The following is a 57,671-nucleotide window of genomic DNA, read 5'->3' as shown; positions in this document are numbered from 1 at the left end:
ATCACTCCTTCTTAAAAATCTCTGTTACCAGTTCATCAGGCCGTAGCCCTTAATGCTTTGATAATTCAGGTCATAACTTTTAATCTTGCAGGCATCGCCGGAATTTCCCTCCACGGTATAAACACGGCTGCCATCCGTACCGATCACGATACCTACATGGTCTGCTGTCCCATCCAAATCCCAGTCAAAGAAAATTGCATCTCCGGGAGCCAGATTGTTATAGCCTCTTGCGCCCCACTGTCCATGAGACTGGAACCACGGAACGCCCTGCCACTCACAGCCTGCAAAGCGCGGCTCACTTTTTCCAGCCTGGTTATAACACCAGGATACAAAGCAGGCGCACCACTCCACGCGGCTGTCAAAGCCATACCAGCTCCAATAAGGATAGCCGCCCACATTGCCCACCTGACGCTTGGCCAGCTCCACCAACTGCGGATTTCCGGGACGGGTTCCATTTACAAACTGTACACCGGTCAAGTCCTCGGAATTGCTCATGTCAGGGGAACCACCGCCAAACAACAACGGCTTATTGCCCATGGTCTGTCGGTAGACCTGATACATTTCCATCTGCTCCGGGGTCAGAATCTCCGACGCCACAGCGGAAATGGGCTTGCTGGTGAGTTTCACATTCAAAATGTAATACTCATAGGGGACTTCTTCTGAGGTGGTCTCGCCGGTCTCCGGGTCGGTGGAGGTCTCCGTGCGGTAGCGAATCTCCACTTCCTCAGTAAGCGTCAGCTGATACTGTGCTGCAAACACACGCGCCAGCTCTGCCTGAGCGCTCTGCTGGGTGTAACCTTGCAAGACGGCAGACAGAAATGCTGCCAGCTCATGAGGGTCATGGCCGATCATACCAAGGTCATAGCGATACTCGTCATACCCTGGGTGGCTGCTTTCAATGTTGTCGATTTCCTCCTGCAACTGGACTTCTCTGGCTGCATAATCTGCCTCCACTGCCAGCATTTCCGGGTCATCCGACGGATAAGTGGTGCCGGAGAGAACGGAACCGATGCTCTGCGCCATCATGGAGCAGGAGGACATGGTATTCATCAGCATACAGGTAATGAGGAACAAAACCCCTGCCATCAGGAAACCCTTCTTGTGGCGCATGACGAATGCCCCTGCCTGCTGTACCTTTTCTTTTACCGTCCTTGCGGCTTTTCCGGTTTTGGATGCAGCCTGGGCGGTATTTCCGGCAGTCTGACCGGCGTGTTTGGCGGCGGCATACTGCTTTTTGATGGCCTGCTTTTGCTGCCAGCGGGAAAGAGGGTTGCTGGCAAACTGGGGATTTTCCTGCAAAGATTTCTGGTACAGAACATTTACATTTGCCTTTTCCAGTTGACGCTCTGCCTGGGCTGCTTTGCGGTACGGCTTCAGCTTGTGGCTGCGATAGCCCTCCCGCACCAGATAAGCACCGGTCTCCACCGCTTTCTCGGACTTGTGGGCGCTTTCCACGCCCACATTGTCCTGCTCTGTTTCCCGGATCTCTTTGTGGAGCTTGCTCGCAACCAGATGAACGGGAGCTTCCCTGACTCCTTGAGAAACTTTGGAGGGTGGCTTTTTCTTGCCCTCAAAGGTCAGCTTCGAGGTCTTTTTTCCGGTATCCGGGTCAATGACCGTCTGCCTGACCTTTTTCTTTGGGATATTGGCCTGCGCCTTATCTGCTCTGGCCGCAGCTTTCTCCGCTTTACGGATCGGCTTTTCCAGTGCAGGATCAGACCGTTCCTCATCAGTAAAGCGCAGGCGCGGCTCTTTATTCAAACCATTCTCCCAGCATGAGGGAGGACATCATGTAGTGCAGCTCTGCATAAATGGCCATTCCCACAGGATCGTTGAACATACAGCCGGACAGGTAGGCATAAAACTGTGCCACCACATCGGACAGGATCTTCGCCTCTGTTCCTTCCAGAATCAGGCCGCCCATACCTTCTTTAGCACGAATGGCGCTCCAGACCTCTGCCAGACGGAGAAGCCCCACCTGACCGGTCTCATTCAGTTCGGCTGCCTGATCTGCCGCCGTGCGGCACTCACTTACCGCATCGGCCATGACCGTAAGCAGCTGGCTGCGCTGGGCATTTACCGCCCTGTCAAAAAACATCAGCGGGTTTTTATTCAAAATGTTGGGGTTCATAATCATTCATCCTCCTTTTTCAATTCTTGAGGTTTGGTAGTCATAATGCGGTAAAGTTCGGTGTTCTTCGGGAAGTGGTCTACAAACGGCAGGATCGTGGAGCCATAGAACAGCAGGCCCTCGCCCTCACCGGAGTGGGTCACATAGCTAAGCTGGTGCGTGGAAATCCCCAGTTGCTTCGCCAAAATCTGACGGTCTCCGCCTGCCTGGTTAAGCATATACACGAAGTCCGAGTTTTCAAAGATGTTCTCTACCTCGCGGCTGCTCAAAAGGTCTTTGACATTCTGGGTGATACCTGTCGGAATACCGCCCCATTTTCTGAATCGCTTCCAGATTTCCACCGTATAGGCGGCGGTCTGCTCCTCCTTCAAAAGCAGGTGCATCTCGTCGATGTAGTAACGGGTGGACTTGTGGGCGGCACGGTTGATGGTAACGCGGTTCCATACCTGATCCTGAACCACCAGCATACCGATTTTTTTAAGCTGCTTGCCCAGTTCCTTGATGTCATAGCAGACAATCCGGTTATCAATGTCCACATTGCTCTGATGATTGAACACATTCAAAGAACCCGTTACATAGATTTCCAATGCCGTTGCAATGTACTGAGCTTCTTTTTCTTCCTGCTCCCGCAACAGGTTATAAAGGTCCTCCAAAATCGGCATATTCTCCGGCTTCGGGTCATTGAGATATTCGTTGTAAACCAACCGTACACAACGGTCAATAATGGTTTTCTGCACCGGCTGCAAGCCCTCCTTACCGCCCACGATCAGCTCACACAAGCTGAGGATAAAGTCAGACTTGAGTGACAGCGGGCTTTCATCATCCGAATAGTCCAGATTCAGATCCATCGGATTGATATAGTTGGTTGAAGTAGGTGAGATCTTGATGACCTGCCCATGCAGACGCTCAACAAGAGGTGCGTACTCCGCTTCCGGGTCACAGATAATGACATCATCACTGGTAAGCAAAAAGCAGTTGGCAATTTCTCGTTTTGCGCTGAAGGACTTACCGGAACCCGGCGTACCCAGAATCAGGCCGTTGGGGTTTTTCAGCAGCTTTCTGTCCACCATGATGAGGTTGTTGGACAGAGCATTGATGCCGTAGTACAGAGCTTCTTTCCCGTTCTGGAACAGTTCCTGCGTAGTAAAGGGCACAAAGATAGCTGTGGAACTGGTGGTCAGTCCTCGCTGAATCTCAATCTGATTGAGACCCAGAGGCAAACAGCTCATCAGCCCTTCTTCCTGCTGGAAGTCCAGCCTGGTCAGCTGACAGTTATACTTCTGGGCAATAGAGCCTGCCTGAAAGATGTTGTTGCCAAGCTGACGGGGATTGTCCGCTGTGTTCAGCACCAGAAAAGTCAAAAGGAACATTCTCTCGTTGCGGCTCTGCAAATCCTGCAAGAGTTTTTTCGCTTCACTGCCGTAGGTAGCAAGGTCAGATGGAATGATGTCCATGTCGTATCCGGCACGGACTGCTTTTTTCTGTTCCTCGATCTTACTGCGGTCCAGGTCGGTAATCTTTCGCTTTACCGTTTTGATGGCTTTCACCTGATCCACCGACTGAATGTGCATACTCACAATGAGCGAGCTTTCCATATCCAGAAAATCAGCCAGCAAACGGTCATTCAGTTCCGGTGCGAGAATCTGCAAAAAAGAAACAGTCCCGTATTTCTTACCCATACGGAACTGCTTGCCGGTGCGGAACTCAAAGGAGCTTGGTGCAATAAAATCCTTTGTGGACAGACCGGAAGGAGCCAGCCAGTCCCATTCAAACTGAAACGGGAGTTGTTCATCCATGTGGAATACCGCATGAAGCTGAAAAAGCCTTTCTTTACCGTCCAGCGTTCTGGCAGCTACACCAAGACGCTTGAAGTTATTAAGTATATCGGTCTCAATACGCTCCAGACGGGGCTTGGCGGCTTTGATGCTGTCCGCGTCGATACCAAAGGTCAGGTATTTGGTCTTGATGAGACCGTTGTTACCTCTGGCCAGCTGATTTTGCAGCATTGTGGTGTATTCCTCGCGGATACTGTCAAAGGCGTCCCTCTGGGGCGGGATGGAAATGGAGTTAGCAAAGGTCTCCTCCGATGCCGCAAGATTCAAAAAAGACAGCTGGAAATGAATCGAGCTGTCAAAATAATTGAGGAAATCACACCACCCCTCAAAGATTGCCGTCTTATCTTCGTTTTGGGATAGCTGATAGTTGATGTCCTGAAACTGGATGGTCTTTGTGTAGTGGCTGTCCGATACACGGCAGATTCCGTCCGGCCACATCCGTTCATAAGGGATACTGTCCTGCGCAGATTTTCCTTTTTTGTCCGTGCGGTTAGCGCGGGCAATGGCCGCTTCGATCTGCTTCTTATCGGCGCGGGACAGCTTTTTCTTTGTCTTTACCGGCTGCACAGTTTTTTCCTCGGTTTTTCCGAACATCCGATGCAGCCATTTTTTTATTGCGGTGAACAATGTCATACACCTCCTTATCGAGCATTTCCTGCCGCTTTAATACGGCATAAAAGTTGTTGGTCTGGTAGGGACGCTGCTTGGGACGGATCACAGCTACTTTGAGAATGTTGCCCACGATCTTTTCCAGGGGCTGTCCATGCTTTTCGTACATAGCCAGCATAAAGAAGGGCAGCATAACCAGCATCATACACATAGCCGCTACACTGTTTCCGGTAGGTTTTCTGAGCAAAAAGAAAAGCGGTACGCCAATAAGCGCTCCGCCCGTAAAGCAGATAAGCTGCCGCTTGGTCAGATTGAACATGACCTTTGTTTTGACTTTTGTTAAGTCCTTGGGTACGGGTACATAAGCCAATGTGGAAACCTCCTTCCGTTTTAGTGTGCCTGAAAGACTGATTTGGCGAGACTGCCGGTTTTGAACAGCGTAAAACATAGCAGTACGGTGTAGCCCACGCAGCTCCAGATTGCCATGATGATGTCATCTTCCAGAGCGATGTTCTGCACCAGCACAGCATAAATTGCCACGCAGACGATAATGAGAAACGCCTGAAAGCCCAGTGCCAGCAGAGATCGGAGGTAATTCTGTCCCATACCGCCCCATTCTTTGCCCATCATTGCAGCCATTGGAACGGGAGCCACCGAAGTTACAAGGTAGATCTCGATCATACGGCCATAAATAACGATAAAGATACAGATATACAACGCCCACATGGTAATGCCAATAAAGAGGGATTGGAACCACAGTCCGAACAGCGGTCCCAAATCCATTTCCATCAGCCTCGGTTCCAGATCGGTCATAACTGAGGAAATGTCAATGGACGCATCCGAATTGATAATCCCTGCCGCCTGCGCCACCACGCTCTGCGCCATATCAAAGACGCCCATCACGATATTCCATGTGTTTGTGACAATGAGGATGGCAGCAGCTGATTTGAACACCCACTTGAAAATCATCCAGGTATCCACATCATGCAGGTTGTTCTTGTCTGCAATCATCTGGATCAGGTCTACGGTCATCACGATAGCCAGGATCACACCTGCAATCGGTACCATGATGGAGTTGGACAGATTCTCAATCATATTGAAAATACTGCCATTCCATCCCTGTGGGGTCTGTCCTACCTGTACGGATATATCCGCGACCTGTTGGTTTACGCTGTCAAACATCCCCGAAAGGTTGCTCATAATACCGCCCACCAGCATTTCTTTCAGCCAATTTGTCAGGGCTTCAAGTAAGAAATCCATACGGTGTCAACCTCCTTTCCGCCGCCCCCGCAGAACTGCGGGAGCGGCAAGGATTTCATGCAGAAACGCTTAGACAGAGAACAGCCCGGAGAGCAGAGGTACAAGGACCATGCCAACAACGGCTACACCAGCACCGGCCATGAGCTGCTTCATGCCCTGGCTCTTGGCGCCGGGGTTGTCGTTGCCGTAACCTTCCAGCAGGTTGATGACACCCCAGATACCAAGACCAGCACCCAGAGCGATAACGAGAGTCTGAAGAACGGTAATTGCCTGTTCAAAAAATGCCATAAATAATATTAGCCGGAATCATTTGAATGATTAGTTAGGTTTGTTTCATAAGCGCACAAAAGCCGGAACAATCTGCCCTCGATATATGAGAGCCTGATTCCGGCTGTCCTCCTTTTTCATTATTTTGTTGATGATTGCCCGCTTTGTACGCCAATGGCCTCAACAGAGGCAGTTGCGGCAAATAGATACGATCACTCCTTTCTCAGCGGAACCGTATTACACGCCCTCCGTGTCTACTTCATATACATCGCAGACCTCATCAGGCTTGAGTTTTAGTCTGGCAGACAAAAATGCTTCAATATCAAAGGTATTTCGCTTGTCTGCATCAGCTGTATATTTGAAATTAGGGTGTCTGGTAATGTCATACTTGTCTGAAAGAAACGGACGCACACCGCGCAACTGCAAGATGCACTTGCCGCCATCCATAACAGCAAGCTCATCCTGGCTCATCAGCTCTTTTCCCAATTTTTGATAGTTGAGAGAGTGGGAAGTTTCCCGGCCACGGCTCTCTCCGGTGTTGTAGGTGTCGATGGTTTCCTTGCCCAGCACGGCAGCCAGCTCTTTGAGGGTAGTCGGCTCTTTACCGCCCAGGAAGATGGAAGTATCCATGTTTCCGATAATGGTATCGGCGTTATCCTTATAGATCGCCTTGAGCTGACTCTGCGCCTGCAACACCAGACAGGCTGAGATCTCACGGCTTCGGATAGTGGCCACCAACTTTTCCAGCTTCGGAATCTGCCCGATATTGGCACACTCGTCAATGAGACAGCGCACATGGACTGGGAGCCTGCCGCCATACACATCGTCGGCTTTTTCGCAGAGCAGGTTAAACAGCTGGGTATAACACATGGATATAAGGAAATTAAAGCTGTCATCTGTATCACTCATAATGAGGAACAGAGCAGTTTTTCTGTCTCCCAGCGTATCCAGTTCCAACTCATCGTAGGATGTAACCTCGCGCAGCTCCGCAATATCAAATACGGCCAGACGCGCACCGCAGGAAATCAAAATCGACTTAGCGGTTTTGCCAGAGACGAAAAGTCAAGGACTTTTTCATCAAATTCAAAAAGAACTCTCTGTTGTTCACCACCGGAAAGCTGATAAACTTTTTTGTTAACTTCCTTTGATAACCCCACACGATTAAGAGCTTCTTTAAGTGATACTTTAGTTCGGCTTGATTTTTTAATCAAACTTAAATTTTCTTTAACTGTCTTATTTTCAAGCAGTGCAAAATTCTGAAAAAGAAACCCCACTGTATCCGCAAAAAAACTGTTTTTATTTTTAAGCCGGGTAATATTCAGCCCTTCGATTATGATACTGCCGCTATCCGGCTTTTCGATACCACCAATCATATTGAGCAAAGTGCTTTTTCCACTGCCGCTATCCCCGCTGATTACTACAAAACTTCCATCCGGAATTTCCAAATTAAAGTTGGAGAAAATTATTTTCTCTCCAAATGCTTTATTTAAGCCACGAATTATAATCATAAACATCCACCTTTCAAGGACTTTGAGATATTTGTTTTTTCAACCCACATAACATTTGTGAAAATGATTGCCATTTCAATAATGGTGAGCAATGCTCCAACCAGTAAAGCAAATTTTCTTGCATAGAACCAAAACAGCGGCTTTCGAGGACGCGCCTCTGTAAATGGCTCCTCCTGGGCGAAAGGAAGTGTTTGCATCACTCGGTCAATATCCGTTGAATCCATGTCATGCTGAGATTTGCAATCTTCCCGGATTGCTTCTTGAATTTCCTTTACCGTACACATAGTCATTCCTTTCCTTTCGTTGTATGGGTTTATGAGCGGCGGCGTTTTCCCGGTTTGAAATCGAGGATATGTCCCTCAATCACACGAGCATAACGCTTGATCTTGATCTCCCGGCGCTGCTGGCTTTGCAGGGCAGCCTGATACCCATCCTCGGTCAAAAACAGCCGCATTTCCTCTCCGGGGCTGCCGTAAGCTGTGCTGGGACGCAGGACGGAAAACTCAATCATCCAGCGTGTGTTATCCCAAAACCTCTCTACGGCGAGAATGTTGTGTCCTTTCAGCTCACGGGCTGAAATATCCATCATAGGCGGCTCCTTTCATCGTTCCTGGTCTCTCTGACGCTTTTTCTGCCATGCCTCCAGCAGCTTGATGATGGTTTCCTGCATCCGCTGGGGCGTATAGCTTTTAGGGAAATACTTTCGCAAGGTGTCAGAGGTAAATGTCACTCGGTCCAGATCGCTTTTCTTTTCCTCACCCATGATGACACGCATCATATCGAGGGTCAGATGCCCCTCCTGACTGTATTTTTTGAGCCGCTGGGCTTGAGAAAGAGAAGGGGTAGCCTGTTCGCTGTCCATCGCGTCCAACAGGTCTACCTGTTCCTCCTTTTTGAGAAAGGACAGCTCATAGGCAGGGTTCAGGGCAATCTTCTTTTCATCCACCATATCCATCAATTCAGGAATCAGCTCTGTCAGACGGATATAGCGCTGAACTTGATTTCTGCTTGAACCAGCCTGCTGAGCCAATATTTCATCGGCTCTCAACTTCGTCCCAACTTGGGACGAAGTTAAATCAACTCGCTCTCCCTGATGTTTCATGGCATCCAGCTTCATCTTGTAGGCAAATGCTCTTTCACTGGGGAGCAGACTTTCTCGTTGCAGGTTGCTGTCAACCATAATGATCGTGGCGGCATCATCATCCAAATCCCGAACAATGACCGGCATGGTCTCCTTTTCTGCCAGCTCACTGGCTCTGTGCCGCCTGTGTCCGGCTACCAGCTCATAACCGCCCTCCGGGTCCGGTCGAGCAATCGCCGGAACCAGAACGCCATACTGCTTGATACTGTCTGCGGTCTCCATCATGGCTTCGTCATCCTTGACTTTGAATGGATGCCCTTTGAACGGGTGCAGTTCCGACAGCGGGATTTCTACTACTTTTTCTCTCTGAGCATCGGCACGGCTCTCCTCCGTAGAAAACAGATCATCTACCGATGCCAGCTCTACTTTTTTCGCGCTGCTTTTCAAGTTTTATCACCTCCTTGGTCAGATTCTTGTAGCCCTCGGCCACCTTGCCATTAGGGTCATGGGCAAAAATGCTTTTGCCCTCGGCGCTAATTTCCTTTGCCCGGACAGAATGGGGAATCTCGGTGCCGAACACCTTGATTTTGCTGCCGTAGGTTTCTCTCAGCAGGGCGGCGATCTCCTTGGCGAAGTTGGTTCGGCTGTCCACCATCGTCAGCAATATACCGTCGATCTGGAGCTTGGGGTTGATTTGCCGCTTCACCTTATTTACGGTCTGGAGCAGCTGTTCCAGGCCCTTGGCGGGCAGATACTCCGCCTGAACGGGGATTATGACCCTGTTGGCGGCGGCCAGGGCGTTGACCGTGAGCATACCCAGGGATGGCTGGCAGTCAATCAGGATATGGGAATACTGTCCCTTGAGCGTGTCCAGATACTGCCGCAGGATGGTCTCACGGCTCATGGCATTCACCAGGGAGACCTCCATACCGGAGAGCTGGATGTCGGCGGGCATCAGGTCAACCCCCTCTGGGTGGTGCAAGATACCCTCGCCAGGGCGCAGCGGCTCGTCCATCAGGATACGCCCCATTGCGTCTGACAGCGTAAATGGCAGCTTGTCAGGCTGTGGATTGCCCAAGCTAATCGTCAGACTCCCTTGCGGATCTCCGTCGATCAGCAGGACTTTCTTTCCGGCCTGCGCCAGCCCGATTCCCAAGTTGGCACAGGTCGTTGTCTTGCCAACGCCGCCTTTCTGGTTGGCAATGGCAATGATTTGCGTGTTCATTGACTTCACCTCATTTCTAATTGTTGCTATTGCTTCTGGAAATAGAAAAAGCCGCCACTTCAAAATCATAAAGTGACGGCCCTTTCTAACGCCGGAATCTTTTTCCCTGAAATGAAAAAAGCACCCAGTTATTTGGTAAGCGTCAAATAAAACAGTGTATAGAAAAATAACCGTCAGCCTTTTATACTAAAAGGTCAACGGTTATCGACAGAATTCTTTTACAAGAGGATTCCAAGGCAGATAATCATCCAGATATTCAGGATGTTCAAGAAAAGCACTCCCCGGCATGTCGGACAGGATATATTTTATATATTTCATCGGGGCAAGCCCATTCGCTTTCGCTGTCTCTACCAGTGTATAGATTCCTGCACTGGCTTCCGCCCCTTTCGGACTGCCGGAGAACAGCCAGTTCTTTCTGCCGATCACAAAGGGACGGATACAGTTTTCCGCAAGCGAATTACTGATGGAACAATTCCCGTCTTCCAGATAATTCCAAAAACCTTCACGGTTATTTAAGGCGTAATGAAAAGCTTTTGAAAGTTTGGATTTCGGCAGCTCTCCGATGGCACTTTTTTCTGCCCATGACCAAAAAGCCTCGAGAAGCGGTTTCTCGCGGATAAGACGTTCTTTTTTCTTCTGATCAGGAGGGAGCGCCTCCAACTCTGACTCTATGTTAAAGAGTTGATTCAGACGGAGGATTGCTTCCGCAGGTTTTGATGCTTCCGAATTATGGATGTCTTTTGGGAGCGCATCCACGAAAGCCCGGCGCAGATGCGTATAGCAAAGACATCTTTTTACTCCTGAAACTGCATTGTATCCGGAGTAAGCGTCTGTATGGATATAACCTTCATATTCCCTCAGAAACGCTTCCGGATATTTCCCGCTTCGTCCCGGCTGGTACTCGAAGTAGCGGATGGGATTTACAGCATCTCTGATGCTGCAGTAAACCCACATATAGGAATCGGACGTATTTTTCCGTCCCGGTTCTTTCAGCACCTGTACATGTGTTTCATCGATATGAAGGTATCTCTGTTTCAGAAGTTCCAGCTTCAGACGGTGGACGATGTGTACAAGCCAGTCCCGATAGACAACCAGAAGCCAGTTTGACATAGTCGCTCTGCTTAAACGTAATCCCAAAGCCTCCCATTCTTTTTCCTGTCTGTACAGCGGGATGCTTAATTCAAACTTCTGGTGGATGAGCCAGGTGATGGTAGATGCAGATGCCAGAGAATGCAGGACGGGAGGATATGGCACCGGAGCCTTCTCCATATAAGGAGTTCCGTTTTTCCGGCATGACCTGCATTCATACGTTTCCTGGTAATGGTCAATCACCTTGAGTTTTGCAGGGATAAACTGTACTTCTGTGCGGACGAATTCTTCCCCTACTTTCACCATCGTACTCCCGCAGTTATCGCATATCTGTTCCCTTTCATCTATGGTATGGAGTACTTTGCTGTGAGGGAGATTTTTTACCAGTTCTTCTCGCTGACCGGTGTACTTCCTTTTACGTAGGTGCTTCTCTATCTCAACAAGCTCCGGTTCGTGTGCATCAGGATCCGCACAGGTTTCGATTTCATTAAAAAGAGACATCTGCCCCTCGATTTCGAGAGTAGATGTCTTCTCGGATTTTGTTCCATAAAGTTTACGGGTCAGGAAATCAACCTGCTCTTTCAGGAGCCGGACCTGCTGTTCCAGTTCTTTGATATGATTTTTATACTCCTGTTCCGTAGCTGACATAACCTGAAAACCCTTTCGCTTCGATAGGATTATTATACCATAGAATCGTCAGATTTCACAGCATTTCTAAGGATTTTCAGTATTTTCAGATTTATGCGGGAGCCATTTCTGAACCGCCTTTGGCTGCTCCGGGTTCAAACCTTCCAGAAGCCAGCGCAGCTGCTGATCAGAAATCTGTTTTGCTTCTTCGCCGGTCCGCGGCCATTGGAGACGTCCGTTTTCGTACCGTTTGTATAAAAGGCAGAAACCGTCTCCCTCGTAATGGACTGCTTTGATCCGGTCAGCCCTCTTTCCACAGAACAGGAATAAGGAATTGCTGTAAGGATCCAGTTTGAAGTTGTACTGGATGATATCCAGCAAGCCATTGAGCTGCTTCCTCATATCGGTGTAGCCGCATCGGATATAGATTTTCTCCACATGGGAAAGATCTCCTAACATGACTGCACGGCTTTCAGAATGTTTTCCAGCATCTGGGCAGATGTGCCTTCATAAAGTTCCACTGTTATGGATCCGATATGAAGTATGGCTGCAGGAGTGGAACGGGAAATGTTTCTGTCCGGAAGTGAAAGCTCCGCAAACTCAGCCGGGGATTCCGTTAAAGCAGTTGACTGTTGGTCTGTACACATGTGGATGCCGTTTTTCTTGCGGGGCAGTTCTTCCAGGGCAAGCTTTCGAATTTTGGAAAGCCAGTAATAATAACTTTTCAAAGAGATATCGTGTTGTTCACACCAGATCTGATTTGTCAGTCCTGAGGCCCTGCATTGCCGTATTACATCCAGCCAGTATTGAAGTTTCACCTGTTTGTCTGGAGTCAAAGAAGAAAGATCCATAAGCCTGCTCCTTAGATTAGATTTAGAGTTTTTAGAGTCAACTCCCAAAACTCTAATCAATAGTTTACATGCAACAGCCAGAAATTTCGATACACCCTCTTATTGGACGCTTACGTTATTTGTTGCTGAGTGCCTGCATTAGAATCGTATTTAATTGTTCAGATTTGGTCAGATTATGCCAAACTCTCCAGCGAAAAATTTGGTGTCTGAGAGTGCCAAAATCGCCCTCAAAAATACCCCCGAAATTGCTCTCTGGTTGTCCTATTTTTTAACCACTAAGGCTGTTTTTTGACCCCATTTTTGGCGGTTGTCCTATATTTAACCACTAAAAATTGGGTGAAAACGGCTCTCGTTTTGCCAAATTTGGTCAAACCATATCAGCCCGTTTAGATATAGCAAAAGCCCGGAAAACCTTGATTTTCCGGGCTTTTTGAACCATTTTGATATAGTCTGAGCAGTCGATTATCGCTTGCTGAACTGCGGAGCGCGACGAGCTGCTTTGAGACCGTATTTTTTACGCTCTTTCATTCTCGGGTCACGTGTTAAGTATCCAGCTTTCTTCAGAACTGGTCTGTAGTCAGCATCTACTGTAAGTAATGCACGTGCGATACCATGTCTGATAGCACCAGCCTGTCCTGTGTAACCGCCACCTTTAACGTTTACCAGTACATCAAATTTATCAACGTTCTCTGTAGCTACTAACGGCTGACGAACGATAACTTTTAATGTCTCAAGACCAAGATACTCATCAATATCTCTTTTATTGATTGTGATTTTACCTGTACCCGGTACAAGGTAAACTCTTGCGATAGATTTTTTTCTTCTTCCTGTTCCGTAATATTTAGTATTAGCCATGATTATTTACCTCCTTCACCGATTAAAATGTCAGAACTTCTGGTTTCTGAGCTGCATGTTTGTGATCCGGTCCAGCGTATACAAATAATTTTTTGTACATCTGACGTCCAAGAGGTCCTTTCGGAAGCATGCCTTTCACAGCGTACTCTATAACTCTTTCCGGATGTTTAGCCAGCATCTCTTTTAATGTAGTCTCTTTCATTCCGCCTACATAATCAGAGTGATGATAGTAAATCTTCTGATCTAATTTTTTACCTGTTACTTTAATCTTCTCAGCGTTTACAACGATTACATAATCACCTGTATCGATGTGCGGTGTGAAGACAGCTTTGTTTTTACCTCTTAAAATCTTAGCGATTTCAGAAGATAAACGTCCTAATGTATATCCTGTAGCATCAACTACATACCATTTTCTTTCAACTTTGTCCGGGTTGGCCATGAATGTGTTATTCATTGATTTTTCCTCCTTGAATAAATTTGCGGCTTCCACAAATGTGAATGTCCGGACACATCTGCTTCCTGCCTGTTATTTTTGAATAATGTGTCTGCATTATCCGGGTATCGTTTTCTCTGACTTGTGGAGAATCATCAAAAACTCTGCCCTGCGGTCGGGTCCCAACCGACTGCATATATATGAAATGCTTTTTTGCACACAAAAAACACTCTTTGTCAGACTTGTATATTATAGTACAGCAGACAGCCTGTGTCAACGATTTTTTCCTGCAAAAGTATACAAAAAATGTGCTGCCACACATTTTCAATAAACGCTGTGACAGCACATTTCTTTTTAAGTCACGCAGATATTCGCAATCCGGTAAAGCGGACATTCGCAATCCGCTTTCGCTACTTGCTCATGAACGCAGTCGCTTTGCGACCTGTCAGTGGGAGCTTTTAACTCCCACTGGCATAAGCATCCCCCCTTACCCACCGCTTAATGCTCTACGCACTTGAATCGGGGAATGCTTATTCTGCGTTCACGCTGTTTGCTTAGAACCGGATGCTGCCAAACATAACCTGACCACTTTTTACATTATAAGCCGTACCATACCATGTTACAGTTCCTGTATAGGCAAAATCTACCTGACCGTTTTCTACATACCACCAGCCATGTCCATTGTGAGCCAGACCGTTATATCCAAAGTCTACCTGACCACGTTTCACATACCACCAGCCGTATTCATTCGCTGCAAGTCCAGTATAGTCAAAGTCGATCTGTCCGTTTTCTACATACCACCAGCCGTATGCATTCTGCGCAAGTCCGGTGTAAGCAAAATCAATCTGTCCCTTCACTACATACCACCAGCCATATGCATTCGCTACAAGTCCGGTATAAGTATCATCTACTCGGCCGCCGCTTACATACCACCAGCCATATGCACTGTTTACCAGTCCGTTACAGTTAAAATCTACCTGACCGTCACTTACATACCACCAGCCGTATTCATTGGCTGCAAGTCCGGTATAGGTGAAATCTACCTGACCGTCACTTACATACCACCAGCCATACTCATTTGCTACAAGTCCGGTATAAGTATCATCTACTCGGCCGCCGCTTACATACCACCAGCCATATACACTGTTTACCAGTCCGTTACAGTTAAAATCTACCTGACCGTCACTTACATACCACCAGCCGTTCTCGTTCTGACCGAATCCGGTATAAGATAAATCAAGTACGCCGCCTTTTACATACCACCAGCCATATTCGTTGGCAGTAACGCCGGTATAAGATCTGTCTACTTCACCTTTTACGTTCGCATAATACCATCCGGTCTGCTCGCCGACTGTGATATATCGCAATGCATAGGTACGATTCAGATCCGGATCATCCTGTCCGCAGTTTGTGCAGGTTCCGTTTACATAATTATGACCTTTGGCTGCGATCACTTCACCTTTTCTGACAACCTCATCACATACGGTACAAATTTCATCTCCTGTGTAACCTTCTTCTGTGCAGGTTGCCTTTGCTGCACCACGTACTTCCGTCTTGTGACCAGCTGCCTTGATTACTTCACCTTTTTCGATGGTCTGACCGCATGCGGTACAAACTTTATCTCCTGTATAACCATCCTCAGTACAGGTTGCTTCTGCTGCTCCCTGCACTTCTGTCTGATGTTCCAGTGTCTTGATGGCTTCACCCTTTGCAACGACTTCACCGCAGTTAATACATACTTCATCTCCGGTATAACCTTCCTCTGCGCAGGTTGGCTCTTTTGTATCAACCACAACAGTGGAAGCATGGTCACATACAATACCTTCTTCTTTGACTGCTACAAAGTAAATCACATCTCCGACTTTTACAGAGGTACTTCCATTTGCCACTCCGGTAAATGTAATGGTAGAACTTGCTGTCGCTGCCGGATTTACATAAGTTTCATCGGAAACTTTTGCCACATGCTTGTAGTTGATGCTTTCCAGCGTCGGGTTCATGATATAGTAATTTCCACCGACTTTTGAAGTGATCAGATATTCGCCGCCATCCTCGACTCCGGATACACCATTGACGAGTTCATATCCCGGTATTGGAGAATCTGCCGGGGCATTTGCAGACGGTTTATACAGTTCAAATTCACAGGTCAGTGCAGCCAGTGTGGAGTTTCTGTCATAGTATAATCTGGATGCATCGTGCCAGAAGTACAGATAACGCTGGCTTGTAGTGCCATAAAATCCAATGGTCTGATTACTTCCTGACTGCAGTTCAATGGTTTCACCCACATTCCGGTTCGGAATTCTTGGTGTTCCGATATTTAAGAATGTGGTGCTTCCATCGGTTGTATGTCCGGAAATAACATAGCGGTTTTCATCTACTTTTTTAAATGTATACAGATTATCGGAAATTGCTTTCTTATTCTCTGTAGTAAATGTTGCCACATCGGATGCAGCTAAAACTGCCTGTTCACTGGATGAAACTGTTTCTGTGACTAATTTTGCCACATGATCATATTTTTCCGTTCCGGTGGAAGGAACCAGCACATACCGGCTGCCATTCGTATCTGCTTTTGTAACGATCAGATAGTTTCCGCCCGCTTTCAGTTCTGCAGTACTTTTTACTTTTTTATAACCGTTGATCAGCTCATAATCAGACGCTGAATCAGACGGCATATAGATTTCAAAGTAGCAGTTTGCATCTGCTGTATTCTGTCTGTCAAAATGAAGCTTGGATGCATTTGTATGGTGGAAATACAGATATTTTCCTGCCCCTCCTGTGGAATTATCCATCAGGCTGAATGTATCATCAGAAGCGTTTTTTGTAAATGTGATCAGCGGCTGACTTGCTGTTACATTTGGAAGTCCGGATTTGCTGGAAGCTTTCGGCCCCAGATAAATTGCCGTACCGTCTGCACCCATTGCTTTTACTTTATAAGTATCTGTGCCGCTTCCTGCCTCCAGTGTATACAGGCATTTATTCAGATTTACTCTCTGCCCGTTGAAAACTGCAATGGCTGTGCCAAGCTGTGCACTTGTTTTTTCAATGGTCTCTTTTATATCTGTTCCATCGATGGTCACATTTGCAACTTTACTATCTACGGAAGAAAGATCTGTATCTGCATAATTTACACCTTTGATATCAACTGTTTTTGTCTCGCCTTTTTCAAGATCAATGACTTTGTAATTTTCAGCATCTGTTACAGTGATATTCATAACCACAGATTCATCTTCTGATGTGACAGTTACTTTTACCTGTTTTAAACCTGTGACATTAGATCTTGCTTTCAGTGTCAGTTTTCCATTCTTATAAGTTGCGCCCACAACCGCTCTGTTGGATGATGAAACCTGTACATTAGCATCTTCTTTTGATGTATTTACCTTATAAGATACTGTTTGATCCGGTTTCATTACCGCAGATTTCACGACTTTGTCATTCTCATCGGTAACCCATACTCTGTCGGTTGACACATTCGGTGCCACATCCTCAAATGCAAGTTTTTCAAACTGCAGTTTGTTATCATCATACTCATACAGAAGTCCCAGGTCACCATTTTTCAGTTCTGTAATGCAGGAGTATGCATAATGAGAACCGTTGGTCACTACATACGGATCGGACTGCCACTGGATACTGCCATTCTCCTGCACCAAGCCCAGCCAGATCCTGCCGGAATTGCGCGCACTTGTATCGGATGGTCCAGCAAACAGGATTGCTGTCTTTCCATTGACTTTCTTGGAATAAGTGATGGCTGTCAGCTGGCAGTTATTATTGTAACTGATGCCCATGGATTTCGGCCCAGACCATGTCGTTCCGTTATCCTCTGATACATAGTAAACATTCTGTCTGCGGACAAACATATAGACTCTTCCGTCTGCCTCTGTCATAACTGCCTCAGAACTGATCGCAGACATAGACGCTCCACGATGCCAGGTCGCACCATTGTCATCCGAATAAATTATTGAACTGTTCTTGTCTCCGCCGGTAAACTCATAACAGGTAAACATGATTCTTCCGGTGGATGTCACAATACCACGTCCCGGTCCAACCAGAAGTGTCTGCTCACTTTCCTTCTTTACATTTGCGAGCTGTGGTGCAGACCATGTGGCTCCGTTATCTGTTGATTTTACGATATAAATAAAATCCGTCGGATATGGGAAATATGGAGAATCGCCGCAGAACAGGTTTGTATCTACTGCATTTTCTCCCTCTATGCTCTTAATATTGAAATGATCATCGATCACATATCCTGCAACTGTGTTACCCTCATTGTCTTTGATCTCATAATAAGAATCTGCTGTTGCATCTGATTTTTTCTCCAGATGATAGCTGAAACTTGCCACGGAACGCAGAGCAGAGTTTGATACTCCATTCACGTCTTCTGTAACTGCTGCCAAAAGCAAATTTCCATTCGCATCATATCCGGTGCTTCCGGTCTTTGGCGCATAAGCCGCACTGTTCAGCCCGATGGCTGCCGGATACAGATCACAGGCCATATAGATGGCATCTCCTTTGGTAACCAGAGCCGCATCGATAAATGCGCTGGAATAATAGTTGAACTTGTTTCCATTATCTCCCAGATAATTTGCCACGGTGTAGGACCAGTTTTCTCCATCATCTGTAGATCTGGAAACAACCGTATCAATTCCGCCGCCATCGCCGCATTTATCCCAGCGGATATCTGTCGCCGCCACCAGTGTGCCATCCGCTGCGGTGGTCAACGCCGGAATACGGAATCTGGTATAACCGTTTGTGGAATTGTGCTCTCCCAGAAATAATTTTTCCGGAAACGGCTGAGACACGGTTGTGCCATTTGCCGGTCTCGCTCCGTCTCTTACATTGTTTGCCGCACTTGCAGTAATCGGTAATCCCCCAAATGCAAGAACGCCTGCCAGTAAAAGTGCCAGGATTCTTTTCTTGTTTCTCATATGCTCTCCCTTTCTGTTCAAGACCTGTCCGCAAATGTTGTGGTATTCTTCGTTTTCATACAATCATTACAACTTTTTTTGCATGACAGTTTTATCAATTTAGTTACTATAATTTCTATTGTATCTTAAACAGAAAAAAACTGCTTGGGATTACTTGCGTTCTCTTCAGCAGTTTTTATATAATTTGGAACTTATTCCTCTATTTCTCAGTTAATTTCCCACCTGGCCTCATCAGGTTCTCCGGCAGAATCTCATATTCCACTCCAATCATAGTGAGACCGTGAGCCGGTGCAGTCGGCCCTGCCGCTTTCCGATCTTTTTTCTCTAATATCGCTGGAATATCCTCCGGTGCAATTTTACCGATTCCCACATCAAAAAGCGTTCCTGCAATGATCCTCACCATATTATAAAGGAATCCGCTTCCGGTGACACGGATGGTCAGCAGATCACCCTGCTGTTCTAATTCGCAGGAATAAATCGTGCGTGTGGTGTCCTCTACTGCCGTATTTACCGAACAGAAACTTTTAAAATCATGTGTTCCCTCGAACCGTCTTGCTGCCTCACACATCGCCGGAATATTCAGTTTTCGATAAACAAACCATGTATCCAGCCGTCGCTGAGGCATCGGGAATTCGCGATTCAAAATGCGATACTCATATGTTTTACGGCTGTTACAATGACGCGGATGCCAGTCCGGTGGTACCTCGCAGGAATTCTGCACTACAATATCCTCCGGCAGCCGCTGATTTAACGCATAGGAAATCTTTTCTGCCGGCATACGGGCATTCGTATCAAAAACTGCCACATTTCCATAAGAATGTACGCCGGAATCTGTACGGCTCGCACCGATCACCACAATATCTTCCTTCAATAATTTACTTAATTCCCTGTTCAGAACACCCTCTATCGTAATTCCGTTTGGCTGCACCTGCCACCCACAATAATTGGTGCCATCATAGGCCACCACAAGTTTCACTCGTTTCACACTCATCTTTATCCGTCTCTTATGTTATTATATAGAAATTCTAATCACAATAACCACTGCCAGATACAGTACCATCACCACATACGCTTTGTAATCCACAGAAATATAATGCAACGGTTTCATCTTTGTCCGTCCTTCACCACCATGATAGCAGCGTGCTTCCATCGCTGTCGCCAGATCATTTGCTCTACGGAACGCTGACACAAACAACGGTACCAGGATCGGTACCATCGCTTTTGCTTTTTGAATGATATTACCCTCTTCAAAGTTCGCTCCTCTTGCCATCTGCGCTTTTTTGATCTTGTCCGCTTCCTCTGCCAGGATTGGGATAAAACGCATGGCAATGGACATCATCATGGCAATCTCATGCACCGGAACACCGATCTTAGAAAGTGGTTTCAGTCCTTCTTCCAAGCCGTCTGTCAGCTTATTCGGTGTGGTAGTCAGCGTCATTACCGAGGTTCCCACAACCAGATACACCAGACGGATCGTAAAATAGACCGCATTGCTGACACCGGTATCTGTAATATGAATAAATTTCCAGGCGAAATAAGTCTGCGCTCCCTGTGTGAAAAACAGGTTACACACCGCAGTGATGACCACCAGGAGCCAGATTGCCCGCACACCTTTCAACATAAAGGAAAACGGTACATGTGACATCCGAATAATGGCTATCAAAAACAATGTCACCACGATAAATCCCACAAAATCATGAAACAGAAACAGAGACACAATGTACATCAGTGTCGCCACCAGTTTCACCCGGGGATCCAGCCGGTGAATGACTGATTCCGTCGGATAATATTGTCCAAGTGTAATATCCTTTAACATAACTTTATAATCTCTTTCTTTGCTTCCTCGATCGTTGTCACTGTCGTATCCACAGGAAATCCGGCTTTTTCCAGATCTTTCATCAGATAAGTCACCTGCGGGGCCGCCAATGACACCTGTTCCAGCTCTTGCACATGGGAAAATACTTCTGAAGGTGTTCCGTCCAACATCAATGTTCCATGATTTAAAACTACGATCCGCTGTACATAATTTGCCATATCTTCCATACTGTGTGATACCAGAAGCACCGTCATGTCCATCTTTTCATGTAATTCCCGGATCAGGTCAAACAGTTCATCCCGCCCCTTCGGATCCAGACCGGCCGTTGGTTCATCCAGGATCAATACCTTCGGATTCATGGCAATGACTCCGGCAATGGCGGCACGCCGTTTCTGTCCGCCGGACAATTCAAAGGGAGACATTTCCCAGTATTTCTCAGAAAGTTTTACCCGCACCAGAGCCTCTCTGGCTTTTTCCAATGCCTCTTCCTCAGAAAATCCCTGATTCTGCGGGCCGTATGCCGCATCCTTCAACACGGTCGTCTCAAAAAGCTGATACTCCGGATATTGGAACACCAGACCGACACGTCCCCGCAGGGATCGCAGAGAATAGCCTGGTGCATAAATATCTTCCCCGTCATAATAAATATGTCCTTCATCTGCTTTGATCAGGCCGTCCAGCAGCTGGATCAGTGTAGATTTTCCTGAACCGGTATGACCAATAATGCCAATAAATTCACCGTCGTGAATCTCAAGGCTCAGATTTTTTAACGCATGTATTTCATATGCACTGCCTTGTGCATAAGTATAACTCAGGTTTTCGATTTTAATTGACATATTGCCTCCACCAGTTCCTGTCTGCTCAAGATTCCATCCGGAAGCGGCAGACCTTCCTGCTTCAGTTCCCAGGCCAATCGGGTAATCTGTGGAACATCCAGTCCGTATTCCAACAATGTATCCACCTGTGAAAATATATCACGGGGCATGCCCTGCATCACTACATGTCCATCATCCATGACAAACACATAATCCGCATCAATGACTTCTTCCATATAGTGCGTGATCAGAATGACTGTCACACCTTTTTGCCGGTTCAGACGATGCACCGTGTTTAATACTTCTTTCCGTCCATTTGGATCCAGCATGGCGGTAGGCTCATCCATAATAATGCACTTCGGCTCCATCGCCACGACACCGGCAATCGCCACACGCTGCTTCTGTCCGCCGGACAGACGGTTTGGGGAATGATAGCGATATGCTGTCATGCCGACTGCCTCCAGGCTCTTTCCGACACGCTCCCAGATTTCCTCCGTCGGAACACCGATATTTTCCGGACCAAAGGCCACATCTTCTTCCACGACTCCGGCCACGATCTGATTATCCGGATTTTGAAAGATCATACCGGCTTCCTTGCGGATATCCAGAATGTTCTCCTCTTTTGACGTATCTTTTCCATCTACCCAGACAGTACCTTCGCTCGGTGTCAGCAATGCATTCAGATGTTTTGCAAAAGTAGATTTACCGGAACCGTTATGCCCCAGAACGGCAATAAACTGCCCTTCTTCTACTTCAATATTCACATCATCCAGCGCCAGCGTCACATCTTCTATTTCTCCCTGTTCATCCCGGCGTACAAATTTATGTTTTAACTTTTCTGCCTTAATAAATGCCATGTGTAAGAATCCTCTTTCACGCTTATCTTCTCATTTTCTGTGAATCATTACATTTTCACACAAAATAGCTTAAGCACATTATTCTATATAATCGTCAAACTTTGTCAGATGTCCCATCAGCTGCATCTGAGAAAAATCATTCTGGCGCAGTGCTTCGTACAGCACAACGGCTACCGAATTAGACAGATTCAGGGAGCGGATTTCACTCAACATCGGAATCCGCACGCATCTGTCTTTGTTATGTGCCAGAATCTCTTCCGGAATTCCGGCGCTCTCTTTTCCAAACATAATGTAACAGTCTTCCTCATAGGACACTTCTGTATACACATTCTGTCCTTTTGTGGTTGCCATATAAATCTTTGCACCCGGATTTTTCTCCAGAAATTCCTGATAATTCACATAAGTGGTCACATCCAGATCTTTCCAGTAATCCATTCCCGCACGCTTGATCTGCTTCTCATTCAAACGAAATCCCAGAGGTTCGATCAGATGCAGGCGGGTACCTGTTGCCACACAGGTACGCCCGATATTTCCGGTATTTGCCGGAATCTCCGGCTCATACAGCACGATATTTAACTTTGCCATAATCTATGCTTCCTTTTTCTCTGCACGAAGCTTCTGTACAAAACGCTCCATGCGGTCTAATGCTTCTTTCAACGCTTCCAGTGAATATGCATAGGAAATTCGCAGAAATCCTTCGCCGCATGCGCCGAAAGCGGTTCCGGGAACGACTGCAACTTTTTCTTCCTGCAAAAATCTGGTGGCAAACTCATCAGAAGTCATACCAAATTCCTTAATACACGGAAATGCATAAAATGCACCAAACGGCTCAAAACACTCAAGTCCCATCTCTTTAAAACGATGCACAAGATAACGACGGCGGCCGTTGTATTCGTCACGCATATGTGCCACATCCTCATCCCCGTTTTTCAGTGCGGAAACACCTGCATACTGGCTGGTTGTCGGTGCACACATAATAGCAAACTGATGGATCTTCAGCATCTGCTTTAAGATTACCTGCGGTCCGCAAGCATATCCGATACGCCATCCTGTCATCGCATGGGATTTGGACAGACCATTGATATAAATGGTACGATCCCTCATTCCGGGCATTGCAGCAATGGACACATGACCTTCCTCTGTATAAGTCAGTTCAGAGTAGATTTCATCCGTAATAACATACAGATCGTTTGCAACAATGACATCCACCAATTCTTCCAGATCACTGCGCTCCATAACCGCACCTGTCGGATTATTCGGAAATGGAAGTACAAGAATCTTTGTCTTCGGTGTGATCGCTGCTTCCAGTTCATCTCTGGTCAGTCGGAACTGATTTTCTGCTTTCAGTTCAATGACCACCGGAACACCGCCTGCCAGTCTTGCACATGGCAGATACGATACATAGCTTGGCTGTGGAATCAGTACTTCATCCCCCGGATCCAGCATGGCACGCATTGCAATATCGATGGCCTCGCTTCCGCCGACAGTAACCATGATCTCATGGTTATAATCATAATCCAGACCGTATTTCCGGTTCAGGAAATTGGAAATCTCAATTTTTAATTCTTTTAAACCTGCATTTGATGTATAGAAAGTTCTACCTTTTTCCAACGAATAGATACCCTCATCACGAATATGCCATGGTGTGTCAAAATCCGGCTCACCAACACCAAGAGAAATTGCATCCTTCATTTCACTTACAATGTCAAAAAACTTACGGATACCGGATGGTTCAATTTCTGTAATTACTTTTGATAATGGGTTTCTCATGGTGTCATCAGCATCCTTTCATCTTTTTCTTTTTCTGCCATAATGGTTCCGTGGTCTTTGTACTTTTTCAAAATAAAGTTTGTCTTTGTACTAAGCACGGACTCCAGCGGTGAAAGTTTGTCTGACACGAACTGTGCTGCTTCACGCAGAGTACGTCCTTCAATAGTTACCAGCAGGTCGTAGCTTCCGGAAATCAGGTAAACTGCATTTACCTCCGGATAGTTGTAAATACGCTCTGCAATCTTGTCAAATCCCTGTCCTCTCTGTGGGGTAACACTTACCTCGATCAGAGCAGTTACTTTTTCAATATCAGTCTTATCCCAATTGATCAGCGTATGATAGCCGCAAATGACATGATCTGCTTCCATCGCAGCCAGCTCATTTGCCACACTAAGCTCATCCTCGCCGAGAATAATTGCCAGTTCTTTGATATCAATACGACTGTTTTTTTCTATAAATGTTAAAATTTTTTCACGCATTGTCAGTTCTCCTTCACATTTCTCAACATTTTATAACCACTGGTTCTGAAGAATACCAGCATTCGACGGTTCTATATCTTGAACTCCATACCGTATACCTGAACCCCCGCCCGCAGCGGTTCTAAAAATCTGCGTTCGTCCTCGTTGATCACAACCCGGTCATTGTCCGCTGTGGCTTTTCCGATCACAACAGCCGGAATCCCCTGCTGCTTCAGATCCAATACCAGACGATTGCCATCCGGCGCAGCCAGCAACAGGCTTCCGGTGGACCCCAGCTGATATGGATTCAGATCAAAAAACTCACAGATTTCTACGGTTTCCTGCCGAATCGGTATCTTCTTTAATTCGATTTCCAGTCCGACGCCAGAAGCTTCTGCCAGTTCCCACAATGCACCGAAAATGCCTCCTGTGGTCACATCATGCATGGCTCTCACGCCAGACTTCACGGCGGTAGCAGCCTCCGGAATCACTGAAAAATACTGTTGAAACCGTTCTGCATCATCCAGAAGATGCCGTGGATATCTGGAGAGTAATGCCTCTCTGCGGCTGCGGGCAAGTTTTGCCGTCGCCTCTAGTGCGATCCATTTCGTCACAACAATGTCGTCCCCCGGCTTTGCACCTGTGGTAGTGGAAAGCATTCCCTTCTTTGCTTTTCCTACCGCCGCAATAGAAACAACCGGGCGCTTCACTGCATCGGTCACTTCTGTATGTCCGCCCAGGATCTGTACCTGCAATGGTTCACATTCCTGTGCAATCATCTGAACCATCTGACGCATCTGCGCTTCCTCAATCTCAGGCGGAAGCAGTGCTGTCAGCATCAGTCCCACAGGTTCCGCACCTCCGGCAGCCAGATCATTCAGATTCGCATGCACGGCACACCGTCCATCCAAAGAATCTTCCCAGATTACCGGGTCGGCAGAGATCACTGCTACTTCATCCTCTGCCACCGCAAAAGCTGCACAATCCTCTCCGATACCCGCTGCCAGCAGTACATCCGGACGTTTCAGATGCAATTGTTTGAAAATGGAACGTTTCAATACGCTCTCTGCTATTTTTCCCTGTTTCATAATTTATGTTCCCTTATTATTTCCGAATATTCTGTCAGACCTACTGTGCTGTCTGTGCCGGAACAGTTGTCTGCTGTGTCTGATCCTGTGTCTGTCCCTGCTGTGCAGAATCTGCCGGCTGCTGTGTCATATCTGTTGTTGTATCTGCTGCCGGCTGCTGCACTGCATTTTTCCACTGTGCCGCTGCTGCCCGGATCGTTGCCTCATTCTGGCTTGCAATCGCTGCTTTCATTGCCGAAACAGCTTCCGGATTGGCAGATGACGTACCTACGGCATAGATCTTCGGTGAGGCTTTGTATGTCGTCTTATTAAATATTTCCCGGCTCTGCTCCACACCGTCCACAGTGACCACCTTCCACAAACGGGCCGATTTTCCCACATGCGCACTCTGTGTCTGCGTGATTGTTCCTACTGCATCTGAAGAAGCCTCGAATTTCACACCCGGATCGGTAGTACTTAATGTCTCACTGACAAAAGAAACTTTCCGGTTTGCAGCTCGGGTCTCCTGTCCGTAAATGGTAAAAGATACATTTGATCCGCTGGCAGATCCTTCTATATAAATCGGTGCTTCAGTATTATTTTTAAACTTAAAATCTTTATACTCTCCGGCAATCGCCGCATCTGCGGAAGGATCGACATAACCGACGATCATGGAATGACCGGAACGCTCCGTCACTTCCAATTCTGCACGGATGACTGCATTATACAGGGTAGTAGATACCTGACAGATTCCACCACCATATGCATCCACAGTGGTACCGTTTTCATAGGCGCCTGCCAGCTTATAGCCATTATCCGCATTAAACGGTGCCACAGTCTGATATACGGAAAATTCTTCTCCCGGATAAATCACACTGCCATTGATCTTCTTACTTCCGTTGGCAATATTTGCCTTTCTTCCGGCTGCAGAAGATGCATAATTCGTGCTGAAAGTTCCCAGTACATCTTTTACTTTTGACAGTTCCTCCTCCGAACCCTGCGGTTTTGTCACCTCTGCCGCCAGTTCCACGGTATTGTCATCCTTCCAGCCTTCTTTCAGGCTATCATCAATGGCATCCACGGATTTTTTCACATCCACAACGATTCCATCCTGCCCTTCGATGATCTTGAATGCTCCATTTTCACGGGTCAGACCGAAATCAACGGCTTCCCGGTTCAGTTCTGATGTATGATCCTCCAGATATGCGGTTGTCTTTTCTGCATCCACCATCAGCGGAAGTTTGAATACTTTATCCTCATGTTCCAGATCTTTGCCCGCTTTATAACGTGCGATCAGGTTGCCGCTTTTTCCGTAAGCCACAGCCTCTTTCACACTCTCCTGATCTTCCCAGGTAAGTCCCAGTTCCTCTGCTGTTGCCTCCACAGAAACATCATTGATGGTAAGTGTAATAGTTTTATCCCCCAGATCCTGTACATAATCCTGTACCGCATCCACAGCTTCTTCCTTTGTCATACCGCCTACTGCAACATCCCCGATAAAGATCCGGTCCGCGATCACCGGATGTTCTCCTTTTTTTGCCTGTGCCGTCTGATGACCGAATCCCACTGTCAGCAACACGGCTGCCCCGAGAACCGGTAATACTCTGATCCATTTTTTCATGTTCTGTTCACCTTTCCAAATCATATCAGAAATGCAGATAAAATGCCGGTTACTACCATTGCCACCAGCACGATCAATACTACAATTGACGCTAACAGTCTTTTTTTCTTTGATCTTTTATACATTGTCCGAACCCTCCTGTTCCGGAATCCTTCCATACTGCGCATAAATCTTGTCAATCATACGCGAAGCCTCACTTTTTGTCAGGCTGTCGATTTCAATATTAAATTCTATTCTATGATAAATCATCAAATGATTCAAGTCTCTTTTTTGTGCCGGAGTCAGTGGTCCCTGCTTTTTCACCTTGTAATGCAACGGCTTTGGTACAAACAGTCCCGGCTCCTGCTGCTGATACTTCTGTTGCAGCATTAAAAACAGTTCTGCCGTTGCTTTTGCATCGTCCACCGCCCGGTGCGCATGTTCCCGGTCAATCTGAAAATATCCGCACAGTGCCTCCAGCGATTTTTTCTCCGGCTCCTTCAGTACTTTTCTGGCAATCTTCAACGTATCCAGGGCACTCCGCTCCAACGATATCTTATGATTGACTGCACATTGTTTCAAAAAACTGTAATCAAAGATCACGTTATGTCCAAGAAATGGCGCCTCTCCCGCAAACTCCAGAAATTTTCGCAAAGCCTCCTCTGCCTCCGGAGCATCCTCCACCATCTCCGGCCGGATTCCTGTCAGTTCCGTAATCCGTGCATCAATCCTGCGATGCGGATTCACAAATGTCTGAAACGTGTCCCGCAACTGTCCGTCCACCAGACGCACCGCACCAATCTCCAGGATCCGGTCTGTTTTAACCTGCAGTCCGGTCATCTCCAGATCCACCGCAATCAGTTCTCTGGTCGGTTCCATGTGGTATCTCCCTCCATTTCTGCTTCGCTGATTTCGGTAAATGCTGCTTCATTTGTTAACGGATCACGTACTTCATAGTCAAACAGTAACCACATCGGCTGTTCCTTCTGCCTCAGAGTTCCCCGTGCATCCAGCCAGTTAAATTTCTCCAGATGACAGTATTTTTTTTCCAGTCCATGTGCCCGCAGATAAGCGGATGTTTTCTTTTTCTCTAATGCCAGGTCCCGTGCCCATATCGGCCGGCTCTTGGATTTTTCAATTTTATACAGGTCAAAAATCAAAGCCTCTTCATAAGCCGCCCGATGTCCGGCATCCACACTCTCTGCAAATTCCAGTACTATTTCGGTCCTGCGCACACGGTTATGGCTACAATCCAGATACCCATGACTTCTATAAAAATGTCCCATATCAAGAAACATTTGAAAAGCACTTGCATACCGTTGCTCCAGAACAGCCAGATATGTCAGAAACTGGCCACTATTATAATGAAGTTCCAACATTTCTTCCACCAGGCGGATTTCCAGCATCTCATCATAGGAAACCCATTTGCTGGCCAGCACTTCATACGGCGGTTTCGTCCGGTAGATCAGTCCATATTCGGATGCATGCTCATACATATAGGAACCTTTCAGCACTTTCAGAAATCCCAGCTGCAGCTGCTGCGGATGCAACGCATAAATGTCATCAAAAGACTGCTGAAATCTCTCATAATCTTCAAACGGAAGTCCTGCGATCAGATCCAGGTGCTGATGTATATTTTTCCCTGCTTTCACCCGGTTCACAGCCCGATACACGTCCTCTAACCGCATAGTACGGTGAATCTCACGGATTGTAGCTCCGTTCGTAGACTGTACACCAATCTCAAGCTGAATCAGCCCCGGCCGCATATCAGAAATCAGTTCCAGTTCATCCTCGCGGAGCAGATCTGCGGATATTTCAAAATGAAAATTCGTAATACCGTTGTCATGTTCCTTGATATAATTCCAGATTCCCATAGCATGCTCATGCCGGCAGTTAAAGGTACGGTCCACAAATTTCACCTGTGGCACTTTTGCATCAATAAAAAACTGCAGTTCCCTGTATACAAGCGGAAGACTACGAAACCGCAGCTTCTTGTCTACCGAAGACAGGCAGTAACTGCAGGAAAACGGGCAGCCACGGCTGGATTCGTAATAAATGATCCTGTGTTCAAAATCCTGCAGATTCGCATAACAAAATGGAAGTTCGTCCATGGGAAGCAGGCTGCGCAGTGGTTGGACCGCCACCGTTCCGTCCCCTCGCCGATAGGAAATACCGTCGATTTTTTCCAATGAGCTTTCCTGTTCAAAACTGGTACACAGTTCAGTCAGTGTCCGTTCCCCTTCCCCCATCATAATTCCGGTAATCGCAGGATTTTCCTTCAGAAAACGTTCCGTCTCAAACGAAACCTCAGGACCACCAACCCAGATTGGCACCTCCGGCCGCAGCTTGTGAAATTCTGCCGCCAGTTCCCTTACATATTCAATGTTCCAGATATAGCAGGAAAAAATCAACACATCCGGTTTCTGGCAATAGATTTTTTCCAGAATATCATCCAGCTGATTATTAATGGTATATTCCGCCCGTTCTATCTTATGTCCCTGTGCTTCTGCATACGCCTGCAAAGAATAAACGGCCAAATTTGAATGGATATATTTTGCATTAATCGCGGTCAATAAAATCTTCATCTAAAATCTTTCATCTCTTTTCTCTCTTTATGATCCGCATTCACCGATCATGTATCTTATTCATCTCAGTCTGAGTCAAATAAATCTGACTTGAACTTTTCATAAGTATTTCATACGATACCACAAACCCCAAAAAAAGTGAAGCGAAAAGGAATACAAAAAAATCTGCATTCCTCTCAGTCTGAGATGAATATGTCAGTTTACGCCGACCAGAATCACGCACCAGATCTCACGTGCATTCGACTTGAACTATGCTTGCACATTTTCCCTGCAAAAGTTAAAATAATTTGTAACTATTCAAGAATTTTGAAAGGACGATTCTCATGATTGAAAGAACAGATATTTTTAACATTAACTTCTATAAAAAAGAGCGGTTTCACGGCAGCTACAAAGGCATGCACTACCGCATTGAAAAACATGAACCGGAAGAAGGGGACACTGTGCTTCGGGTGACTGTATGGCCGGGACCTTATAATTTTGATACCACACCGGATGAACAAAAAAACTGCGCCAGCTATCCATTTACCGAGGATGGTCTGACGCAGGTATGTGATCATTTGAACGAATTTTATGCGGCACATTTTTGTAACTGAATCAATTCTTGTTTGTCTTGTTGTTGGCTGAAATTTAATTTTTAATACGAAAACGAAGCATCCTGTCAGGACGCTAAACGCTCACTACCCTCGTTTCACGTCGTTTTCATCGCGCTCGTTCCCACGCCTGAAAAAGAGGTCGTTCCCACTCGCGCAAAAACTCGTGAAACTCGGTCGTTTGCTTAATCGCTTTCCCTGACAGGATGCTTCGTTTTCTGTATTTACACAGTGAAATAATCAGCCATTCACACGACGCACTGCGTGCCACACATGCATATAAGCTGATAGCATAGTCTCTGTTGACTTTAGCTTCCGTGTCATTCTTTGCTCTATATAGATTTGTGCATGCGACATAACGAATATTATGTCATCAGCTTATGTGCATGCGTGGCATACGGTGCCGTCAAGTAAATGGGGCAAATCCGGAAGCAAAATCCAAGACAAGACGGTAGGTTGATTTTCGTCACCGTAGCGAGCATAGCCCGCCTCCGTGAGTGTGTCTGAGCACGCTGTTTTTGCGTGCGAGTTCGCGGGAGGAGGCGGAAATAAGCGGCGCAGCGGAGGTAGAAAATCATCCGTGTCTGTCTGGATTTCTGCTTCCGAATTTGCCCTTTACACAGACAAACAAGAATTTATTTTTCAATCGCTTCCGTACGAATAATAAATTTCACACTTCCGCTCATATCATCTTTTAAACCGGAGAAGGTATGATAAGACTGTCCTGCATCCAGTACCAGATCCACGCGGTCTAACAATGCTTCCACATCTCCGTGATATGCATCACTCAGTTTCTGAATACCTTCCTCATCGAACTGAATCATGCCGTCACTGAGTGTCTGTGCACCATCTTTCAGTTTTGCGGCTCCCGAGCTTAAATTTCCACTGTTATTATCCAATGCCGTAACTCCTGCTTTGAGTTCACCGCCTTTGCTGTTTAAGGTATTGACTCCTGCTTTCAAGGTTGCGCTGTTGCTGTCCAGTGTTTCAACTCCGGCATTTAATGTCTGGATTCCTTTCATCAGTTCCGGAACACTGTTGTTCAGACTCTGCATACCGACTGCCAGCGGTTGGATCCCTTCACCATATAATTTCCGGACACCTGCGCTTAATGTCTGAGCGCCTGATACCAGACCACCGTTTTCAATCTGAGAAGCGATAGCCGATTTTGCAGAAGCGATTCCACTCTTTGCACCTGCCACAGCACCCTGTTTTGCAGCTTCTGCGGCCATTCCGCCAATCTGGGTGGATGTACCGTCAGCAATTCCACTGATAAGCTGGCTTGAGACATTTGACACAGAAGATGCTGACGCTGCTGTCATCTTATCTGCATATGCCTTTGCATCCGCTTCCAGTGCATCGCTCTTTCCTGCCTGTGCATATGCTTCTGCATTCAGCTGCTGATATGCAGTTTTGTATGCACCGTACATTGCCTGGCTAACACCATTCTCAACTTTGGACTGAAGTTCATCACTTCCTGTTAAAGCTGTTTTATACTGACCGGCTGCCTTTTTTGCGATTTCCTGATAGGTCTCGCCGTCTTTTGCAAACATCTGATTTACAGTTTCCTCTGCCTGAGCTGCTTCTTCCTCTGTCACTCCTGCATGCAAAGCAGCATCCAGCTGATCGATTCCGGCAGAAATCTTTTCTGCACCACTGACAATGCCATTATCACCTTCGAAATAAGTCTGCACCTGCATCGCACCGCTCACCAGCTGTGTAATACCATCTTTAAGATCTCCCGATTTATCTGCCAGCTGCTTCGTACCGCCTGCCACCTGAGCCACACCGGCTGTATAACTGTCCACACCGTTTTTCACCTGTGCCACACCATCTGTATAGGCGTTGATTCCACTCTTCAATGTGGAAACACCGGAAGTATAAGCATTGATACCGTCCAGCAAGGTACCTGTTCCGTCTGCCAGTTCCCTGCTTCCGGACACCAGCTGTGCAGATGCATCACTGAGAGAATCGATCGCATCTTCAATACCGGACAGATCGATATCCTGATCCACATCCAGTTCCTGTAAAATATCACTCATCACGAACGTCATCGTCATATCCAGTGAAAAATCTTTGACATCTGCAGTCACTTCCATATAATCCGGAATATTCACATCCTCCAGATTCTTGCTGTCAAGATCCAGGCTCTCGGACAAACCAGGAAATGCAAATCCCACAACCACCTGATTATTTCCGTCACTGACTACTTTTCCGTTTGTCACTTCCACATTTGTGAAGTTTTTATTCAGCATCATCCCGGTTACTGCCGCAAACGGTACATAGACACCATTCTCTGCTTTTTCCTTATTTGTGTAATCCGCACGGATCGTCACTTTTCCACTCTTGCCAGCCAGTTCCTCCGGTGTAATCTCCTCACCGTCCAGATAATATGTCATTTTCATTTCGATTGGGAGATTACGGTCTGTTTTTCCCTGATAGTAAATATCATTGCCATCTGCCTGCCAGGTCAGTGTTCCGTCTGCATTCTGCGTAAATTTTTCATCACCTTTTACATTTTCAATATCTGTCAGATCACTGACATCCTCGATGGTATCTGCACCGAGATAATTTTTCAGCCAGTTACTTACAATAACCTCATTGGGTGTTCCGTCCGGATCAGCCACCACATAAACGGTTTCTTCCTTTTCTGCTGCCGCGTCATTATCTGTTTTTGTCTGAGTTTTGAGCACCTGGGTCAGAACATCCTCCGCATCTGCAAAACGGTCTTCTGTGTCAGCACCACGCTCCTGTGTGGTTTCCTGAGCCGTTTTTGCTTTTTGTCCATAGACATGATACGCACCCACACCACCGGTCACGATCACTGCTGCCAGTACACAGGCACCGGTACGAATTACTTTTTTTGATTTAAGAAACTGTTTTACTCTTGAAAATTTCATTTGCTTTTTTCTCCTTTTTCTTTACTCCAAAACCTGCGCTTGTTGCACATATTACCTTGTCAAATACCATATACATCGCCGGCAGTACAAAAATAACGACTACCATACTGATCAGGGCTCCCCGAGCCATCAGAATACACAGCGAACTGATCATGTCGATGTTGGAATACATACCAACACCAAATGTAGATGCGAAAAAGCTCAACGCACTGACTACAATAGACTGGGCGGAAGATGCCACTGCATGCTGCACCGCATCCTTTTTCTCCATCCCAGCTGCCCGTGCACTCTTGTAATTGTTTGTCATCAGGATTGCATAATCAACAGTCGCACCCAGCTGAATGGTTCCGATTACAATGGATGCAATAAACGGAATTGATGTGTGCGTGTAAAATGGAATTGACATATTTACAAAAATTGCAAACTCGATAACTGCCACCAGAATGATTGGCAGCACCAGCGAACGAAACACCATTGCAATGATCACAAAAATAGCCACGATTGAAATCGCACTGACTACTTTAAAGTCTGTATCTGTAATAGTAATCAGATCCTTCGTACACGGCGCTTCACCAATCAGCATACCGTTTTCATCATAATCTGCCACAATTTTATTGATCTCATCAATCTGAGTATTTACTTCATCCGAAGCGGTCTTATACTCTGAGCTGATCAGAATCATCTGATATTTATCATCCTCGATGATTTCCCGGACGGACTGTGGAATCATATCTTTCGGTACCGAAGGGCCTACGATGCTGTCAATACCGATAGCCGTTTTGACACCATCTACCTTATCAATACGATCCAGCATTGCCTGCGCATCTTTTGCTTTCATATGACTGTCTGCCAGCAAAATGTGAGTGGAATTCATATCAAATTCTTCATCCAGTTTCTGGTTTGCCATGAAGCTTTGCAGATCCTCCGGCAGTGTACCGGCCAGATCATAATAAACTTCCGCATTTTTCTGTCCGTAAACAGCCGGAAGCAGAAGCACTGCAAAGATCAGCAGAAAAACAGGGAAACGTTTTGTCACAAAACCGGACAATTTTCCAATATCCGGAAGAATTGCTTTGTGTCTCGTTTTTTCCAGCGGTTTATCAAAAATCAGAATCATGGACGGCAGGATTGTAACACATCCGATCACACCGAATACAACACCTTTTGCCATAACGATTCCCAGATCCATACCCAGTGTGAAACTCATGAAACACAGAGCAATAAATCCGGCCACCGTCGTAACAGAACTTCCCACAACAGAGGTAACGGTCTGGGCAATGGCATGTGCCATGGCATTTTTATGATCCTCCGCAAATATTTTCTTCTGATTCTCATAACTGTGCCACAGAAAAATCGAATAATCCATGGTCACACCGAGCTGCAGCACCGCACTCAACGCCTTGGTCACATAGGATATCTCTCCCATAAACACATTTGTTCCCAGGTTATATATGATTGCCATACCGATACTCAGCAGGAAAAAGATCGGAATCAGGAACGAATCCATGGTCAATGACAATACCACCAGCGACAGGATCACCGCCAGCAGTACATACACCGGAACTTCCTTGTCAGACAGATCCCGAATATCCGTAACAACCGCTGACATACCACTCAGGAAACACTGTTCATTGGAAATGGCACGAATCTGCTCCACCGCTTCCATTGTCTCATCCGCCGACATTGTCGTATCATACATGATAAACATCAGTGTACCTTCGTCGCTGAGAAATACTTTCTGCATCTTTTCCGGCAGCATATCTGTCGGAATACTGATATCTGCTACGCTGTCATACCAGAGCACTGTCTTGACATGATCCACATCTTCGATTTTTGCCTTCAGGGCACTGATCTCTTTATTCGACATGCCGTCAACCACAAAGGTAGAAAACGCTCCTGTTCCAAATTCATCTACCAGGATATCCTGGCCTTTCATCGTCTCGATATTCTCCGGCAGATAGGAAAGAATATCATAATTCACTCTTGTGTGCAGATAGCCAAGCACGGAAGGGATCAACAGCAGGATTGCTGCAATAAATATGATGATCCGCGACTTGACTACACCTTTTCCAAATTTCAGCATCTTTTCTCATCTCTTTCTATTCTATATTTTATAACTGTATCAGCACCTCATAGGCAGGTGCCTGTTCGTTGTAATAGAATAGAAAAAAAGATTGGATAATAGAATATCCAATCTTTTTTGAGTGTATCATTTTTATACTCATTCTCTTGTATATGCATACGTTCTATATACATATGTGTTGTTTTGTATATGGAAAAAATACGCATATGTGTTGTTTGTATTTATACTACTTACATTACCTGCTTATCAGCAAACTGTACAACTTACCAAAAGGAGTGTAAAGCGGACATTCGCAATCCGCTTTCGCTATTTGCTCATGAACGCAGTCGCTTTGCGACCTGTCAGTGGGAGCTTTTAACTCCCACTGACATAAGCATCCCCCTTACCCACCGCTTAGTGCTCTACGCACTTGAAGCGGGGGAATGCTTATTCTGCGTTCACATACCTCCCACCTTTAAATATCTGCCAGCACATCTGCCAGAGAACGTGTAATCATAAAACCATATACCTCCACCAGCTCTTCCGGTGAAATCTCCATACCGCTCTCAATCCAAGTCATCATGATATACGTCATCGTCTGGGAATAATAAGCCGCAATCCGCTCCGGGTTAAGCCACTGGTTTTTCGGAACTTTTCCTTTCATCTTCTCCTCAATCATGCCGGTAAGAAGAGAACGGATGCCGATCTCCACCATCTCCCGGAAGGAATTCTGACCTTCCATCCTTCCGACACACATGTAAAAATTTTTTTCTTTCTGCATCTTGGAGAAAATAATCTGCATCGCCTCATTGATCATACCATTTTCCACCAACGGCTGAATCGGAAGAAGGATATCCTGCACCAGAATCCACTCCAGCAAACCGTATTTGTCACTGAAATGGTGATAAAACGTCGGCCGGATCACTCCTGCCCCATCCGTAATCTGTTTGATTGTAATCTTTTCCACCGGCTGTTCACATGCCAGCTTCTTAAAACTCTGTGCCAAAGATACATTCACCGGTAGTTTCTGTCCGTCATTCATGTTAAATTCCCCCATACATTCAAGTCGAACGCACGTGAGACTTGGTGCGTGATTCTGGTCAGCGAAAGCTGACATATTCTTCTCAGAATCACTGCACATCTACACTTCGCTTCGGTCGGCGCAAAACCATTGTCTCCCAGACAATGTGCGCCCTCGCGGAGCGTTTATCTCAGTCGGAGATTGAACTCCCACTGAGAAAGATTTGTTATTACTCACCACTTGCAGAAGTGGGAGTCTCAACTCAGACTGAGATAAAAAATACAGTTCACCCGCGCCATTCGCAAAGCGCCCATTCGGGTTTCCCCGTAGCTGCGCTACTATCTTTGCTCATAAAAAGGCGCCCCTTCATCATTATGTACTCAGGTAATTCCTCATGCAAGCATAATCATTACATGAATACATATGATGAGTGAACTGTAAAATAAAAAAAAGCGGGTGATGGGAATCGAACCCACGTATCCAGCTTGGAAGGCTGGTGTTCTACCATTGAACTACACCCGCATGTACAATATTTTGTTGTGTCAACTCATCGACAGGTGATATACTATCACATTTATACTTTGATGTCAACACTTTTTTTATAATAAATGCCCAGTTCCGGAATCGAACCAGAGACACGAGGATTTTCAGTCCTCTGCTCTACCAACTGAGCTAACTGGGCAATTGATTTGTTTATTCTATCTTATTTTTCTACTCCTGTCAAGACATTGTTCAAGTCAAATCGTGCGCCATTCACTCATTCTGTTACAATTCACAGCGTCATTCGCACAAAATACCCATACTGGGCTTACGATCAGCAGAACTTGTACTGGCAACATAGCAATATACGTTGCATCATCTGATAACGTATATTCGCAAAATCTACCGCTTATTAATATGATTCCTGCAACACATGTGCGAATGACGGTAGATCAATTTTCGTCGTTGGAGCGAGCATAGCCCGCCTCCGTGAGTGTGTCTGAGCCAACAGCTGTTTCTGCTGTGGGCGAGTTCGCGGGAGGAGGCGGAGATAAGCGGCGCAGCACAAACAGAAAATTGTTCGTGTCATTGCACATGTGTTGCAGGAATCCATTTATATCGTAAATTTTGCGTTCATCACTTCCAAATTATTTAGCGATTTTCCATTGTCTCGAAATACTTCTGTGCATTGATCAGTTCCCCATCCTGCACGGCATGTACATACTGGCCATCTGCCATCTGTATTCTCGCCTTCACATTATCGGACATGATCACATCGAAGATATGAAGCACACGTTTTTTGATATCTTTATCATAAATCGGTGTTGCCACTTCCACACGCCGTGTGGTATTTCTGGTCATAAAGTCTGCAGAGGCAATATATACCTCATCATTTCCGAAAATATAGATTCTGGAATGTTCCAGGTAACGTCCCACAATGCTGCGTACAGTAATATGATCTGTCGCTCCCGGAACTCCTGCGATCAGACAGCAGCTTCCGCGCACGATCAGCTCAATATCCACACCAGCCTGAGACGCTTCCATCAGTTTCTCAATAATCCGTTTATCTGTCAGGGAGTTCATCTTTGCACCAATATATCCGGGTTCTCCGCGTTTTGCCAGTGCAATCTGTTCATCCATTTTAGAAAGAATCTTGTTACGCAGACATTTCGGTGCAACCATCAGATATTTGGTCTCCTGCATCACCTGACCGAGACAAAGTTTGTGGAATACTTCATTTGCTTCTGCGCCAATCCCCTGATGCGCTGTCAGCAGTGAGAAATCTGTATATAGTTTTGCTGTTTTCTCATTATAATTTCCGGTTCCGATCTGTGTGATATAAGAAATATGACCTTCCTGTTTCTTTGTGATCAGGCAGAGTTTGGAATGAACTTTCAGTTTATCCAGACCATACAGGATCCGGCAACCTGCGTCCTCGAGCCGTCTGGACCACTCAATATTATTTTCCTCATCAAAGCGGGCACGAAGTTCCACCAGTGCCACAACTTCCTTGCCGTTTTCTGCAGCATTGATCAGCGCCTCAACGACTTTACTGTCATTTGCCACACGGTACAGTGTCATTTTAATAGATACGACATTTGGATCTTCTGCCGCTTCATTCAGCATATGGAGGAATGGCTGCATGCTGTCATATGGGAAGAACAGGAAGCGGTCTTTCTGCTCCACCTGTTTCATGATGCTTTCTGACATATCGATATCTGCCGGGATCTGCGGTGTATACTTGTCATAAAACAATTCCTTTTTACTTCTCAGCAAATCACGGATTCTTGAGAAAAAGGACAGATCCAGCGGTGCTTCCGAATGAAAGATATGCTTTTTCTTCAGATCCAGATAGCCACACAACGTATCCAGAACAGACTCATCCATCAATCGTGTATACTCCAGTTTGATCGGACATAATTTTCGTCTGCGGCTTACCAGCTGTTCCATTACCTGACGGAAGTCTGTATCATCATCATACATTTCCTCATCCGGATCAATATCAGCATTTCGGATGATACGGATCAGTGATTTACTCTTAATCTTATACCGGTCAAAAATCAGCGGAATATAATGCAGAATCAGTTCCTCACGGAGCATGAAACGATTCTCATGTCCCGGGATCCGCACCAGACGCGGAATCACATCCAGATTACATGGCACGATCCCCAGTTTGTCCCGGTTTTTCTTTTCCAGCACAACCACTGCATAAATATCTTTACTTTTTAAAAACGGAAATGGCTGTTTTTTACCAATGATCTGCGGTGACAATAACGGGCGTACTTCATGTTCAAAATAGGAATCCAGAAATTCCACATCCCGTTTTTCCAGTTCGGAATAACTGCAGATTTCCACTCCCTGCGTCTCCAGTCCACGTTTCAGTTCTGCATAAGCAGCATCTTTACGCTGTGTCAGTAGTTTCACCTGCTCAAAGATTGCAAACAGCTGTTCCTGACAGGTCATATTTGTCTTATTATCACGGATATCTTTGGATACCAGCATCTGATCATACAAAGAACCGACACGTACCATAAAAAATTCATCCAGATTACTCTGAAAAATAGATGCAAAAGATAAACGCTCACAAAATGGATTCGATGTATCCTCAGCTTCCTCTAAAACTCTTGTATTGAACTTTAACCATGATAATTCTCTGTTGTCATAACATGAATGAACCATTGTTCCCCCACTCCTCATTATCTGTTCTGTTGTTACCTGTACTTCTGTCCCATGTCCATCTCTTTCCGATACATTTGCTTCCACCATATTTCCATCTGCACACTGTGCCTGTACGGTTGTTGCATTTACCGTCTGTAATTCCATATCTGATACCTCTTTCATCATTTTTGCTTCCACAGGTATCTTCTGAATCACATTTTCATGCATTGGCTGTACACTTTTTTCACCGTCACCCCGGGGTGCCATACTGTCTTTTTGCTGATGCACGGGTTTTCTGCCAAATAATCCCCGTATTATATTTGCAATTCTGCTCATATTTATTTTATCCTCTTATGCTTTCTCTTATGCTTTGCAAAATCCCTGCGTATTACTAATAATATTTCTTTTGAAATTTTGCCGCTATCAGCATTTTATAAAAATCTTGTAAAATCAATGTAAAACACAATGCCTAAAACAGTTCTTTTTTCTTACTCTACGATAACCAATTCGTCGCCTACCTTGATGGTTCCGCCTTCTAATACTTTAGCAAACACCCCTTCCCGCGGCATGATGCAGTCTCCTACTACTTTATAAATCTCACAATGGCTGTGACATTCTTTACCAATCTGTGTCATTTCCAGCAACACATCATTGCAACGAAATTTTGTACCCACCGGAAGATTTCGAAAATCATATCCATCTACAATCAGATTTTCTCCAAATGCACCAAACTCCACAGCCACACCTCTGGCACGAAACTCCTCAATCTTCTGCAGTGAAAGCAGACTTACCTGACGATGCCAGTGTCCGGCATGCGCGTCATTTTCGATGCCCCAGTCTGAAACAAATTTCGCCTCTGAAACTTCATGCTTCTGTGTCCCTCTCTTTTCACTGATACAGATTCCTCTTACAATTCCCATATTCCATACTCTCCTATCCCTGTAATATCTTTATTCTACCATCTTTGGAGGCAAAAAAAAAGGACTTCCGAAGAAGTCCTCTTAAATAATGGGCGGAGAAGGATTCGAACCGTTTTGGTTTCTTTCCTCTGATTTCTTTCTCTGTATACGAAAAAGGACTTCCGAAGAAGTCCTTTTTAATAATGGGCGGAGAAGGATTCGAACCTTCGAAGGCATCGCCAGCAGATTTACAGTCTGTCCCCTTTGGCCACTCGGGAATCCACCCATTTAACGAAATGAGACATTTCTGCGCTCATTTCGTCATTTACTATATCACGTTCTTGATTTTCATGCAAGCACTTTTTTCAGTGCGGCTTCATCTGCAACCAGCGTAAAATCCGGATGCAACTGAAGAATGGATGCTGGTACTTCCGGTGTCACAGGACCGAAAAATGCTTTCTGTACCGCATCGGCTTTATCTTCGCCGGATACAACCATTACCACTTTCTTTGCCTGAATGATATCACAGATTCCCATCGTAAATGCCTGACGCGGTACATCATCTGCACTGGCAAAGAACCGTTTGTTTGCTTCAATGGTAGATTCTGCCAGATCTACGCAATGTGTGCCTTTTGTAAACACCTGATCCGGTTCATTGAAACCAATATGTCCATTACGGCCGAGTCCGAGAAGCTGCAGATCAATGCCGCCCAGAGATGCAATCTGGTTATCATAACGCTCACACTCAGCAGCCACATCTGTATTTTTTCCATTCGGGATAAACGTATGATCCTCACGGATATTGATTGCATCAAAAAAGTTATGACGCATGAAATATACATAACTCTGATCACTTGTAATATCCAGTCCTACATACTCATCCAGGTTCACGGAATAGCATTCTGAGAAATCAACATCCCCTTTGTTATACCAGTCAATCAGCTGACGGTAAGTGCCAATCGGGCTGCTTCCAGTTGCCAGACCAAGTACACAGTCCGGTTTCATGATTACCTGCGCGGAAATAATATTTGCCGCTTTTCTGCTCATCTGATCATAATCTTTTGCTTTAATAATTTTCATTGTAAAAACCTCCTCATTTTATGCATTATTCATAGAAAATCCATTTCTTTATGCTACTGCCAGATCTGTCCACCGATAATAACTTTTTCCAGTTCCAGGTGTTCATCCAGAATCAGTAGATCTGCCCGTGCACCTGTCCGGATACATCCAATCTCCCGCTCCATTCCAATGGCCTTTGCCGGAGTAGAGGTAGCTGCCATTACAGCCTGTTCCAATGGCACACCAAAAGATACCGCATTTCGAAGCCCATCCATCAGATGAATGGAAGAACCCGCAAGCGTTCCGTCTGCCAGTGTTGCTTTGCCCTCTTTCATCCATACCGGCTGACCGCCAAGCTCATATTCTCCCTCAGGCATTCCCGCACAACGCATGGAATCCGAAATCAAATTCAATCTGTCGCCAAACAAGGCAGCTGTCATCCGAACAACTGACGGATGGATATGAAAACCATCACAGATCAGTTCGACGGTAGCACCTGCATCAAATGCAGCACCAATGATCCCCGGCTTCCGGTGATGAATTCCATTCATGCCGTTAAACATATGCGTAACATGGGTAGCACCTGCCTCGAAAGCCGCCTGTGCCATATCGTAGTCTGCCACAGAGTGCCCCAGGGAAACCGTACAAAGCCTGCTGGCCTGTCGGATAAATGCCAGATCCCGATCTTCTTCCGGAGCCACTGTGATCATGCGTACCTGTCCATCGCAGGCTGCGTTTAATTTTTCCAGTTCTTCCATATTCGGTTTCTGCAAATACTGTGCATTCTGTGCCCCGCGTTTTTCATAACTTAAAAACGGTCCCTCCAGATGAACTCCCACACAATGTGCCCCATCACTTTCAAAATCACGGATGGCATGCATTGCATGCAGCAGTGATTTCTCCGACAGCGTCATAGTAGTCGGACACCAGGATGTTACACCTCTCTGTGCATAATATCGTGACATCCGGCGCAGACCATCTGCATCTCCATCACTGGCATCTGCATTTACCGCTCCATGTGTATGAATATCCACAAGTCCCGGAATGATATATTTTCCGGTCGCATCTATCATTTCTCCATCTGGCAACTCCTGTACTGTCATATGGGTATCACCACCGGTTATGGCAGTAATCCGATCCCCACATAAAATATCTGATTTTTCAAATCTTCCTTCAGGCAGAAAGACCTGTCCGTTTGTTATATACATCTCTTCCATCTCCTTCGCTACGCATATCTTGCATCTTTTTTCAAAGAATTGCAAGCCTTTTTTTCTGCATTTTTTACGCTTCTGTTTTGACCCTGTTTCCCCCCTGTTTTCTTCCGTTTTATCGGTTGCACTCCTCAAAAAATAAACGTATAATAAATAAGGTTAACAGAGAACACGCAAAAGAAGTCTGACATTTCTGCTATTCTTTATTCCATAGCATATGTCCGTCTTCCAAGGAATATATTTCACAAACACAGGAGGATATGAAAATGAAAAAACCAATATTAGTCGTTATGGCAGCTGGAATGGGCAGTCGTTACGGAGGATTAAAACAGATGGATCCGGTTGGCAGTCATGGAGAAGTAATTATGGATTATTCCCTGTATGATGCCCGCCGTGCCGGATTTGAAAAAGTTATTTTCATCATCAAACATTCCATTGAAGATGCATTTAAAGAAGCCATCGGTGATCACGTTTCCAAATATATGGAAGTTGCTTATGCATATCAGGACCTGGATGATCTGCCGGAAGGCTATTCCGTACCGGAAGGCCGTGAGAAACCATGGGGAACCTGCCATGCAATTCTTGCAGCAAGAGATCTCATTGATGCACCATTTGCTGTGATCAACGCAGATGATTATTATGGAACTACCTGCTTTAAGATCATTTATGATTACCTGTCCACACACAGTGATGATGACAAATATCGTTACTGCATGGTTGGCTATCAGTTAAAAAACACTGTTACAGAAAATGGTTCTGTTGCCCGCGGCGTGTGCACGACAGACGCTGATTCCAATCTGATCAGTGTTGTTGAGCATACACAGATTGAACAGCACGAAGGCGGCATCCGCTTTACTGAAGATAAAGGTGAAACCTGGCATGAGATCGATGGAAATACCATTGTGTCTATGAATCTCTGGGGATTCAGTGAAAGCTTTATCAAAGAAGCAAAAGACCGCTTCGCAGCATTCCTGGATGATGCAATGGTGAATAATCCGCTGAAAGGGGAATACTTCCTTCCATCCGTTGTCAGCCAGCTTCTGGATGAAGGCAAAGCATCTGTAAAAGTATTACAGAGTCCGGACAAATGGTACGGCGTTACTTACCGCGAAGACAAACCGGGAATCGTAAAAGCACTTGCAGACAAAGCTGCCGACGGATTATATCCGACACCATTGTGGCAGTAATCGTTATACAGATAAAGGAGAAGATATTATGATACAGATTAAACCTGAGATTTTTCAGGAAGTTCTTTCTGCCTATGACCTGGGTGAAGGCACTATAGCTTACAAGGCCTATGGGGAAGGTCACATCAACAATACAAGCCTGGTAACCGTTACCGGCAAAGAGACACACAGATTTATCCTGCAGCGCATTAATACAGATATTTTTACCAATCCGAAATCCCTGATGGAAAATATCTGCGGCGTTACTTCTTACCTGAAAGACATCATCGCAGAACGCGGTGGAGATACAGAACGTGAAACCATGACAGTTGTATACACCCGTGACGGTCAGCCATACTATACTGATTCCACACAGGGTGCATGGCGTATTTATAAGTTCGTAGAACATACCATCTGTCTGCAGCAGTGCAGAAATACTGAGGATTTCTACACTTCCGCCAAAGCATTCGGACAGTTCCAGAAAAACCTCTCCGGATACGATGCTTCCACACTGCATGAAACGATTCCGGATTTCCATAATACCCCGGATCGTCTGTGCAAATTCAAAGAAGCCCTGGCAGCCGACACAATGCACCGTGCCGCTGACATTCCAGAAGAGATTGATTTTGTACTGAACCATGAGGCAGACTGTTCACACATGACTGATCTGCTGGCAGCCGGAAAACTGCCTCTCCGTGTTACACACAACGATACAAAATTAAACAACATTCTTCTGGATGATAAAACAAACGACGCACTCTGCATCATTGATCTGGATACCGTCATGCCGGGTCTGGCAGCCAACGATTATGGTGATTCTATCCGTTTCGGTGCAAATCACAGTGCCGAGGATGAACCGGATCTGACAAAAGTAAACTTCTCTCTGGAACTTTTTGAGGCTTACACAAAAGGATTCCTTGAGATTGCAGGAGATGCCCTGACACCATTGGAGATTGAGACTCTCCCTTGGGGAGCTAAACTGATGACACTGGAATGCGGCATGCGTTTCCTGACCGATTATCTGGAAGGTGACCATTACTTCGCTGTACATCGTCCGGGACAGAACCTGGATCGTACCCGCACACAGTTCAAGCTTGTCCGTGACATGGAAGCACATTGGGATGAGATGAATGCTATCGTACGCAAATATGCAGCTGTAGCTAAATAGATTTTTTCTTATGTGGTAAAAATTTAAGATTTTAAAAAGGAGATTGTGTCATTTCATCTCACGAGCTAATAATCGCTCTATGAGAAAAATGACACAATCTCCTTTATTTATACATAAAGAAGCTTTTAATTATTGCAGCTCACAATTCCTTTTTTGCCATCCAGTGTCACAAAAGCACCGGATTTCAGAATCTGTGTTGCATTTTCTGCCCCGATCAGTACCGGAATATCAAGGCTCAGTCCTGCAATCGCACCGTGACAATTTATACTGTTTTTCTCAAGGATCAATCCGGAGGACAGACGAATCTGCTCCATCATTTCATTACAGGTGTCTTTTGCAACGATAATATCTCCAACCTTGAATTTCTCTTTCAGTTCCTCTGCGGAGTTTACCACACACATATTGCCGGAATCAACTTTATCATTCAGACCTTTTCCCTGCATCAGGATATGTCCTGCCACATGCACTTTGATCATATTGGTAGTACCGGAGATACCCAGTGGTACACCGGCAGTCAAAACAACGATCTCACCCTGTTTGATCAGTCCCATCTCCTCTGCTTTATCAACTGCATGATCAAATAACTCGTCAGAGTTGTGTTTTAATTCTACCAGCAGCGGTGTAACGCCCCAGGAAAGACTCATTTTTCTGCATACGTCTTTGTTTACAGAGCATCCGATGATCGGGCAGGCCGGACGGTATTTTGATACCATACGTGCAGTACGACCGGAATTTGATACTGTGATGATTGCAGATGCATTCAGATCCATGGCTGTGGTGCAGGTTGCATGTGCAATAGCATTGGTAATATCCGGGTTTGTCAAAATGCTGCGTTTCTTCAATCGAGACATATAGTTGATATCCTGTTCGGTACGGGATGCAATCTTCACCATAGTCTGCAGTGCTTCCACCGGATAATCACCGGCAGCAGTTTCACCGGAAAGCATGATGGCACTGGTTCCGTCATAGACAGCATTTGCTACATCCGTTGCCTCCGCACGGGTCGGACGCGGGTGTTTCATCATGGAATCCAGCATCTGTGTCGCTGTGATAACCTGTTTTCCTGCTTTGTATACTTTTTCGATCAAGATTTTCTGGATAACCGGTACATCCTCCATCGGAATCTCAACTCCCATGTCACCACGTGCTACCATGATGCCATCAGATACCCGGATAATATCATCGATGTTATCCACACCCTGTTTATTCTCAATTTTAGCAATAATATTGACACTCTTGCAGTCATGTTCTTCCAGAATCTTACGGATCTGCAAAATGTCATCGGCAGTTCTGGTGAAGGATGCTGCAATAAAATCAAATCCATTCTCGATACCAAACACAATGTCGCTGTAATCTGTCTCACTGATAAACGGCATAGAGAGTTCCACGTTCGGCACATTGACCCCTTTTTTGTTAGAGATCATACCACCGTTGATTACCTCACAGACAATATCTGTTCCATCCAGGCGAACAACTTTCATTTCGATCAGACCGTCATCGATCAGAATACGATCACCAGCTTTGACATCATTGTGAAGATCCTCATATGTGATGGCAACACGACTGGCATCACCGACAAAATCACCAAGTGCCAGTGTAAATAACTGTCCTTCTTTCAGTTCTGCCTTACCGCCTTTCAACTCTTTCAGACGGATCTCCGGACCTTTTGTATCTAACAGTGCTGCTACCGGAAGATCAAGTTCCTCCCGCAATGCTACCAGTTTATCCAATCGTGCTTTCTGTTCTTCATGGGAGCCATGTGAAAAATTAAAACGCGCAACATTCATTCCTTCCTGCATCAGCTGACGGAGTACATCACCTTTATCTGTGGAGGGTCCCAGTGTGCATACAATTTTTGTTTTTCTGATTTCTCTCATATTTCTATATTCCTTTCCTATGAAAAAGTGCAAAGAGGATAATACACGATCTGCATTATCCCCTTTCTATTTTATTTCTTTATAATTGTACCTGTCTGCCCGGCCATAGCTGCTTCAATACTTCCAAGCTTTGTGATCAGAACACTACGTGTTGCATAATCACCAATATAGGAAATGGCTGTTTCAATCTTCGGAAGCATGGTCCCCTCTCCAAACTCTCCCTCAGCGATATATCTCCGTGCTTCCGCACAGGTCATCTCACGAATCGATTCCTGTTTATCTGTTCCGTAATTCTTATAAACGCTCTCCTCGCCGGTCAGAATGATCAGCATATCCGCTTCTACACCGTCTGCCAGCAATCCTGCAATGAGATCTTTCTCAATGACTGCACTTGCGCCTTTTAAAACAGTGCCCTGCTCCAGTACCGGAATTCCTCCGCCACCGGCTGCAATGACAACCTGATCCGCATCCATCAGTGTATTTACAGCATCCAGTTCCACAATCTGATGTGGCATCGGTGCCGCAACGATTCGACGATAGCCCTCCTCGGTTCTAACAACATGGTTTCCTTTTTTCTCTTCTTCTTCCGCTTCTTCCTCAGTCATAACACGACCAATAATCTTACTCGGTTTGTAAAAAGCCTCGTCATAAGGATCTACGATAACCTGTGTCAAAAGTGTGGATACGGTACGGTATACACCGCGGTTCATCAATTCGGTACGAATCGCATTCTGCAGATCGTATCCGATGTAGCCCTGACTCATTGCTGAACATACAGACATTGGTGTCGCTGTATAATCTGTATACAGTCTGTGAAACTCAGACATCGCTGTGTGGATCATTCCAATCTGCGGTCCGTTGCTGTGTGTGATAACCACCTGACAATCATCCTGTATTAAATCAGCAATTGCTTTTGCTGCGCGGCAGGTTGCTTCCTTCTGCTCCGGAAGCGTTGTTCCCAGTGCGTCATGTCCAAGTGCAATTGCAATTCTTTTCTTCTTCATCTCAACTGCCTCCAATACTCGTAAAAGTCTGTTTCATACATTTTAGCACAAGATAGGGACAGCGTAAAGCAGTTTTCATACAGAAGAAAGATTCCATTCAAATTGATGACTCTGCATGATGTACCGTTTGTTCATTTATGATGATACCGTATATACGACAGGCATGCGTGTTTCCTTAGTTTCCATAGCCAAAAAACTGTTCCAGACTATTGCTGCCTCCGTTGTTTCCATATCCTGGGATAGAATACTGTCCGTTGGAACCAGACTGACCACCGTTGTTCTGATTTGTTGTATTAGTCTGCTGCTGAGATGCATTATCCAGTGTAACTTTTAATGTCTGCTCCTGATAACCTTTTCCGTCACTGCTTCTCTGGATTGTAACCTCTACAGTCTCACCGGCTTTGTAATACTGAAGTTCCTCTTTTAACTGAGAAATCGTGGTAATGGTTGTATTACCAAGCTTTGTGATAATGTCGCCTCTCTGGATACCGGCATTTGCTGCTGCACCGCCATCTGTGGTTCCGCTGACATAAACACCTTCCGGAACATTATATTTTTCTGCCTCTTCTGATGAAACATCCTGTCCTGTAATATTTAGGAATCCATAATTACTGGTCAGTTTGTCTCTGGTCTCCTGATTCATCAGATTTTCAATGATACTCTGTGCTTTGGACATCGGGATTGCAAATCCCATACCTTCCACTTCATCGCTGGCATATTTTGCACTGTTGATGCCGATAACTTCACCTTTCATATTGAACAGCGCACCGCCGCTGTTACCAGGGTTAATAGCTGCATCTGTCTGTAACAGAGTTGCTGTTGTATCATCGATAGTAACTTCACGGTCAACTGCACTGATGATACCGGTTGTAACAGACTGGCCAAAACCAAGTGCATTTCCGATGGCAACAACCTGATCACCGACTTCCATCTGCGTGGAATCGCCCAGAGTTGCGATGGAGATACTGTTTAACACGTCCTCGCTGATATCGGAAAGCTGGATGGCAATAACAGCCAGATCGTTATTGGGATCCGTACCTTTGATCTTTGCATCAAAAACGGCGTCTTTATTATCATTGAAGCATACCGTTAAGGATTCTGCACCGGATACTACATGGTTGTTGGTTGCAATCAGAAGCTCTGTATCATTCTTTCCGATGATAACACCGGAACCACTGCCGGTACTCTGCTGCTGCATAGTTCCGAACATGGTCTGTACTTCCTGCACACTCTGATTTGTAATCGCTACAACCGAGGATTTACACTGCGATGCAATTTCTGCTACGGTATAGGTTCCATCAGTGGAACCAGATGCATCGGTTTTCTTGTTGCCGGAGTTTGTGCTCAGTTTTGCAGCATTAGTCTCCAGATTTGCAGCTGCAACTGATTTTGCTGAATTCTTTCCGATTGCGAAAGATCCAAGGATCATACCACCGGAAATTGCACCAAATAAGATTGCACAGCACACTACTTTTGCATATACATTCATGCTGTGTCTGTGTTTTCTTCTCTGCTGTGGTGTCTCCTGATGATTGCTGTTCCGGTCACCGCCAACGTGATCCTGTTTCTGATGATTCTTGATATAGGAATAACGGTACTGGGAAGCGCCCTCGGTTCCTTTGATATGATCCTCATCAGTCTGAGCTTCACAATTCTGCGTCTGATCTGTCTCGGAAGTCTGAACGGTATCTGCCTGTGCAGCATCTACTGTTTCTTCCACATCCTGTGGCGGTGTCACAAAATCGGATTCCTCAAACATTTCCTCAGTAGCTTTGTTCGTAGCAGAATCCTCTGCATCATTTTTTACAGTTTCTACATTTTCTATATTGCTTTCATTTTTTACTTCTGATTCATTATTTTCTGTGTTCATTTTGTTTTCTTCATTCTCAAGCATTTTTCTCTGCCTCCTCATCTTTGATGAGTATATCATACGAAACGATTGTAGTAAAACTTTGTTGAGATTGTGAAAGAATTGTGAATTATGAATCGTTTTCTATCCTGCGCTGCCTCAATGTCATCATTACCAATGATAGACGGCATGTAGCCGCACTTCTTATTATTTGCCATACACTTCAGCATATCAACCGCGGAAATATCATTGGCGCAATAGATCGCCGTGGGGCGATCCTCCTCGGTCAGCAACTGTTCCATCATTCGGAAGCCTTCCCTCTCTGTCTGCCGGCGCAGACAACTTCATCCGTAATACCGCTCTTTACCCGAAGTAACGTATCATTTTAATTTATCATCCCGAAAAACGTTCCACTTCCACAATTCGATTTCCCCGTTTTTTCTTCCAGATCATCAGATATACGTTATATTCCACAGAATCCTGCGCTGTTGTAAATGGTTCTTCCCGCACCAGTGTGACCTGCTTTCCCTGAGCTTCCAGCTCCATTTTACGCTGTACTGCCTGCATCAGAATTTTCTCATATAACTGCTGTGATATTCCTCCGACTGCCGATACAGTTCTCTGCTCTGATGCTTTTGTATCACATACTTCTCTTTTTCCAATTTCTTCCTTCTTGAATCCGGCGTCTTCTGATTTAAGCGTTTCTGTTTTATAGCTGCGCACCGGGTAACCTTCGCTTGCCCGCATCAGTTTTTCTATCAGCAAATCTATCACAGCTCCATGTCTTGTGCGATGCATCATCCATGCCAACAATCTGCTCATCCCCTTTCCTTGATACTTTCGATAGAATGTTAACCACCAAAGCAGACTGTGATCATCAGCTTCTGCTGCCAGTTCCTCCATGATGGAAATTGCCTGCTCTGTCGGTTCCCAGACCCCATCCATCGGCACAATATATTTTTGTGAAACAGCCGGATAGCAAGCATAGTTCAAAGGTGGAAAATGCACCAGTTCCGCCAGTTTTTGCTCTTCTTCGCCGGCAGCATCCGCCCCCAGATACTCGCATTTTGTATGCAGAATCGCAATGCGGTATTCTAACTGTCGTAAATATTCGTATCCCTTCACCCAGAAATGCCCCAGATCTCCGTATCGGTACAAATGTGTCTCAACTTTCAAATCCTCAAAAAATAATGTCACGACACTGTCACCCTGATGAACTACCAGTACATAGATACAGCCATCCTCCGTATCTTCCTTGCTCAATTCTGCTTCCAATTCCCCCTCATAATCCGGCTGATACTGACCGGTCATTTTCGCATTGATAAAGACCAGAAAACTTTCTACTGCGTCATTCATCAGATAGACAAGACGGAGTTCTGACTGTTTTTCATTTTCCGGAAAAATCAATTCAAACTGATCCTGCCAGAGCAGTTCCTCCAGCATTTCAAAAGGATTCAATTCTGTTCTCAAATCATTCTTTTCCAACGTATATGTCCTCGTCTTCTTGTATTTCTTCTGATTTTATACTACCTCTTCCTAAAATGTAAACAGGGATACCTGTTTTTTGACAGATATCCCTTATACAACCCTTTATTTTCTATTCCCCAACACCTTTCCTTGTTGGAACAGAACGCATACACTGCTATTTTCTACGTTGCAATCTTACTATCATCATTCTGCTTTTGGTCTACGGATTCCGAAAAACACAACAGCCCCTGCCAGAATCAGCACCAACAGCATGATTAGTGCGCTCATATAAGACTGTGTGCTTTCATACAGTTTTCCGGCCACAGATGCAATGATCAGGTTTGTATTAATCAGGGAAAAATATGTGTTTTTACATTGCTTATTATTTCGTGTATAATAAAGAACAGACAAAGAAGGAGGGAACATGTACATAGGATTAAAACAAATTTAAAACCAACTGACGGATTGCCCAACCCTGCTGACATCATCCGATGGCATACATGCACTGACCGGTTGGAGTAATTTGAGTGAATCCAGCCGGACCTTCTGCCATCCGAAAATGCAGTTTCTGCTGGACTATGACAAAAAACATCATTCTGAATTTGCCTATACGCTGTACATGTATCTGACTCACGAACGAAACCTGGTTGCTACCTCAGAGGCCATGGATATGCACCGTACCTCTCTGATCTATCGTTTCAAAAAAATCAATACCCTGATCGAGAAAGATTTTGACGACTACCGGGATCGGATGTACCTGATTCTTTCGTATGAATTCAAGTCGAACGTACGTGAGACTTGGTGCGTGATTCTGGTCAGCGAAAGCTGACATATTCTTCTCAGAATCACTGCACATCCTCGCGGAGCGTTTATCTCAGTCGGAGATTGAACTCCCACTGAGAAAGATTTGTTATTACTCACCACTTGCAGAAGTGGGAGTCTCAACTCAGACTGAGATGAACCGTCCCACTGCATAAATACTGGGTTGCAACCGGAAGTTGCGCAATCGCTCACGCTGATTGGTAGACATTTTCCGATGATTCTTTATACTGAAATCAGACAAATTCAAGAATGCTTCGGCATTCTTGCTGCGAGGTGCGCGTCATGCAATTGCATGACATACTTCTACTGCCCACCTCTGCAATCCTGCCGGAGGCTATATCAGCTGAGGGATTGACTCCCAGCTGATACATCACACACTATGTATTTTGCATTTCCGGAAAGTCACACAACATCAGCTGGATTCTGTATAGAATCATCTTTTTTCCAGACGGAGGTTCCTTATGACATTAGGTGAAAAATTATATACATTACGAACAAAACAGAATATGACCCAGGAACAACTGGCTGAAAAACTTCAGGTCTCCCGCCAGTCTATTTCCAAATGGGAATCCGATGCCACACGCCCGGATCTTGGAAAATTAAAATTCCTGGCAGAATTTTACCATGTATCACTGGACGCATTATTAGATGAAGATGTGGATATTTTTGCTGATAAAACAATTTCTGCTTTGAATGAAAGCACAAACACTGCCTCAGATAAAAACGAGTCGGTGGGACAAAGATCAGCCACAGATTCTGCTTTTACAGATGATAACGGAAATCCCGGTACCGGTAACACTGACAATCATTCGTCATACAGTGTTTCTCCCGAAACCATCGATTGGATCACTTCTGAGATTCTGGATAAAAATCACAAACTCTGGAAACGGACAACCATCGGATTGGGTAGTGCATGTCTGGCACTCACGGTTGCCCTGCTCGTGGTCGCAATAACTTTTTCCGACAAATTAAGCACGCTTTCTGCTCAGATTGCACAGCAGCCAGCTCCTGTTTATGTAAACAATGATTCTGATTACACCACGGAACAGGATACTTATTTTCAAAGCTATCACACGATTGCAGATTCTGTTTCCGAAGATGGTAAAAAACTGCATGTCAAATTTACGGCTGTCTTAAAAAACTATCAGGATAACACGATTCTGACTATGCAGCTTCAGAATACTTCGGATCAGAGCAACATTCCGGTAACTTTCATCTGCGAAAACGGAACTTACACTGGTTTTGCTGATTTACCGATTAATACAGACACTTATAACGCAACCGCCTGTATCGATACGGACGGTTCCAAACAGACCGTAAATCTGAGTGAATACGAGACGTTATCCGTCCTTGGATTGACAGACTGGCAACCCACTGTTGAAATTACAGGAAATAGCTTCGATAATCTTTCACGGACTAATTCCGGTGACCTGAATATAAGCTGTCAGCAGCCTGCATTTGTTTCCAATATCACAGATGCTGAATTTCAGGTTGTGTATAACGATACGCTGTTGTATACACGTAGTCTGCCACACGATGATCTGGAATCGTTGTCAGAAGTATATGGAGAAAGCTATTTTCCATACAACTTTAAAGTTCCAAAAGATAGCAATGCCGACGATTATATCATAAAGTTCCGTTGGTATAACTCTTTTTTGAAACAATATATTACTTACGAAACCCAGAATAACTGGACATTTAATAGTACTGATTCAGAAAATGCTACAAATATTCTGTTTGACTCCGACACAGATATTGACAGCACTTCCCATCCGGAAAAGGTTACATTTTCAACCGAACCGTAAACAGTAGAAGGCGAACAGGTCATTCCTGCTCGCCTTCGTTTGCTTCTTCCATATCAATATGTGTTCCTCTATTACACTGGAGATTGTTCTATATGGTATTATGCAACCCACAATGCATATTTCTCTTTTGTAAAGCGGACATTCGCAATCCTCTTTCGCTACTTGCTCATGAACGCAGTCGCTTTGCGACCTGTCAGTGTGAGCTTTTAACTCCCACTGACATAAGCATCCTCCCTACCCACCGCTTAGTGCTCTACGCACCTGAAGCAGGGGAATGCTTATTCTGCGTTCAAATCATCTGATTTCTTCTGCCTGCAGCGCATGTTCCGCAAACATCCGCTGTACAAATGCATAACTGCCCAATCCCGCTATCATACAATCTGCTTCTATTCCGTCTCGCTCCAGGATATTTTTCCAGGAATTCTCATCTTCTCCTGCCATATCATTTCTGGCATGATCTCCCGCCACCAGCATCAATGGTGCCAATACGGATTTTTGGCAGGACAGTTGTTTCAGTTTTTCCTTTACATCCGTAATCTCCGGATATCCTTCCACGGTACCGATCCACACATTTGTAAATCCCTGAGCCTGAATCTGATGCTCCAGTGCCGGATAGCATGCATTGGCAAAATGTCCTGTGCCATGTCCCATAAATACAAACGCATCAGAAGAACTTCTGAAATCAAAAACTTCATTCAGGCCACAGATCAATTCTTTATAATCGGACTGCTGGTGAAGCAGCGGATGTCCCAGCCGCACAGACTCGAATTGATTCAGATATTCACGCAGGATTTCCACCAGTTCATCGTATTCATAACCATGGATCACATAGGTAGGCTGTACGATCAGCTCTTTACACCCGGCCACAGCCAGAGTTTCCAGAGCCTCCGAAACTGTATCAATGCATATTCCGTCCCGCTCCTTCAGTTTTTTTATGATCCGGCGGCTGCCGTATGCCCGCCGCATCTCATAGCCCGGCAGTGCCGCCGAAATCGCCTGTTCCACCGGATTAATATTCTGTGCTTCCGCCTCCCGGTAAGAAGTTCCAAAACTTACAATCAATACGCCTTTTTTCATTGGTCTTACGCCCCCATATTTCCTTTTTTAATGCAAAAAAATACCGCAAACCCTTGTTAATCAAAAGTTTGCGATACTTTACGGTACGTGCGTGAGAGGATTCGAACCCCCGACACCTTGGTCCGTAGCCAAGTGCTCTATCCAGCTGAGCTACACACACATATTTTATAAAATCAGCTTAAAAGCTAATGCCGGCGACCGGAATCGAACCGGTACGATGTCGCCACCACAGGATTTTAAGTCCTGCGCGTCTGCCAGTTCCGCCACGCCGGCATGATGCTTTAGCATCGATGGGACCTACAGGGCTCGAACCTGTGACCCTCTGCTTGTAAGGCAGATGCTCTCCCAGCTGAGCTAAGATCCCATAAACGACCCAGACGGGACTCGAACCCGTGACCTCCGCCGTGACAGGGCGGCGCTCTAACCAACTGAGCCACTAGGCCAAATCGTTTATTATATGTTCTTACAAAATGGACCTTCGGGGACTCGAACCCAGGACCGACCGGTTATGAGCCGGTTGCTCTAACCAACTGAGCTAAAGGTCCATAAAAAGCCGATGATCGGACTCGAACCGATAACCTGCTGATTACAAATCAGCTGCTCTGCCAATTGAGCCACATCGGCATAAACATACAGAAACAACTTTCTTACTTACCATACTCATTGTTTCCTGAGTCTAATGTTTATCAGCCAACAGACCTCTGCTACTTTACGAGCAATTCTGCTAACATATAAATGACTCCAACGGGAATCGAACCCGTGTTACCGCCGTGAAAGGGCGATGTCTTAACCGCTTGACCATGGAGCCATAACTCCCCGAGTAGGGCTCGAACCTACAACAACTCGGTTAACAGCCGAGTGCTCTACCATTGAGCTATCGAGGAATAAGGTACATGATATATACCTTCAAAACTTCATACAGGTGAGATCTTAGCTTCTTTTATTCAATCTCGTGTTCTTGGTCAAGCCCTCAAACGATTAGTAACAGTCAGCTCCATGTGTTGCCACACTTCCACCTCTGCCCTATCTACCTCGTACTCTTCAAGGGTTTTTACTCCTTTATAAGGATGGGATATCTCATCTTGGGGGGGACTTCACGCTTAGATGCCTTCAGCGTTTATTCCTTCCGGACTTGGCTACCCGGCGATGCCATTGGCATGACAGCCGGTACACCAGTGGTCCGTCCAGCCCGGTCCTCTCGTACTAAGGCCAGCTCCCCTCAGATATCCTACGCCCGCGCCGGATAGGGACCGAACTGTCTCACGACGTTCTGAACCCAGCTCGCGTACCGCTTTAATGGGCGAACAGCCCAACCCTTGGGACCTGCTACAGCCCCAGGATGCGATGAGCCGACATCGAGGTGCCAAACCACTCCGTCGATGTGAACTCTTGGGAGTGATAAGCCTGTTATCCCCAGGGTAGCTTTTATCCGTTGAGCGATGGCAATCCCACTTTATGCCACCGGATCACTAAGTCCTACTTTCGTACCTGCTCCACCCGTCGGTGTCGCAGTCAGCCTCCCTTCTGCCTTTGCACTCTTCTAATGGTTTCCGACCATTATGAGGGAAACTTTGAGCGCCTCCGATACCCTTTCGGAGGCGACCGCCCCAGTCAAACTCCCCGCCTGGCATTGTCCCACCGCCGGATCACGGCGGCTGGTTAGAAACCCGATATTGCAAGGGTGGTATCCCAACAGCGCCTCCCCTGAGACTGGCGTCCCAGGTTCATAAGCTCCCACCTATCCTGTACATGCAATACCAAGCTCCAGTACCAAACTGGAGTAAAGCTCCATGGGGTCTTTCCGTCCTGGCGCGGGTAACCAGCATCTTCACTGGTACTTCAATTTCACCGGGTGCATTGTCGAGACAGCGCTCAAATCATTACGCCTTTCGTGCGGGTCGGAACTTACCCGACAAGGAATTTCGCTACCTTAGGACCGTTATAGTTACGGCCGCCGTTTACTGGGGCTTGGATTCAAAGCTTCGCCGAAGCTAACCTCTCCTCTTAACCTTCCAGCACCGGGCAGGCGTCAGCCCATATACATCACCTTACGGTTTCGCATAGACCTGTGTTTTTGCTAAACAGTTGCTTGAGCCTATTCTCTGCGGCCCACTTGCGTGGGCACCCCTTCTCCCGAAGTTACGGGGTCATTTTGCCGAGTTCCTTGACAATGCTTCTCCCGCCGGCCTTAGGATTCTCTCCTCATCCACCTGTGTCGGTTTACGGTACGGGCGCATGGCAAACAATAGCGGCTTTTCTCGACAGGAGGGGGCACATGCTTCACTACTTTAGTTCGCTCCACATCACGGCTTCGTCTCATGCACAGCGGATTTGCCTGCTGTGCGACTACCCCGTTTGTACCGGACTTTCCATTTCCGGCCCATGTTTCCCTCCCGTGTCCCCACAGTTCTGTTACCATGCGGTACAGGAATATCAACCTGTTGTCCATCGGCTACGCTTTTCAGCCTCACCTTAGGTCCCGACTTTCCCAGGGCAGATCAGCTTTACCCTGGAGACCTTGGATATTCGGCCACAAGGATTCTCACCTTGTTCTCGCTACTCATTCCGGCATTCTCTCTTCTTAGCACTCCACAGCTCCTTCCGGTACTGCTTCTTCGCGTTAAGAATGCTCCTCTACCAATGACTATGTCATTCCCAAGCTTCGGTGGCATGTTTTAGCCCCGGACATTTTCGGCGCAGGACCTCTCGACTAGTGAGCTGTTACGCACTCTTTGAATGAATGGCTGCTTCTGAGCCAACATCCTAGTTGTCTTAGAGATCCCACATCCTTTTCCACTTAACATGCACTTTGGGACCTTAGCTGCGGGTCTGGGCTCTTTCCCTTTTGACTATCCAACTTATCTCGTATAGTCTGACTCCCGTTCATCATCTGTATGG

Annotated in this window: 45 protein-coding genes, 11 tRNA genes, 1 rRNA gene and 2 pseudogenes (1 of these 59 only partly in view); 5 read left to right on the top strand and 54 right to left on the bottom strand. The window is 45.8% G+C overall.

The genetic code is table 11. The features are described from left to right. Positions 1-24: 24 nt before the first annotated feature. The 29 genes and pseudogenes from ACIRUQ_RS15590 to ACIRUQ_RS15450 form a co-directional block, all read right to left on the bottom strand. A complete protein-coding gene (locus ACIRUQ_RS15590; protein WP_055290214.1) occupies positions 25-1,761 on the bottom strand; it encodes a CHAP domain-containing protein in 1,737 nt (578 codons plus the stop codon). Continuing rightward, entirely contained in the window at positions 1,754-2,137 is a 384-nt protein-coding gene (locus tag ACIRUQ_RS15585; RefSeq protein WP_040005130.1) for a DUF3851 domain-containing protein, read from the bottom strand. The genes ACIRUQ_RS15590 and ACIRUQ_RS15585 overlap by 8 nt, the downstream gene beginning before the upstream one ends. Beyond that, the gene (locus ACIRUQ_RS15580; RefSeq protein WP_055290215.1) at positions 2,134-4,533 is read right to left on the bottom strand and encodes a VirB4-like conjugal transfer ATPase, CD1110 family; all 2,400 of its coding nucleotides are present in this window, start codon (positions 4,531-4,533) and stop codon (positions 2,134-2,136) included. Before ACIRUQ_RS15580 ends, ACIRUQ_RS15585 begins: the two co-directional genes overlap by 4 nt. After that, positions 4,490-4,945, bottom strand: a complete 456-nt coding sequence (locus tag ACIRUQ_RS15575; RefSeq protein WP_002576235.1) for a PrgI family protein — start codon at positions 4,943-4,945, stop codon at positions 4,490-4,492. The genes ACIRUQ_RS15580 and ACIRUQ_RS15575 overlap by 44 nt, the downstream gene beginning before the upstream one ends. 20 nt (positions 4,946-4,965) lie before the next feature. Next, positions 4,966-5,835 carry a VirB6/TrbL-like conjugal transfer protein, CD1112 family gene (locus ACIRUQ_RS15570; protein WP_002576236.1) on the bottom strand — a complete coding sequence of 290 codons (870 nt, stop codon included), beginning with the start codon at positions 5,833-5,835 and terminating at the stop codon, positions 4,966-4,968. 69 nt (positions 5,836-5,904) lie between these two features. Then, on the bottom strand, positions 5,905-6,123 hold the full coding sequence (locus tag ACIRUQ_RS15565; RefSeq protein ID WP_003525154.1) for a Maff2 family mobile element protein: 219 nt from the start codon (positions 6,121-6,123) through the stop codon (positions 5,905-5,907). 216 nt (positions 6,124-6,339) lie between these two features. Further along, positions 6,340-7,155, bottom strand: a pseudogene (locus tag ACIRUQ_RS15560) (VirD4-like conjugal transfer protein, CD1115 family); the annotation flags it as partial. A gap of 38 nt (positions 7,156-7,193) precedes the next feature. Next, a pseudogene (locus ACIRUQ_RS15555) lies at positions 7,194-7,610 on the bottom strand (ATP-binding cassette domain-containing protein); the annotation flags it as partial. After that, positions 7,607-7,894, bottom strand: coding sequence for a hypothetical protein (locus tag ACIRUQ_RS15550; protein WP_055290217.1), 288 nt, complete (start codon positions 7,892-7,894; stop codon positions 7,607-7,609). The gene ACIRUQ_RS15550 and the pseudogene ACIRUQ_RS15555, both read right to left, overlap by 4 nt. 29 nt (positions 7,895-7,923) lie before the next feature. Continuing rightward, positions 7,924-8,199 carry a DUF5720 family protein gene (locus ACIRUQ_RS15545; RefSeq protein WP_005335947.1) on the bottom strand — a complete coding sequence of 92 codons (276 nt, stop codon included), beginning with the start codon at positions 8,197-8,199 and terminating at the stop codon, positions 7,924-7,926. Positions 8,200-8,211: 12 nt separating this feature from the next. Further along, positions 8,212-9,138, bottom strand: a complete 927-nt coding sequence (locus tag ACIRUQ_RS15540) for a ParB/RepB/Spo0J family partition protein (protein WP_055290218.1) — start codon at positions 9,136-9,138, stop codon at positions 8,212-8,214. Continuing rightward, positions 9,095-9,916, bottom strand: a complete 822-nt coding sequence (locus tag ACIRUQ_RS15535) for a ParA family protein (RefSeq protein WP_055290224.1) — start codon at positions 9,914-9,916, stop codon at positions 9,095-9,097. Before ACIRUQ_RS15535 ends, ACIRUQ_RS15540 begins: the two co-directional genes overlap by 44 nt. A 201-nt stretch (positions 9,917-10,117) precedes the next feature. Next, a complete protein-coding gene (locus tag ACIRUQ_RS15530) occupies positions 10,118-11,653 on the bottom strand; it encodes an IS66-like element ISRob1 family transposase (RefSeq protein ID WP_021739594.1) in 1,536 nt (511 codons plus the stop codon). Between the two features lie 66 nt (positions 11,654-11,719). Then, positions 11,720-12,070: an IS66 family insertion sequence element accessory protein TnpB gene (gene tnpB / locus ACIRUQ_RS15525; RefSeq protein ID WP_158526524.1), complete on the bottom strand. Its 351-nt coding sequence runs from the start codon at positions 12,068-12,070 to the stop codon at positions 11,720-11,722. A 14-nt stretch (positions 12,071-12,084) separates the two neighbouring features. Then, positions 12,085-12,483 (bottom strand): IS66 family insertion sequence element accessory protein TnpA, encoded by a 399-nt coding sequence (gene tnpA, locus ACIRUQ_RS15520; RefSeq protein WP_005422927.1) that lies wholly within the window; start codon positions 12,481-12,483, stop codon positions 12,085-12,087. Between the two features lie 462 nt (positions 12,484-12,945). Beyond that, on the bottom strand, positions 12,946-13,338 hold the full coding sequence (rpsI, locus tag ACIRUQ_RS15515) for a 30S ribosomal protein S9 (RefSeq protein WP_055291051.1): 393 nt from the start codon (positions 13,336-13,338) through the stop codon (positions 12,946-12,948). A gap of 22 nt (positions 13,339-13,360) precedes the next feature. Further along, positions 13,361-13,792 carry a 50S ribosomal protein L13 gene (rplM, locus tag ACIRUQ_RS15510; protein WP_022036453.1) on the bottom strand — a complete coding sequence of 144 codons (432 nt, stop codon included), beginning with the start codon at positions 13,790-13,792 and terminating at the stop codon, positions 13,361-13,363. A 533-nt stretch (positions 13,793-14,325) separates the two neighbouring features. Beyond that, entirely contained in the window at positions 14,326-18,690 is a 4,365-nt protein-coding gene (locus ACIRUQ_RS15505; protein ID WP_055291047.1) for an exo-alpha-sialidase, read from the bottom strand. Positions 18,691-18,889: 199 nt separating this feature from the next. Next, on the bottom strand, positions 18,890-19,681 hold the full coding sequence (gene truA, locus ACIRUQ_RS15500) for a tRNA pseudouridine(38-40) synthase TruA (protein ID WP_055291045.1): 792 nt from the start codon (positions 19,679-19,681) through the stop codon (positions 18,890-18,892). Positions 19,682-19,702: 21 nt separating this feature from the next. Then, on the bottom strand, positions 19,703-20,506 hold the full coding sequence (locus ACIRUQ_RS15495; protein WP_022036456.1) for an energy-coupling factor transporter transmembrane protein EcfT: 804 nt from the start codon (positions 20,504-20,506) through the stop codon (positions 19,703-19,705). Then, on the bottom strand, positions 20,500-21,342 hold the full coding sequence (locus tag ACIRUQ_RS15490; protein ID WP_022036457.1) for an energy-coupling factor transporter ATPase: 843 nt from the start codon (positions 21,340-21,342) through the stop codon (positions 20,500-20,502). Before ACIRUQ_RS15490 ends, ACIRUQ_RS15495 begins: the two co-directional genes overlap by 7 nt. Then, the gene (locus ACIRUQ_RS15485) at positions 21,318-22,178 is read right to left on the bottom strand and encodes an energy-coupling factor transporter ATPase (RefSeq protein WP_021738943.1); all 861 of its coding nucleotides are present in this window, start codon (positions 22,176-22,178) and stop codon (positions 21,318-21,320) included. Before ACIRUQ_RS15485 ends, ACIRUQ_RS15490 begins: the two co-directional genes overlap by 25 nt. A gap of 78 nt (positions 22,179-22,256) precedes the next feature. Then, positions 22,257-22,763, bottom strand: coding sequence for a tRNA (uridine(34)/cytosine(34)/5-carboxymethylaminomethyluridine(34)-2'-O)-methyltransferase TrmL (gene trmL, locus ACIRUQ_RS15480; RefSeq protein WP_021738944.1), 507 nt, complete (start codon positions 22,761-22,763; stop codon positions 22,257-22,259). Between the two features lie 3 nt (positions 22,764-22,766). Then, positions 22,767-23,948: a pyridoxal phosphate-dependent aminotransferase gene (locus tag ACIRUQ_RS15475; protein WP_021738945.1), complete on the bottom strand. Its 1,182-nt coding sequence runs from the start codon at positions 23,946-23,948 to the stop codon at positions 22,767-22,769. Further along, positions 23,945-24,427: an Lrp/AsnC family transcriptional regulator gene (locus tag ACIRUQ_RS15470; protein ID WP_021738946.1), complete on the bottom strand. Its 483-nt coding sequence runs from the start codon at positions 24,425-24,427 to the stop codon at positions 23,945-23,947. Before ACIRUQ_RS15470 ends, ACIRUQ_RS15475 begins: the two co-directional genes overlap by 4 nt. Positions 24,428-24,498: 71 nt before the next feature. Further along, positions 24,499-25,494, bottom strand: a complete 996-nt coding sequence (locus ACIRUQ_RS15465; RefSeq protein ID WP_021738947.1) for an AIR synthase family protein — start codon at positions 25,492-25,494, stop codon at positions 24,499-24,501. 40 nt (positions 25,495-25,534) lie between these two features. Beyond that, positions 25,535-27,094, bottom strand: coding sequence for a VanW family protein (locus ACIRUQ_RS15460; RefSeq protein WP_172679912.1), 1,560 nt, complete (start codon positions 27,092-27,094; stop codon positions 25,535-25,537). A 117-nt stretch (positions 27,095-27,211) separates the two neighbouring features. Next, complete coding sequence (locus tag ACIRUQ_RS15455; RefSeq protein WP_055291041.1) at positions 27,212-27,952, bottom strand: PolC-type DNA polymerase III; 741 nt, start codon at positions 27,950-27,952, stop codon at positions 27,212-27,214. Beyond that, a complete protein-coding gene (locus ACIRUQ_RS15450; protein ID WP_055291039.1) occupies positions 27,931-29,658 on the bottom strand; it encodes a B12-binding domain-containing radical SAM protein in 1,728 nt (575 codons plus the stop codon). Before ACIRUQ_RS15450 ends, ACIRUQ_RS15455 begins: the two co-directional genes overlap by 22 nt. 323 nt (positions 29,659-29,981) lie before the next feature. On the opposite strand from ACIRUQ_RS15450, the gene ACIRUQ_RS15445 reads away from it, so the two are divergent. Beyond that, the gene (locus ACIRUQ_RS15445; protein ID WP_055291037.1) at positions 29,982-30,251 is read left to right on the top strand and encodes a hypothetical protein; all 270 of its coding nucleotides are present in this window, start codon (positions 29,982-29,984) and stop codon (positions 30,249-30,251) included. Between the two features lie 632 nt (positions 30,252-30,883). On the opposite strand, the gene ACIRUQ_RS15440 is transcribed toward ACIRUQ_RS15445, so the two are convergent. From ACIRUQ_RS15440 to nagA, 10 genes are all read right to left on the bottom strand, one after another. After that, positions 30,884-33,148: a hypothetical protein gene (locus ACIRUQ_RS15440; protein WP_055291035.1), complete on the bottom strand. Its 2,265-nt coding sequence runs from the start codon at positions 33,146-33,148 to the stop codon at positions 30,884-30,886. Further along, positions 33,117-35,231 carry an RND family transporter gene (locus ACIRUQ_RS15435; RefSeq protein ID WP_055291033.1) on the bottom strand — a complete coding sequence of 705 codons (2,115 nt, stop codon included), beginning with the start codon at positions 35,229-35,231 and terminating at the stop codon, positions 33,117-33,119. The genes ACIRUQ_RS15440 and ACIRUQ_RS15435 overlap by 32 nt, the downstream gene beginning before the upstream one ends. A 454-nt stretch (positions 35,232-35,685) precedes the next feature. Then, positions 35,686-36,252, bottom strand: a complete 567-nt coding sequence (locus ACIRUQ_RS15430) for a TetR/AcrR family transcriptional regulator C-terminal domain-containing protein (protein WP_055291031.1) — start codon at positions 36,250-36,252, stop codon at positions 35,686-35,688. 430 nt (positions 36,253-36,682) lie between these two features. Then, positions 36,683-36,753, bottom strand: a tRNA-Gly gene (locus tag ACIRUQ_RS15425). An 87-nt stretch (positions 36,754-36,840) separates the two neighbouring features. Next, positions 36,841-36,913: transfer RNA gene (locus tag ACIRUQ_RS15420), tRNA-Phe, on the bottom strand. 449 nt (positions 36,914-37,362) lie between these two features. Continuing rightward, positions 37,363-39,705: a polyphosphate kinase 1 gene (gene ppk1 / locus ACIRUQ_RS15415; RefSeq protein WP_242853633.1), complete on the bottom strand. Its 2,343-nt coding sequence runs from the start codon at positions 39,703-39,705 to the stop codon at positions 37,363-37,365. 152 nt (positions 39,706-39,857) lie between these two features. Further along, positions 39,858-40,289, bottom strand: a complete 432-nt coding sequence (locus tag ACIRUQ_RS15410) for an MOSC domain-containing protein (RefSeq protein WP_055291030.1) — start codon at positions 40,287-40,289, stop codon at positions 39,858-39,860. 183 nt (positions 40,290-40,472) lie between these two features. Further along, positions 40,473-40,554 (bottom strand) — tRNA-Tyr (locus ACIRUQ_RS15405). A 62-nt stretch (positions 40,555-40,616) separates the two neighbouring features. After that, positions 40,617-41,348 (bottom strand): glucosamine-6-phosphate deaminase, encoded by a 732-nt coding sequence (nagB, locus tag ACIRUQ_RS15400; RefSeq protein ID WP_055291028.1) that lies wholly within the window; start codon positions 41,346-41,348, stop codon positions 40,617-40,619. Positions 41,349-41,401: 53 nt separating this feature from the next. Further along, on the bottom strand, positions 41,402-42,535 hold the full coding sequence (gene nagA, locus ACIRUQ_RS15395) for an N-acetylglucosamine-6-phosphate deacetylase (protein WP_055291025.1): 1,134 nt from the start codon (positions 42,533-42,535) through the stop codon (positions 41,402-41,404). A gap of 269 nt (positions 42,536-42,804) precedes the next feature. Between nagA and ACIRUQ_RS15390 the strand changes: the two genes are divergently transcribed. Then, on the top strand, positions 42,805-43,725 hold the full coding sequence (locus ACIRUQ_RS15390; RefSeq protein WP_044964508.1) for a sugar phosphate nucleotidyltransferase: 921 nt from the start codon (positions 42,805-42,807) through the stop codon (positions 43,723-43,725). Between the two features lie 28 nt (positions 43,726-43,753). Next, positions 43,754-44,872 carry a phosphotransferase enzyme family protein gene (locus ACIRUQ_RS15385; RefSeq protein ID WP_055291023.1) on the top strand — a complete coding sequence of 373 codons (1,119 nt, stop codon included), beginning with the start codon at positions 43,754-43,756 and terminating at the stop codon, positions 44,870-44,872. Positions 44,873-44,997: 125 nt separating this feature from the next. Here ACIRUQ_RS15385 and pyk read toward each other — a convergent pair whose 3' ends face one another. From pyk to ACIRUQ_RS15360, 5 genes are all read right to left on the bottom strand, one after another. After that, on the bottom strand, positions 44,998-46,749 hold the full coding sequence (gene pyk / locus ACIRUQ_RS15380; RefSeq protein ID WP_021740298.1) for a pyruvate kinase: 1,752 nt from the start codon (positions 46,747-46,749) through the stop codon (positions 44,998-45,000). A 71-nt stretch (positions 46,750-46,820) separates the two neighbouring features. After that, on the bottom strand, positions 46,821-47,753 hold the full coding sequence (arcC, locus tag ACIRUQ_RS15375) for a carbamate kinase (RefSeq protein WP_021740299.1): 933 nt from the start codon (positions 47,751-47,753) through the stop codon (positions 46,821-46,823). A 175-nt stretch (positions 47,754-47,928) separates the two neighbouring features. Further along, positions 47,929-49,647, bottom strand: coding sequence for a S1C family serine protease (locus ACIRUQ_RS15370; RefSeq protein ID WP_055291020.1), 1,719 nt, complete (start codon positions 49,645-49,647; stop codon positions 47,929-47,931). Between the two features lie 32 nt (positions 49,648-49,679). Beyond that, positions 49,680-49,907: a LacI family transcriptional regulator gene (locus ACIRUQ_RS15365; protein ID WP_055291018.1), complete on the bottom strand. Its 228-nt coding sequence runs from the start codon at positions 49,905-49,907 to the stop codon at positions 49,680-49,682. Positions 49,908-49,995: 88 nt separating this feature from the next. After that, positions 49,996-51,072, bottom strand: a complete 1,077-nt coding sequence (locus ACIRUQ_RS15360; RefSeq protein WP_242853632.1) for a DUF3878 family protein — start codon at positions 51,070-51,072, stop codon at positions 49,996-49,998. 520 nt (positions 51,073-51,592) lie between these two features. On the opposite strand from ACIRUQ_RS15360, the gene ACIRUQ_RS15355 reads away from it, so the two are divergent. Next, on the top strand, positions 51,593-51,898 hold the full coding sequence (locus ACIRUQ_RS15355) for a helix-turn-helix domain-containing protein (protein ID WP_055291012.1): 306 nt from the start codon (positions 51,593-51,595) through the stop codon (positions 51,896-51,898). Positions 51,899-52,352: 454 nt separating this feature from the next. Beyond that, positions 52,353-53,696 (top strand): helix-turn-helix domain-containing protein, encoded by a 1,344-nt coding sequence (locus ACIRUQ_RS15350; RefSeq protein ID WP_021740306.1) that lies wholly within the window; start codon positions 52,353-52,355, stop codon positions 53,694-53,696. A gap of 294 nt (positions 53,697-53,990) precedes the next feature. Here the strand turns inward: ACIRUQ_RS15350 and ACIRUQ_RS15345 are convergent, their stop codons facing one another. From ACIRUQ_RS15345 to ACIRUQ_RS15300, 10 genes are all read right to left on the bottom strand, one after another. Beyond that, positions 53,991-54,773: a sirohydrochlorin cobaltochelatase gene (locus tag ACIRUQ_RS15345; protein ID WP_021740307.1), complete on the bottom strand. Its 783-nt coding sequence runs from the start codon at positions 54,771-54,773 to the stop codon at positions 53,991-53,993. 86 nt (positions 54,774-54,859) lie between these two features. Continuing rightward, positions 54,860-54,933: transfer RNA gene (locus ACIRUQ_RS15340), tRNA-Arg, on the bottom strand. Positions 54,934-54,962: 29 nt separating this feature from the next. Further along, a tRNA-Leu gene (locus ACIRUQ_RS15335) sits at positions 54,963-55,046 on the bottom strand. Positions 55,047-55,064: 18 nt separating this feature from the next. Then, positions 55,065-55,137 (bottom strand) — tRNA-Val (locus ACIRUQ_RS15330). 5 nt (positions 55,138-55,142) lie between these two features. After that, a tRNA-Asp gene (locus ACIRUQ_RS15325) sits at positions 55,143-55,216 on the bottom strand. Positions 55,217-55,244: 28 nt separating this feature from the next. After that, positions 55,245-55,318 (bottom strand) — tRNA-Ile (locus ACIRUQ_RS15320). A gap of 6 nt (positions 55,319-55,324) precedes the next feature. Beyond that, a tRNA-Thr gene (locus tag ACIRUQ_RS15315) sits at positions 55,325-55,397 on the bottom strand. A gap of 112 nt (positions 55,398-55,509) precedes the next feature. After that, a tRNA-Glu gene (locus tag ACIRUQ_RS15310) sits at positions 55,510-55,581 on the bottom strand. 4 nt (positions 55,582-55,585) lie between these two features. Continuing rightward, positions 55,586-55,657, bottom strand: a tRNA-Asn gene (locus ACIRUQ_RS15305). Between the two features lie 74 nt (positions 55,658-55,731). Beyond that, positions 55,732-57,671 (bottom strand): 23S ribosomal RNA (locus tag ACIRUQ_RS15300); it runs 954 nt beyond the window's last position.

Source organism: Eubacterium ramulus, assembly GCF_045002895.1.
In the GTDB taxonomy this organism is placed as follows: domain Bacteria; phylum Bacillota; class Clostridia; order Lachnospirales; family Lachnospiraceae; genus Eubacterium_I; species Eubacterium_I ramulus.
Note: the sequence above shows the minus strand (reverse complement) of the source record. Positions and strands in the feature narration are given on the sequence as shown.

What these genes read in the sequence shown, in the direction of transcription:
- ACIRUQ_RS15585 (WP_040005130.1), bottom strand. Translation starts at nt 2,137, where the DNA reads ATGATTATGAACCCCAACATTTTGAATAAAAACCCGCTGATGTTTTTT.
- ACIRUQ_RS15570 (WP_002576236.1), bottom strand. Translation starts at nt 5,835, where the DNA reads ATGGATTTCTTACTTGAAGCCCTGACAAATTGGCTGAAAGAAATGCTG.
- ACIRUQ_RS15565 (WP_003525154.1), bottom strand. Translation starts at nt 6,123, where the DNA reads ATGGCATTTTTTGAACAGGCAATTACCGTTCTTCAGACTCTCGTTATC.
- ACIRUQ_RS15550 (WP_055290217.1), bottom strand. Translation starts at nt 7,894, where the DNA reads ATGTGTACGGTAAAGGAAATTCAAGAAGCAATCCGGGAAGATTGCAAA.
- ACIRUQ_RS15545 (WP_005335947.1), bottom strand. Translation starts at nt 8,199, where the DNA reads ATGATGGATATTTCAGCCCGTGAGCTGAAAGGACACAACATTCTCGCC.
- ACIRUQ_RS15535 (WP_055290224.1), bottom strand. Translation starts at nt 9,916, where the DNA reads ATGAACACGCAAATCATTGCCATTGCCAACCAGAAAGGCGGCGTTGGC.
- ACIRUQ_RS15530 (WP_021739594.1), bottom strand. Translation starts at nt 11,653, where the DNA reads ATGTCAGCTACGGAACAGGAGTATAAAAATCATATCAAAGAACTGGAA.
- tnpA (WP_005422927.1), bottom strand. Translation starts at nt 12,483, where the DNA reads ATGGATCTTTCTTCTTTGACTCCAGACAAACAGGTGAAACTTCAATAC.
- rpsI (WP_055291051.1), bottom strand. Translation starts at nt 13,338, where the DNA reads ATGGCTAATACTAAATATTACGGAACAGGAAGAAGAAAAAAATCTATC.
- rplM (WP_022036453.1), bottom strand. Translation starts at nt 13,792, where the DNA reads ATGAATAACACATTCATGGCCAACCCGGACAAAGTTGAAAGAAAATGG.
- ACIRUQ_RS15505 (WP_055291047.1), bottom strand. Translation starts at nt 18,690, where the DNA reads ATGAGAAACAAGAAAAGAATCCTGGCACTTTTACTGGCAGGCGTTCTT.
- truA (WP_055291045.1), bottom strand. Translation starts at nt 19,681, where the DNA reads ATGAGTGTGAAACGAGTGAAACTTGTGGTGGCCTATGATGGCACCAAT.
- ACIRUQ_RS15495 (WP_022036456.1), bottom strand. Translation starts at nt 20,506, where the DNA reads ATGTTAAAGGATATTACACTTGGACAATATTATCCGACGGAATCAGTC.
- ACIRUQ_RS15490 (WP_022036457.1), bottom strand. Translation starts at nt 21,342, where the DNA reads ATGTCAATTAAAATCGAAAACCTGAGTTATACTTATGCACAAGGCAGT.
- ACIRUQ_RS15485 (WP_021738943.1), bottom strand. Translation starts at nt 22,178, where the DNA reads ATGGCATTTATTAAGGCAGAAAAGTTAAAACATAAATTTGTACGCCGG.
- trmL (WP_021738944.1), bottom strand. Translation starts at nt 22,763, where the DNA reads ATGGCAAAGTTAAATATCGTGCTGTATGAGCCGGAGATTCCGGCAAAT.
- ACIRUQ_RS15475 (WP_021738945.1), bottom strand. Translation starts at nt 23,948, where the DNA reads ATGAGAAACCCATTATCAAAAGTAATTACAGAAATTGAACCATCCGGT.
- ACIRUQ_RS15470 (WP_021738946.1), bottom strand. Translation starts at nt 24,427, where the DNA reads ATGCGTGAAAAAATTTTAACATTTATAGAAAAAAACAGTCGTATTGAT.
- ACIRUQ_RS15465 (WP_021738947.1), bottom strand. Translation starts at nt 25,494, where the DNA reads ATGAAACAGGGAAAAATAGCAGAGAGCGTATTGAAACGTTCCATTTTC.
- ACIRUQ_RS15460 (WP_172679912.1), bottom strand. Translation starts at nt 27,094, where the DNA reads ATGAAAAAATGGATCAGAGTATTACCGGTTCTCGGGGCAGCCGTGTTG.
- ACIRUQ_RS15455 (WP_055291041.1), bottom strand. Translation starts at nt 27,952, where the DNA reads ATGGAACCGACCAGAGAACTGATTGCGGTGGATCTGGAGATGACCGGA.
- ACIRUQ_RS15450 (WP_055291039.1), bottom strand. Translation starts at nt 29,658, where the DNA reads ATGAAGATTTTATTGACCGCGATTAATGCAAAATATATCCATTCAAAT.
- ACIRUQ_RS15445 (WP_055291037.1), top strand. Translation starts at nt 29,982, where the DNA reads ATGATTGAAAGAACAGATATTTTTAACATTAACTTCTATAAAAAAGAG.
- ACIRUQ_RS15440 (WP_055291035.1), bottom strand. Translation starts at nt 33,148, where the DNA reads ATGAAATTTTCAAGAGTAAAACAGTTTCTTAAATCAAAAAAAGTAATT.
- ACIRUQ_RS15435 (WP_055291033.1), bottom strand. Translation starts at nt 35,231, where the DNA reads ATGCTGAAATTTGGAAAAGGTGTAGTCAAGTCGCGGATCATCATATTT.
- ACIRUQ_RS15430 (WP_055291031.1), bottom strand. Translation starts at nt 36,252, where the DNA reads ATGAATGACGGACAGAAACTACCGGTGAATGTATCTTTGGCACAGAGT.
- ppk1 (WP_242853633.1), bottom strand. Translation starts at nt 39,705, where the DNA reads ATGAGCAGAATTGCAAATATAATACGGGGATTATTTGGCAGAAAACCC.
- ACIRUQ_RS15410 (WP_055291030.1), bottom strand. Translation starts at nt 40,289, where the DNA reads ATGGGAATTGTAAGAGGAATCTGTATCAGTGAAAAGAGAGGGACACAG.
- nagB (WP_055291028.1), bottom strand. Translation starts at nt 41,348, where the DNA reads ATGAAAATTATTAAAGCAAAAGATTATGATCAGATGAGCAGAAAAGCG.
- nagA (WP_055291025.1), bottom strand. Translation starts at nt 42,535, where the DNA reads ATGTATATAACAAACGGACAGGTCTTTCTGCCTGAAGGAAGATTTGAA.
- ACIRUQ_RS15390 (WP_044964508.1), top strand. Translation starts at nt 42,805, where the DNA reads ATGAAAAAACCAATATTAGTCGTTATGGCAGCTGGAATGGGCAGTCGT.
- ACIRUQ_RS15385 (WP_055291023.1), top strand. Translation starts at nt 43,754, where the DNA reads ATGATACAGATTAAACCTGAGATTTTTCAGGAAGTTCTTTCTGCCTAT.
- pyk (WP_021740298.1), bottom strand. Translation starts at nt 46,749, where the DNA reads ATGAGAGAAATCAGAAAAACAAAAATTGTATGCACACTGGGACCCTCC.
- arcC (WP_021740299.1), bottom strand. Translation starts at nt 47,753, where the DNA reads ATGAAGAAGAAAAGAATTGCAATTGCACTTGGACATGACGCACTGGGA.
- ACIRUQ_RS15370 (WP_055291020.1), bottom strand. Translation starts at nt 49,647, where the DNA reads ATGCTTGAGAATGAAGAAAACAAAATGAACACAGAAAATAATGAATCA.
- ACIRUQ_RS15365 (WP_055291018.1), bottom strand. Translation starts at nt 49,907, where the DNA reads ATGATGGAACAGTTGCTGACCGAGGAGGATCGCCCCACGGCGATCTAT.
- ACIRUQ_RS15350 (WP_021740306.1), top strand. Translation starts at nt 52,353, where the DNA reads ATGACATTAGGTGAAAAATTATATACATTACGAACAAAACAGAATATG.
- ACIRUQ_RS15345 (WP_021740307.1), bottom strand. Translation starts at nt 54,773, where the DNA reads ATGAAAAAAGGCGTATTGATTGTAAGTTTTGGAACTTCTTACCGGGAG.